This window comes from Veillonella sp. ICM51a, assembly GCF_000524355.1.
Taxonomy (GTDB): domain Bacteria; phylum Bacillota; class Negativicutes; order Veillonellales; family Veillonellaceae; genus Veillonella; species Veillonella atypica.
On sequence record NZ_JAPX01000048.1, the window covers coordinates 1 to 57671 of the forward strand.

The 57671-nt window shown below is 38.9% G+C and carries 47 protein-coding genes, 1 tRNA gene and 2 rRNA genes (1 of these 50 running past the window's edge); 42 read left to right on the top strand and 8 right to left on the bottom strand.

The features are described from left to right. Positions 1–458: 458 nt before the first annotated feature. A 23S ribosomal RNA gene (locus HMPREF1504_RS08675) occupies positions 459–3387 on the top strand. Positions 3388–3459: 72 nt separating this feature from the next. Beyond that, a 5S ribosomal RNA gene (gene rrf, locus HMPREF1504_RS08680) occupies positions 3460–3576 on the top strand. Between the two features lie 338 nt (positions 3577–3914). Here the strand turns inward: rrf and HMPREF1504_RS08685 are convergent. Continuing rightward, a complete protein-coding gene (locus HMPREF1504_RS08685) occupies positions 3915–4124 on the bottom strand; it encodes a molybdopterin-binding protein (RefSeq protein WP_005378494.1) in 210 nt (69 codons plus the stop codon). A 100-nt stretch (positions 4125–4224) separates the two neighbouring features. After that, positions 4225–4298, bottom strand: a tRNA-Gly gene (locus HMPREF1504_RS08690). Positions 4299–4434: 136 nt separating this feature from the next. Between HMPREF1504_RS08690 and HMPREF1504_RS08695 the strand changes: the two genes are divergently transcribed. The 20 genes from HMPREF1504_RS08695 (at position 4435) to HMPREF1504_RS08790 (ending at position 28193) form a co-directional block, all read left to right on the top strand. Then, complete coding sequence (locus HMPREF1504_RS08695; RefSeq protein ID WP_005380903.1) at positions 4435–5760, top strand: PepSY domain-containing protein; 1326 nt, start codon at positions 4435–4437, stop codon at positions 5758–5760. Between the two features lie 151 nt (positions 5761–5911). Continuing rightward, positions 5912–7066 (top strand): Na+/H+ antiporter NhaA, encoded by a 1155-nt coding sequence (gene nhaA, locus HMPREF1504_RS08700; RefSeq protein ID WP_005378504.1) that lies wholly within the window; start codon positions 5912–5914, stop codon positions 7064–7066. 28 nt (positions 7067–7094) lie between these two features. Then, positions 7095–8267: a Na+/H+ antiporter NhaA gene (gene nhaA, locus HMPREF1504_RS08705; RefSeq protein ID WP_005380993.1), complete on the top strand. Its 1173-nt coding sequence runs from the start codon at positions 7095–7097 to the stop codon at positions 8265–8267. A 24-nt stretch (positions 8268–8291) separates the two neighbouring features. After that, complete coding sequence (locus tag HMPREF1504_RS08710) at positions 8292–8897, top strand: 3D domain-containing protein (RefSeq protein WP_005380958.1); 606 nt, start codon at positions 8292–8294, stop codon at positions 8895–8897. A 140-nt stretch (positions 8898–9037) separates the two neighbouring features. Further along, entirely contained in the window at positions 9038–9862 is an 825-nt protein-coding gene (gene purR / locus HMPREF1504_RS08715) for a pur operon repressor (protein WP_005378496.1), read from the top strand. Positions 9863–9871: 9 nt separating this feature from the next. Beyond that, the gene (glmU, locus tag HMPREF1504_RS08720) at positions 9872–11245 is read left to right on the top strand and encodes a bifunctional UDP-N-acetylglucosamine diphosphorylase/glucosamine-1-phosphate N-acetyltransferase GlmU (RefSeq protein WP_038125151.1); all 1374 of its coding nucleotides are present in this window, start codon (positions 9872–9874) and stop codon (positions 11243–11245) included. Between the two features lie 139 nt (positions 11246–11384). Next, the gene (locus HMPREF1504_RS08725) at positions 11385–12338 is read left to right on the top strand and encodes a ribose-phosphate pyrophosphokinase (RefSeq protein ID WP_005378517.1); all 954 of its coding nucleotides are present in this window, start codon (positions 11385–11387) and stop codon (positions 12336–12338) included. A gap of 10 nt (positions 12339–12348) precedes the next feature. Continuing rightward, on the top strand, positions 12349–12927 hold the full coding sequence (gene pth, locus HMPREF1504_RS08730) for an aminoacyl-tRNA hydrolase (RefSeq protein ID WP_005378490.1): 579 nt from the start codon (positions 12349–12351) through the stop codon (positions 12925–12927). Positions 12928–12985: 58 nt separating this feature from the next. Beyond that, positions 12986–14467, top strand: a complete 1482-nt coding sequence (locus tag HMPREF1504_RS08735) for an aminotransferase class I/II-fold pyridoxal phosphate-dependent enzyme (protein ID WP_005380983.1) — start codon at positions 12986–12988, stop codon at positions 14465–14467. A gap of 2 nt (positions 14468–14469) precedes the next feature. After that, positions 14470–15156 (top strand): thymidylate kinase, encoded by a 687-nt coding sequence (locus tag HMPREF1504_RS08740; RefSeq protein WP_005380943.1) that lies wholly within the window; start codon positions 14470–14472, stop codon positions 15154–15156. A gap of 89 nt (positions 15157–15245) precedes the next feature. Next, complete coding sequence (locus HMPREF1504_RS08745) at positions 15246–16286, top strand: hypothetical protein (protein ID WP_005380866.1); 1041 nt, start codon at positions 15246–15248, stop codon at positions 16284–16286. Further along, positions 16287–17132, top strand: a complete 846-nt coding sequence (locus HMPREF1504_RS08750) for a stage 0 sporulation family protein (protein WP_005378472.1) — start codon at positions 16287–16289, stop codon at positions 17130–17132. It begins immediately after the preceding gene. Further along, positions 17125–17853 carry a tRNA1(Val) (adenine(37)-N6)-methyltransferase gene (locus HMPREF1504_RS08755; RefSeq protein ID WP_005382479.1) on the top strand — a complete coding sequence of 243 codons (729 nt, stop codon included), beginning with the start codon at positions 17125–17127 and terminating at the stop codon, positions 17851–17853. Before HMPREF1504_RS08750 ends, HMPREF1504_RS08755 begins: the two co-directional genes overlap by 8 nt. Continuing rightward, entirely contained in the window at positions 17840–18685 is an 846-nt protein-coding gene (gene rsmI / locus HMPREF1504_RS08760; protein ID WP_005380853.1) for a 16S rRNA (cytidine(1402)-2'-O)-methyltransferase, read from the top strand. Before HMPREF1504_RS08755 ends, rsmI begins: the two co-directional genes overlap by 14 nt. A 34-nt stretch (positions 18686–18719) precedes the next feature. After that, positions 18720–20669, top strand: a complete 1950-nt coding sequence (gene metG / locus HMPREF1504_RS08765; protein WP_005380905.1) for a methionine--tRNA ligase — start codon at positions 18720–18722, stop codon at positions 20667–20669. Beyond that, the gene (locus tag HMPREF1504_RS08770; protein WP_005380831.1) at positions 20669–21439 is read left to right on the top strand and encodes a TatD family hydrolase; all 771 of its coding nucleotides are present in this window, start codon (positions 20669–20671) and stop codon (positions 21437–21439) included. The genes metG and HMPREF1504_RS08770 overlap by 1 nt, the downstream gene beginning before the upstream one ends. A gap of 151 nt (positions 21440–21590) precedes the next feature. Next, positions 21591–23126, top strand: a complete 1536-nt coding sequence (locus HMPREF1504_RS08775; RefSeq protein ID WP_038125153.1) for a Ppx/GppA phosphatase family protein — start codon at positions 21591–21593, stop codon at positions 23124–23126. Between the two features lie 9 nt (positions 23127–23135). Then, a complete protein-coding gene (locus HMPREF1504_RS08780) occupies positions 23136–24686 on the top strand; it encodes a Ppx/GppA phosphatase family protein (RefSeq protein ID WP_038125155.1) in 1551 nt (516 codons plus the stop codon). 1 nt (position 24687) lies between these two features. Next, positions 24688–26805, top strand: coding sequence for a polyphosphate kinase 1 (gene ppk1 / locus HMPREF1504_RS08785; protein ID WP_038125158.1), 2118 nt, complete (start codon positions 24688–24690; stop codon positions 26803–26805). Between the two features lie 416 nt (positions 26806–27221). After that, complete coding sequence (locus HMPREF1504_RS08790) at positions 27222–28193, top strand: 3D domain-containing protein (protein ID WP_038125159.1); 972 nt, start codon at positions 27222–27224, stop codon at positions 28191–28193. A gap of 119 nt (positions 28194–28312) precedes the next feature. Here the strand turns inward: HMPREF1504_RS08790 and msrB are convergent, their stop codons facing one another. From msrB to HMPREF1504_RS08805, 3 genes are all read right to left on the bottom strand, one after another. After that, positions 28313–29248: a peptide-methionine (R)-S-oxide reductase MsrB gene (gene msrB / locus HMPREF1504_RS08795; protein WP_038125161.1), complete on the bottom strand. Its 936-nt coding sequence runs from the start codon at positions 29246–29248 to the stop codon at positions 28313–28315. Next, complete coding sequence (locus tag HMPREF1504_RS08800; protein WP_005378487.1) at positions 29249–30370, bottom strand: 5-methyltetrahydropteroyltriglutamate--homocysteine S-methyltransferase; 1122 nt, start codon at positions 30368–30370, stop codon at positions 29249–29251. Positions 30371–30592: 222 nt separating this feature from the next. Then, positions 30593–31528, bottom strand: a complete 936-nt coding sequence (locus tag HMPREF1504_RS08805; protein ID WP_005378470.1) for a LysR family transcriptional regulator — start codon at positions 31526–31528, stop codon at positions 30593–30595. A gap of 108 nt (positions 31529–31636) precedes the next feature. Between HMPREF1504_RS08805 and rnmV the strand changes: the two genes are divergently transcribed. Both rnmV and rsmA read left to right on the top strand, forming a co-directional pair. Beyond that, entirely contained in the window at positions 31637–32167 is a 531-nt protein-coding gene (gene rnmV, locus HMPREF1504_RS08810) for a ribonuclease M5 (RefSeq protein ID WP_005378514.1), read from the top strand. Between the two features lie 57 nt (positions 32168–32224). Beyond that, a complete protein-coding gene (gene rsmA / locus HMPREF1504_RS08815) occupies positions 32225–33079 on the top strand; it encodes a 16S rRNA (adenine(1518)-N(6)/adenine(1519)-N(6))-dimethyltransferase RsmA (RefSeq protein WP_038125163.1) in 855 nt (284 codons plus the stop codon). A gap of 74 nt (positions 33080–33153) precedes the next feature. Here rsmA and HMPREF1504_RS08820 read toward each other — a convergent pair whose 3' ends face one another. Both HMPREF1504_RS08820 and HMPREF1504_RS08825 read right to left on the bottom strand, forming a co-directional pair. Next, positions 33154–34401, bottom strand: a complete 1248-nt coding sequence (locus HMPREF1504_RS08820) for a sodium/glutamate symporter (RefSeq protein ID WP_005378508.1) — start codon at positions 34399–34401, stop codon at positions 33154–33156. 236 nt (positions 34402–34637) lie between these two features. Further along, positions 34638–36233 carry a peptide chain release factor 3 gene (locus HMPREF1504_RS08825; RefSeq protein ID WP_038125165.1) on the bottom strand — a complete coding sequence of 532 codons (1596 nt, stop codon included), beginning with the start codon at positions 36231–36233 and terminating at the stop codon, positions 34638–34640. Between the two features lie 176 nt (positions 36234–36409). Between HMPREF1504_RS08825 and HMPREF1504_RS08830 the strand changes: the two genes are divergently transcribed. Further along, positions 36410–38722, top strand: coding sequence for a DNA topoisomerase 3 (locus tag HMPREF1504_RS08830; protein WP_005381063.1), 2313 nt, complete (start codon positions 36410–36412; stop codon positions 38720–38722). Positions 38723–38774: 52 nt separating this feature from the next. On the opposite strand, the gene HMPREF1504_RS08835 is transcribed toward HMPREF1504_RS08830, so the two are convergent. Beyond that, positions 38775–40073, bottom strand: coding sequence for a DEAD/DEAH box helicase (locus HMPREF1504_RS08835; protein ID WP_005380914.1), 1299 nt, complete (start codon positions 40071–40073; stop codon positions 38775–38777). A 517-nt stretch (positions 40074–40590) separates the two neighbouring features. Between HMPREF1504_RS08835 and HMPREF1504_RS08840 the strand changes: the two genes are divergently transcribed. The 17 genes from HMPREF1504_RS08840 to HMPREF1504_RS08915 form a co-directional block, all read left to right on the top strand. Further along, on the top strand, positions 40591–40824 hold the full coding sequence (locus HMPREF1504_RS08840) for a FeoA family protein (RefSeq protein WP_005376797.1): 234 nt from the start codon (positions 40591–40593) through the stop codon (positions 40822–40824). A 9-nt stretch (positions 40825–40833) separates the two neighbouring features. Continuing rightward, a complete protein-coding gene (gene feoB / locus HMPREF1504_RS08845; RefSeq protein ID WP_038125167.1) occupies positions 40834–43203 on the top strand; it encodes a ferrous iron transport protein B in 2370 nt (789 codons plus the stop codon). 232 nt (positions 43204–43435) lie between these two features. Next, positions 43436–43630, top strand: coding sequence for a FeoB-associated Cys-rich membrane protein (locus HMPREF1504_RS08850; RefSeq protein ID WP_005380969.1), 195 nt, complete (start codon positions 43436–43438; stop codon positions 43628–43630). A gap of 102 nt (positions 43631–43732) precedes the next feature. After that, entirely contained in the window at positions 43733–43993 is a 261-nt protein-coding gene (locus HMPREF1504_RS08855) for a DUF6110 family protein (RefSeq protein ID WP_005376730.1), read from the top strand. Positions 43994–44008: 15 nt separating this feature from the next. Next, complete coding sequence (locus HMPREF1504_RS08860) at positions 44009–46144, top strand: heavy metal translocating P-type ATPase (protein ID WP_038125169.1); 2136 nt, start codon at positions 44009–44011, stop codon at positions 46142–46144. A 141-nt stretch (positions 46145–46285) separates the two neighbouring features. Then, positions 46286–46693 carry a hypothetical protein gene (locus HMPREF1504_RS08865; RefSeq protein ID WP_005376838.1) on the top strand — a complete coding sequence of 136 codons (408 nt, stop codon included), beginning with the start codon at positions 46286–46288 and terminating at the stop codon, positions 46691–46693. Further along, positions 46686–47525: a hypothetical protein gene (locus HMPREF1504_RS08870; protein ID WP_016475408.1), complete on the top strand. Its 840-nt coding sequence runs from the start codon at positions 46686–46688 to the stop codon at positions 47523–47525. The genes HMPREF1504_RS08865 and HMPREF1504_RS08870 overlap by 8 nt, the downstream gene beginning before the upstream one ends. A gap of 56 nt (positions 47526–47581) precedes the next feature. Beyond that, on the top strand, positions 47582–48259 hold the full coding sequence (locus HMPREF1504_RS08875; protein WP_016475409.1) for an ECF transporter S component: 678 nt from the start codon (positions 47582–47584) through the stop codon (positions 48257–48259). A gap of 71 nt (positions 48260–48330) precedes the next feature. Beyond that, entirely contained in the window at positions 48331–48474 is a 144-nt protein-coding gene (gene scfA, locus HMPREF1504_RS10265) for a six-cysteine ranthipeptide SCIFF (RefSeq protein ID WP_004693318.1), read from the top strand. A gap of 167 nt (positions 48475–48641) precedes the next feature. Further along, positions 48642–50051: a thioether cross-link-forming SCIFF peptide maturase gene (scfB, locus tag HMPREF1504_RS08880; protein ID WP_038125171.1), complete on the top strand. Its 1410-nt coding sequence runs from the start codon at positions 48642–48644 to the stop codon at positions 50049–50051. A gap of 38 nt (positions 50052–50089) precedes the next feature. Further along, on the top strand, positions 50090–52387 hold the full coding sequence (gene hypF, locus HMPREF1504_RS08885; protein WP_038125173.1) for a carbamoyltransferase HypF: 2298 nt from the start codon (positions 50090–50092) through the stop codon (positions 52385–52387). A gap of 114 nt (positions 52388–52501) precedes the next feature. Next, a complete protein-coding gene (locus tag HMPREF1504_RS08890) occupies positions 52502–52753 on the top strand; it encodes a HypC/HybG/HupF family hydrogenase formation chaperone (RefSeq protein WP_005376745.1) in 252 nt (83 codons plus the stop codon). Then, positions 52713–53831, top strand: a complete 1119-nt coding sequence (hypD, locus tag HMPREF1504_RS08895) for a hydrogenase formation protein HypD (RefSeq protein ID WP_016475412.1) — start codon at positions 52713–52715, stop codon at positions 53829–53831. Before HMPREF1504_RS08890 ends, hypD begins: the two co-directional genes overlap by 41 nt. Further along, positions 53831–54838, top strand: coding sequence for a hydrogenase expression/formation protein HypE (gene hypE / locus HMPREF1504_RS08900; protein WP_038125175.1), 1008 nt, complete (start codon positions 53831–53833; stop codon positions 54836–54838). Before hypD ends, hypE begins: the two co-directional genes overlap by 1 nt. Before the next feature lie 185 nt (positions 54839–55023). Beyond that, positions 55024–55470, top strand: a complete 447-nt coding sequence (locus HMPREF1504_RS08905; RefSeq protein ID WP_005376809.1) for a hypothetical protein — start codon at positions 55024–55026, stop codon at positions 55468–55470. 114 nt (positions 55471–55584) lie between these two features. Beyond that, on the top strand, positions 55585–56715 hold the full coding sequence (locus HMPREF1504_RS08910; protein ID WP_005380859.1) for a hypothetical protein: 1131 nt from the start codon (positions 55585–55587) through the stop codon (positions 56713–56715). A 15-nt stretch (positions 56716–56730) separates the two neighbouring features. Continuing rightward, on the top strand, positions 56731–57671 hold the 5' portion of the coding sequence (locus HMPREF1504_RS08915) for an LptA/OstA family protein (protein WP_038125177.1). 610 nt of this gene lie beyond the right edge of the window; only the first 941 of its 1551 coding nucleotides appear in the window; the start codon lies at positions 56731–56733; the stop codon falls past the right edge of the window.

Genomic DNA, 57671 nt, shown 5'->3' on the forward strand with positions numbered 1-57671 from the left:
GGGAGACATACACCGAGCCAAGAGCTTGGATGTCACTTAGGTCGACACTTTGGCCAGTAAGTAGACGTAGCATATGCGCTAGCTGTACTTACAACCTACATTGTTCGGTTTTGAGAGATCTGTAAAGACTCTCAAACAACTCCATAAGGAGTTTTGTTCTTTGAAAACTGCATAGAAGATAATTATTATATATTTGTAAGGTCATCTCTTAGAATTTCTAAGTAGGTTGACCCGAGCACATAGGAAATAATTCTCTGACTTATTGGTGACGTACATGAAAATGTACGGCTACAAAAAACGACAATGTATCTAATGCATGTCTAAAAATCAAATTGATTTTCGTCAGAATTTGATGAATATCGAGGCGTACCAATGAAGCGAAATCGCCGCGTATTTGTATACGCAAGATGAGCTGAATGCAGTACAACGAAGATAGTCGCAAATTATGGCGCAAAATAAGTAAAGATTTTAAGGGCGTACGGCGGATGCCTTGGCGATATCAGCCGAAGAAGGACGCGGTAAGCTGCGATAAGCTACGGAGAGGTGCAAGCAACCTTTGACCCGTAGATTTCCGAATGGGGGAACCCGGCAGTGGTTATGCACTGTCACCCATACCTTTGAGTATGAGGAGGGCACCTGGGGAACTGAAACATCTAATTACCCAGAGGAAGAGTAATCAAACGAGATTTTCTTAGTAGCGGCGAGCGAACGGGAAAGAGGCCAAACCGGAGCGGGCAACCGCACCGGGGTTGAGGACAGTCATCAAGTGTAAATGAGGTAGAAGAATCGAGTTGGAAAGCTCAGCCGCAGAAGGTGAAAGCCCTGTAATCGAAACCTTGCATACATGGGACTGTATCCAGAGTACCACGAGACACGTGAAACCTTGTGGGAAGCAGGGGGGACCACCCTCCAAGCCAAAATACTGATATCGACCGATAGCGCATAGTACCGTGAGGGAAAGGTGAAAAGAACCCCTGGCGGGGAGTGAAAGAGAACCTGAAACCGTATGTCTACAAACAGTCGAAGTCTGTATATATATCAGGACGACGGCGTGCCTATTGAAGAATGAACCGACGAGTTACTGTTGCTAGCGAGGTTAAGTGGAAAACATGGAGCCGCAGCGAAAGCGAGTCTGAACAGGGCGTTCAGTTAGTGATAGTAGACCCGAAACCGTAGTGATCTATCCATGGCCAGGTTGAAGCACAGGTAAAATTGTGTGGAGGACCGAACTCGTGAGCGTTGAAAAGCTTTGGGATGAGTTGTGGATAGGGGTGAAATGCCAATCGAACACGGAGATAGCTGGTTCTCCCCGAAATAGCTTTAGGGCTAGCCTCGAGGTTGAGAGTATAGGCGGTAGAGCACTGATCGGGCTAGGGGCCATACCGGTTACCGAACCTAGTCAAACTACGAATGGCTATACTTATACTCGGGAGTCAGACAGTGAATGATAAGGTCCATTGTCAAGAGGGAAACAGCCCAGAACACCGACTAAGGTCCCCAATGTCATACTAAGTGGCGAAGGATGTGGAATTTCCAAAACAACCAGGATGTTGGCTTAGAAGCAGCCACCATTTAAAGAGTGCGTAATAGCTCACTGGTCGAGAGACTCTGCGCCGAAAATGTCCGGGGCTAAAGTATGAAACCGAAGTCGTGTCATATGCAGCAATGTATATGGGTAGGGGAGCGTTCTCATCGGATTGAAGCAGTACCGTAAGGAGTTGTGGACTGGTGAGAAGTGAGAATGTCGGTATGAGTAGCGAAAAGAATGGTGAGAATCCATTCCACCGAAAGCCTAAGGGTTCCTGAGCAACGATCGTCGTCTCAGGGTAAGTCGGGACCTAAGCCGAGGCGGAAAAGCGTAGGCGATGGACAACAGGTTGAAATTCCTGTACCGGTGTGAATCGTTTGATCGAAGGAGTGACACAGTAAGGTAGGTCAGCACGCGATTGGAAGTGCGTGTTTAAGCATGTAGGTTGAGTTATAGGCAAATCCGTAACTCTAAAAGCTGAGATGTGATGACGAGCTGTTTACAGCGAAGTGATTGATCCTACACTGTCGAGAAAAGCTTCTAGGTAGAGACACATCGCCCGTACCAAAACCGACACAGGTAGGCGGGGAGAGAATCCTAAGGTGCGCGGGAAAACCCTCGTTAAGGAACTCGGCAAAATGCCTCCGTAACTTCGGGAAAAGGAGGACTCATGTAGTGTGAAGGGCAGTAACGCGTGGAGCATGAATGAGTGGCACAAGAGAGGCGCAAGCGACTGTTTACCACAAACACAGGTGCCTGCTAAAGCGAAAGCTGATGTATAGGTGCTGACACCTGCCCGGTGCTGGAAGGTTAAGAGGAGGGGTTAGACTTCGGTCGAAGCTCTGAATTGAAGCCCCAGTAAACGGCGGCCGTAACTATAACGGTCCTAAGGTAGCGAAATTCCTTGTCGGGTAAGTTCCGACCCGCACGAAAGGTGTAACGACTTGCGCACTGTCTCAACGAGGGACCCGGTGAAATTGAAGTACCTGTGAAGATGCAGGTTACCCGCGACTGGACAGAAAGACCCCATGGAGCTTTACTGCAACCTAAGATTGAACTTAGTTAATGAATGTACAGGATAGGTGGGAGACTTAGAATCTAGGGCGCCAGTCTTAGAGGAGTCGTTGTTGGGATACCACCCTTTGATTAATTGATTTCTAACAGGCCGATTAACAACCGGCTGGACAGTCTTAGGCGGGCAGTTTGACTGGGGCGGTCGCCTCCTAAAGAGTAACGGAGGCGCCCAAAGGTTCCCTCAGAGCGGACGGAAATCGCTCGAAGAGTGTAAAGGCAGAAGGGAGCTTGACTGCGAGACGGACAGGTCGAGCAGGGACGAAAGTCGGGCTTAGTGATCCGGTGGTGCCGAGTGGAAGGGCCATCGCTCAACGGATAAAAGCTACCCTGGGGATAACAGGCTAATCTCTCCCAAGAGTCCATATCGACGGGGAGGTTTGGCACCTCGATGTCGGCTCATCACATCCTGGGGCTGAAGTAGGTCCCAAGGGTTCGGCTGTTCGCCGATTAAAGTGGTACGTGAGCTGGGTTCAGAACGTCGTGAGACAGTTCGGTCCCTATCCATCGCGGGCGCAAGAAACTTGAAGGGGGCTGCTCCTAGTACGAGAGGACCGGAGTGGACGAACCGCTGGTGTACCAATTATCCTGCCAAGGGTACAGTTGGGTAGCTACGTTCGGGACGGATAAACGCTGAAAGCATCTAAGCGTGAAACCAGCCTTGAGATGAGGTTTCTCATAGCATAAGCTAGTAAGATCCCATGTAGACGACATGGTTGATAGGCCAGGTGTGGAAGAGCTGTGAGGCTTGGAGCTGACTGGTACTAATAGATCGAGGGCTTTACTTAAAACAATAAGCAGACATGTGCAACAAATATATATAACTTCTATGTGGTTTTCAGAGTACAAACTCTGACAGATTCAGTGGCGATAGCTACGAGGGTCCACCTGTTCCCATCTCGAACACAGTAGTTAAGCTCGTAAACGCCGAAAGTACTTGGCTGGAGACGGCCTGGGAGGATAGGAAGTCGCTGATTAAGCTAAAAAGGCTAACCAAATGGTTAGCCTTTTTTATTATATATACTTACATATAGAGTCCGACCAGGGCACCTGGGAAAGGTAGGGTGTGAGCTAACAGAGGAGCGTAGCGACGTATGGGAGTCACACATCACCTTCATCCGAACGTAAGATTTCTCCAGCTGCAAAGCAGCGATGAGAAATCCACAGTGAGGAGTGATAGGAAGTCGCTGATTAAGCTAAAAAAGGCTAACCAAATGATTAGCCTTTTTTATTATATATACTTACATGTAGAGTCCGACCAGGGCACTTAAAAATATTTTAATAAAAAAAGAGCCGCCGAAGCGACTCTTTCTTATTATTCTACACCAACCATTACGCTAGTGGATTTAATAACAGCCACAACTTCTTTGCCAACTGCTAAGCCTAAGTCTTTAACGGATTGAATTGTAATATCAGCTGTAAGAATGTTATCGTTACCTACATTAATTTTTACAATTGCGTTTACAGCACCTTCTTGAATTTCAATGATTGTACCTTTTAATTGATTTCTTGCGCTTAATTTCATGGAATACTCCTTATAAAAATATACAATACAAATCTGTTTTTATTATATCTTTATACAAAAAAATAACCATGACGCATATCACATCACGGAATATTATGTATGGAGCGGGCGAAGGGAATCGAACCCTCCTCTCAAGCTTGGGAAGCTCGCATTCTACCGATGAACTACGCCCGCATGATGTACATATTGTATCATACTATAATATATACATTCAAGGGGAGCTTGTTTATATACTCTATACCCATAGTGGTTGCTGTATTGTATTGATATAATAATTAATGTATAACATAATGAGGAAGGAGGCATATGTATGTCAAAAATTTATAAAATTCATAAATGGTTATCTATAGTTTCTGTGCTATTTTTCTTAATGTTCTGTATTACAGGTCTTGTCCTTATGTTCCGAACTGAATTAAATGCATGGGCTCAAGGAGGGTCACATCATTCCTCGTCATCAATGGCGATGAGCCAACAAGAAATATCTATTTTTAATTATGCTGATGAAGGTGCCCTATTAGTGAAAGAAAAATATCCGTCTAAGGATATTTTAAATATTTCTCCAGCTATGGGGGCTGCACATATTTTACGGTATCGCATTATTGATTCTTCCGCAACTGTAGCACCTCCAGCGCGTATGGGGATGGGAGGGGATTATGTATTATATAATCCTGAAACAAAGGGGCTTATTACTACGCATCATGAAACGCCTGCACATCCTTGGGTTCGAAGTGTATTACATACACTTCATCAACTACATACACGATTAGACCTTGGTAAAACAGGAATTTATATTGTAACAATTTTATCTTTAGTATGTGGGTTATCTATTATTTCTGGTATTTTTTTATACGGTCCATTTCGTAAAAGCTTTGCCAAATCCACTGTATTGTCTAACTATATGAAATTAAGTACATTACACCGAGAATTTGCTATGGTTGCTACTGTATGGGGATTTATCTTATGTATTACAGGTGTATGGATAGGTGGATTTTTTATTGCTAATGACAGCTATAATGCAGATGTACTACACACTGCAAAGCAAGAACTTTCAGTTGGTCAATCTGACATTTTACAACCATCTGAAGCTATCTCTCGAATTATGAAAGCATACCCAGATCGTCAGCTTATATCTATAGATTATCCATCTAAATTTAATAATCATCATTATGCATTTTATTTAGGTGCTGAAAATGATGATGATCCAGCTATGTTCTTGGGCCAACCAGTCTATGCTAATTTATATACTGATTCTACTAAGGATATGTATTCTACAAAAAATATCCCCTGGTATTTTACGGGCATGACTACAATGATTAATCTCCATATTCATAATCATAATACAATGGCTCTTAAAATATTATGGGCTATCTGGGATATTGTTCTTATTGTAGGCATTGTGACTGGTATTATTATGACTATTAAAAAGAAATTTGGCAGAGCTAGTGCTACAGAATCTAAAGTATCGGCTGAGATAAAACATGTTTGGCGTACACCAATCTGTTGTGGTACCTTAGTATTACTTGGATTTATTATGCCACTTTGGTCCAATCCAGTTACAAATACTATAGCAGGTATTTGTTTAACTATTCCTCTAGTTGTATTTTTTATTTCTTTAATTAGAGGATTTAATCATTAAGTTATTATATTCTTCCTGTATCTAATCAGCGTGCTTCATCATTAGTTTATTGATTGATTTCGAACTAAAATGATATAATAATATAAATCAACTAGGTTTTTTATGTGTTAAAACCTGTATTTATATTATGATTGAGAAAGTGGAAGTTACTATGAAATATATTAAAGCATTTATTCAGTCTGAATCATCTGGCGGTATTATGCTATTACTTGCTGCGATTCTTGGTGTTATAACTGCCAATTCTCCAATAGCTGAACAGTATTTTTCTCTGATGCATATTTATTTAGGTCCAATGGATGTATTGGAGTGGGTAAATGATGGTCTTATGGCTTTATTTTTCCTATATGTAGGGATTGAAATTAAGACTGAAATGATTTCCGGTGAGCTAAACACCAACTCAAAGAGATTGTTACCAGTTTTAGCTGCATTTGCCGGGGTGGTAACGCCTGCGTTAGTTTACTTCTTAATTGCTGGATCTGTACCAGAATATACGCATGGTTGGGGAATACCTACTGCTACCGATATTGCCTTTGCAATTGGTGTCATTATGATGCTTGGTAAACGCGTATCACAAGCGATGAAGGCATTCCTGTCGGCATTGGCTGTTATCGATGATTTAATTGCTATCATAGTGATTGCCATATTTTATGGTGGTGGTGTAGATTTTCCTCATTTAATCGTTGCTGCTATTGTGACGGGAGCGTTGTGGTATACCAATAAACAAGGCTATGTGAGACCAGTTTTATATGGTGTACTCGGTGCCGTTCTTTGGTATTTTGTTTTAAAATCTGGTGTTCATGCTACTATCGCTGGTGTTGTGTTAGCTATGACTATTCCTGCAATGGGTAAGTTGGATGGAGAAACTGTTTATCCTATGCACGCATGGGCGGATAAATTGAAAAATTGGGTTAATTTTTTGATTATTCCTCTATTTAGCTTCTTAAATGCTGGTGTATCCTTCTCAGATGTTTCTGTAGATCATTTGTTCCACCCTGTTGTTTTAGGTGTTTCTTTAGGCCTTATCTTGGGAAAACAGCTTGGTATATTCTCCGCTGTTTACGTTTTAGTTCAGTCTAAGATTATTAAGATGCCTACTAATACAACATGGCCCGAGGTTTATGGTACAGCCATTGTCTGTGGTATTGGGTTTACTATGAGCTTATTTGTGGCTACATTGGCATTTCCACCTGGTGTAACTCAAGAAATGTCTAAAATTGGTATCTTTATAGGCTCTATTATTTCTGGTTTATTAGGTGCTATAGTTTTAATTGTGGCTTATAAAATAAGATCTATTAAGAACAAATAATAAACTTATCATATTAGGAAGGAATCATATGGAACGGATATTTGTACTTTTACGTTCTCCTGGTTCGGCTACTGCCGTTTTACTAGGAGCTACACTTATTGCCTTAATCGTAGCGAATTCTCCATTGGCAACACAATATATGTCTCTGGTTAATTTAAAACTAGGTCCATTAACAACGATGGAGTGGGTTAATGATGCATTAATGGCGATTTTTTTCCTCTTTGTTGGATTAGAAGTAAAACGTGAATTGGTAAGTGGTGAACTAAATACGAATGCTAAGCGTATCATGCCAGGTATTGCTGCATTATTTGGTGTATTAGTACCTGCTATTATTTACTATCTTATTGCTGGATTTAGTGAAGTTTACGTTCATGGATGGGCTATTCCTACTGCGACAGATATTGCTTTTGCTATAGGTGTAATAACTGCATTAGGCTCAAGAGTTCCTAACTCTATGAAAGTATTTTTGACAGCCTTAGCTGTTATTGATGACTTAATTGCCATCATTGTTATTGCTATATTCTACGCAGCAAATCTTAATCTTTTCTATTTATTTGCTGCTGTAGTTGTAACGGGGTTATTGATTTATTGTAATCGGTCTGGTTACGTTAGATCTTTGTCTTATATCATTCTTGGGATCATTTTATGGTACTGTATTCTTCGTTCTGGCTTGCATGCTACAATGGCAGGCGTAATCTTGGCGATGACAATTCCTGAACGGGGCAAGATTGGTCGTAAATATGTGAGACCAATGCAACATTGGGAACATTATTTATCTAACTGGGTAAGTTTTGTTATTGTTCCAATTTTCGCATTCTTTAATGCTGGTGTTAACCTTGATGGATTTGGTATGGCTGATTTAAGTCATCCAGTTGTTTTAGGCGTTGCATTAGGTCTTGTTTTAGGGAAACAAATCGGTATCTTTGGTGCTATGTTTGGCATGATTAAGTTAGGTATTGTACCTATGCCAGCAGAAGCTAACTGGAAATTTATTTATGGTACATCCATTGTATGTGGTATTGGTTTTACTATGAGTATATTTGTTTCCGTTCTAGCTTTTGATCCAGGTCATGCTCAAGAGATGGCTAAAGGTGGCGTATTGATTGGTTCCATCATTTCTGCTATCATTGGTTATGGCTACTTACGAATTGTAGGGGCTAAACGAAAAGAATGTCATATTGGGGTATATCATAATTGCTAACTTAAGCAATAAAGGGGAATGTACATGATTAAGAGAATTTTAATACTATGTACTGTGCTATGTATGACTAATATGATGGCCTTCGCACAGGCGAAGTCAGTTGATAAGGGACAACGAGGTCATCATGTACAGAAAATTCAAACCATGTTAGTGCATCAAGGATATCTTAATGATTCAGCAGATGGTATTTTTGGGCATAACACTGAATTAGCAGTACGTAAGTTTCAAAAGGCTAAAGGGCTCGCTGTAGATGGGCGTGTAGGTACGGCTACGATGAGTGCTTTAGAAAAGGAAGAAACTCGTTTTGGCGATTCCGCCATTTCGCGTAGTCATAATGGGGTTCCCAATAAGTATGTACGCGTTATGACGATGCATGCTAGTGCATATAGTGCTCAAGACCCAGGAAATAGCAATTATACGGCAACTGGCAGTCGCTTAAAAAAAGGTATTGTTTCAGTAGATCCACGGATTATACCATTAGGTACAAAGATGTTTATTGAAGGTTATGGCTATGCCGTGGCTGATGATGTTGGCGGAGCTATTAAAGGTAGCCGTATTGACCTAGCCTTTAATTCTCGTGCAGAAGCTTTGCGATTTGGTCGTCAAACTGTAAAAGTATATATTTTATAACTATATATAAACTGTTGAAAGCTCTAGTCTATGACTAGAGCTTTTTCCGAATTATATATTTTTTCTCAATGCGAATATTCGGAAATTCATGGTATAATATAGATATCAATATAAATCGAGTATTCAGCAAAGGAAGGCTTATGAATAAAGTTCGACGTGTTGAAAGAATGGTGGCAATGACTAAATTATTAGTCGATTCTCCACAAAAACTTATATCTCTTAATTATTTTTGTGATTTTTTCGGAATGGCGAAATCTACAGTAAGTGAAGATTTAACCTGTGTCCGTCAATCGATGGAACATTTTCAGTTGGGTACTCTAGAAACGGTAGCGGGGGTAGCTGGCGGTGTTCGATTCATACCTCATCGAAAAGGCGAGCAGGCCAATGAAATCTTACGCGATGTGCAGCAACGTTTGCGTGAACCAGATCGTATTATTCCCGGTGGATTTATTTATATGTCGGATATTTTATATGATTGGCATGTGATGACTCGGTTAGGCGAAATTATTATGACTCGCTTTGTAGATCGCAATCCAGATTATATTTTGACGGTAGAAACAAAAGGGATTCCTTTGGCGGTTATGGTGGCTAGGGCTTTCAACAAGCCACTTGTTATCGCGCGTCGTGATAGTAAGGTTACAGAAGGATCTGCCATTAGTATTAACTATGTAACGGGTTCATCTGGTCGAATTCAAACGATGACATTAACTAAACGCGCTATTCCACAAAATGCGAAGGTGCTAATTATTGATGATTTCATGAAGGCTGGCGGTACGGCTAAAGGCCTGACCGAGCTTGTACATGAGATGAATGGTAAAGTGGTGGGAACAGGTGTTCTAGTGGCTACTGCTGAACCAAATCCTAAGTTAATCAATGATTATGAATCACTATTTACGTTCCATGGCATTGATGAAAGTACAAATGAAATTCACATCGAACCTGTATTTGATACGATTGATAGATAGGAGTTTACTATGAATATTGCAAGTCTTATTTTAGCAGCTGGTAAGGGTACACGAATGAAGTCCAAATTGCCAAAGGTACTTCATAAAGTTGGCGGTAAAGCCATGGTTGAACGCGTTCTAGAAACTGTTCAATCTCTTGGAACCGATAAGGATGTTGTTATCGTTGGCTTTGGTGGTAATGCAGTACAAGACTATCTAGAAGGTCGTGCTGAATTTGTACGTCAAGAAGAGCAAAATGGTACAGGTCATGCAGTAAAAATGGCAGAACCTGTATTAGGATCTTTTGATGGCACTATTTTATTGTTGTGTGGGGATACGCCACTCGTAACTAAGGAAAGTTTAGAAGCTCTTTTAAAAGAACATACTGCATCTGGAGCAGCGGCTACAATTTTAACGGCCCATATGCCAGATCCAACAGGTTATGGTCGTATCATTCGTAACGAAGACGGTCATGTGGTACGCATTGTAGAACAAAAGGATGGCAAACCAGAAGAGTTAGCTGTACAAGAAGTTAATACTGGTATGTATGCTTTTGATAGTAAAAAACTATGGCCTTGTCTTAGCCTATTATCCGACGATAATGCACAAGGTGAACTGTATATTACAGATGTGGTTGGTATTCTCGTAAATGGCGGCGATAAAGTAAGCGCTTATATGACTGAAAATTTTGAAGAATCGTTAGGGGTAAACTCTCGCTTGCAATTGGCTGAAGCAGAATCCATTTTAAAACATCGTAAAAATGTAGAATTAATGACCGCTGGTGTAACGATTATTGATCCTGACAATACCTATGTAGCACCAGAGGTTACTGTGGGGGCTGATACAATTCTACATCCTGGTACCGTTTTAGAAGGCAATACGGTGATTGGTGAAAATTGTGAAATTGGACCTCATACACGCTTGACGAATGTAACTGTTGGCAATAATACGGTAATTCATTTTACCTATGGTCATGACTGCGAAGTAAAAGATGGCGTAGATATTGGTCCATATGTTCATTTGCGTCCTAATACGGTTATTGGCAACAAGGTTCATATTGGTAATTTTGTTGAGGTTAAAAATTCCAATGTTGGGGAAGGCACCAAATTCCCTCATTTATCCTATATTGGCGATAGCGATGTAGGTTCTGGTGTCAATATTGGTTGCGGTACGATTACGGTAAATTATGACGGAAAAATCAAGCATCGTACAACTATCGGCGATGGTGCATTTGTAGGCTGTAACAGCAATTTGGTAGCACCTGTTACAATTGGTAATTATAGCTATGTAGGAGCAGGTTCTACGATTACTAAAAATGTTCCTGATAAGGCATTAGCAGTAGGTCGTAGCAAGCAAATTGTGAAAGAAAATTGGGTTACAGACGATACTTTCAAAAAGAAATAAGAATTTATCAAAAATTTTTCACACAAGATAGGAAAAATAGTATACAATAATAAGGCAATAAGGTTGTATATCTGTAATATTTCGTTACATATACATTGAGTAACTAACTAAGATTACGGAGAAATGAAAGGGTATCAAAATGGCATTTGAAGACGGCAAAAAACTTAAGATTTTCACAGGTAACGCAAATCCAGAATTGGCAAAGGAAATTTGTGATTATTTAGGTTTGCCTTTAGGTGAAGCGTTTGTAGGTCGCTTTAATAATGGCGAAGTACAAATTATGATTGATGAAAGCGTACGTGGCAAAGATGTATTTATCATTCAACCAACTAGCTATCCTGTAAACGATAATTTAATGGAATTAATGGTTATGGCTGATGCGTTAAAACGTGCTTCTGCTCGTCATATTACAGCTGTAGTTCCTTACTACGGTTATGCTCGCCAAGACCGCAAAACTCGTGGTCGTGAACCAATTACTGCAAAATTAGTAGCAAACTTGATGCAAACTTCTGGTATTACACGTCTTGTAACAATTGACTTGCATGCAGGTCAAATTCAAGGCTTCTTCGATGTGCCAGTAGATCATTTATATGGTGCATCCATTTTAGCTAAATACATTAATGAAAAAAATCTTGAAGATGTTATTGTAGTATCTCCAGATCTTGGCGGTGTTACAAGAGCTCGTGATTTGGCTGACCGCATTGGTGCACCAATTGCAATCATCGAGAAAAAACGTCCTGAACCAGGCGTAGCTAAAGTTATGAACCTCATTGGTGATGTAAAAGGCAAAAACTGTATCATCGTTGATGATATTGTAGATACAGCAGGTTCTCTTGTAGAAGGTGCTAAAGCATTAAAAGAATTTGGTGCTAAATCTGTTATGGCTGCTGTTACCCATGCTGTATTAACAGATCCAGCAAGTGAACGCATTGCAAACTCCAACATTAAAGAGCTTATCGTAACAAACACAATGCCATTACCAGAAAATTGCAAATTAGACAATGTAACGCAACTATCTGTAGCGCCATTATTGGGCGAAGCAATTATGCGTATCTTTCATGAAGTTTCAGTAAGTAATTTATTTGATAAATAATAGGTGATTCTTGAAGTTAGTAGTAGGCCTTGGTAACCCAGGCAAGCAATATGAAGCGACAAAACATAATATTGGATTTATGGTCATCGATGCCATTGCAGATAGCGTTTCTCACACTCCTTGGAGGGAAGAACAAAAGGCAGAGGTGTGCAGTATTAATGTAGCTGGTGAGAAGGTATTGCTTGTAAAGCCTCAAACATTTATGAATGCAAGTGGTGAGTCTGTAGGTCCATTGATGCGGTACTATAAGATTGATCCATCTGATGTGTATTGCATTTATGATGATATGGATTTACCGGTAGGCAAATTACGTATTCGACCAAATGGTAGTTCTGGTGGGCATAATGGGATTAAATCTTTAATCTCCCATATAGGAACAGAAAATTTTCCGCGTTTTCGCGTAGGTATTGGTCGTCCATTACCACAATGGACCGTCATTGATCACGTGTTAGCACCATTTAGTGAAGAAAATCAAGAGAAAGTACAAAAAGGTATCAAAGACACAGTAAAAGCTGTATTAGGCACCTTAGAGGTGGGCATAGACAAAGGGATGAATCAGTTTAATCCTAAGCGTCGTCCACAGCGATAAATAACATGCATAAGGGCATGAGTCTCATTGAGATTCATGCCCTTTTTACGAGGTATATATGAGCAATCAAGAAAAAATGCCTTTTGTAGAGGCTTTAGAATCATATAAGGAACAACATTTTGTGCCTTTTCATACACCTGGTCATAAGATTGGTGTTGAAGCGCCTCAGTTACTAAAGGAATGGATGGGAGCAGCACTGCCATATGATTTAGGGGTTATGTATGCTCTAGATGATCTACATGAACCTGAAGGAGAGTTAAAAGAGGCGCAAGACTTAACTGCTGAATTATATGGAGCTGATGATTGCTGGTTCTCTATTAATGGCACAACCGCTTTAATTGAAGCGATGATTATGGGGACAGTAGGCCCTGATGAAACGATTATCATTCCTCGAGAAGCACATCGTTCCGTTATTAGTGGATTAGTGTTATCTGGTGCAAAGCCTGTTTATATGGATTGCCAATTTGATGATCGGTGGGGTATCCCTCTAGGTGTATCAGTGGAGGATGCTATTAAAACCATGGATGCTCATCCAGAGGCTAAGGCGATTCTCTTAGTGTATCCAAACTATTATGGTGTAGGTGTAGATATTGTAAACATCGTACAAGAAGCACACAAACGAGGGATGATTGTTCTTGTTGATGAAGCGCACGGACCTCATTTACCATTTTCAGAAAATTTACCTGTTGAAGCCATTGCGTCAGGTGCAGACTTAGTGGCACAAAGCACGCATAAATCGGTAGGTTCTTTGACGCAAACCTCTTGGCTATTAGGGCAAGGCGATTTAATTAATAAACGCCGCATTACACAAATGCATCAGATGTTACAAAGTACGAGTCCTAATTATATATTTTTAGCTTCCCTTGATATGGCGCGCCATCAGTTGGCTACGGAAGGTAGAAATTTGGTAAATCATGCTGTGTCATTAAGTTTACAACTACGACGTGCATTGGAAGCCATAAAGGGCATTTCTATCATGTCAAGCAAGGATGTAGATAGACCTAACTATGATGTAACAAAGGTGTTGATTGATGCCAAGGAATTGGGGCTTACCGGTGTGGATTTCGAAAAACGATTACGTGCTCACCATATCGAAGTTGAACTTGTGCAGGCGCATCATGTGTTAGTACTCATCACGATAGGTGATACAGAAGAATCTATCATGACTCTTGTAAAGGCTGTACAGGCTATAAGCGATGAGATTTGTAGTAAGTCATCCTTAACAAATCGTGCTGGTGAACAAATAGAGGAACGTACTGAGACTATTCAGTCAGCTACCATTCTGCCTACTCCTGTTGTACGTATGACACCGAGGGAAGCCCTTTATAAGGATCGTAAATCCTGTATGTTTGAGGCGGCGTTACATCATATTTGCGGTGAAACCATTGCTTATTATCCACCGGGAATTCCTTGTATAGCCGTAGGTGAAGAGATTACAGAATCTGTGTTACAATATATACAACAACGGCGTGTATTGGGGTATATGCCAAATGGTGCAGCCGATATGAATTTAGAAACGATACAAGTTGTAGAGGAGTAGAGATGGGGACTTTAATCATACTAGAAGGTGGCGATGGCAGTGGCAAAGCTACACAAACAAAGTGCTTGGTAGAACGATTACAAGCAGAAGGTCATCGTGTGCGCAGTGTTAGCTTTCCAAATTATGATAGTGATGCATCGATGCCGATTAAGATGTATTTATCGGGCCAATTTGGCACAGATGTAGACTCGGTTAATCCCTATGTAGCAAGTTCTATGTATGCTATCGATCGTTTTGCATCCTTTAGAATGGATTGGCAGTCATTTTATAATGATGGTGGCATCATTATTGCTGACCGGTATACGACGTCAAATATGGTTCATCAAATGGTGAAATATACGGATGCGGATAAACGTGTTCAATTTTTAGAATGGTTGGAAGACTTTGAATTTGTTAAGTTTGGTTTACCTCGTCCTGATGCGGTATGTTTGCTTGATGTTCCATTAGTCGTGACGGAATCTTTGATGTCTGAGCGAACTGGTAAAACAGGGGGAGAGACAGGGGATATACACGAAGGAAATAGAGTGTATTTGCAAGCTGTTCACAATGCCTATGATGAATTAGTTGAACGTTATCAATGGCATCGTATTTCCTGTGCCCAACAAGATAAATCTGGAACTTTTACAATGCGCAGTATAGAATCTATACATAATGACATATACGATGTGGTAAAAAGGATATTGAGATAGATAAAATCACATATCTTAGGACATGGCGACTCTTTAAAAAGTCGCCATTTTCCTATATAATAGTAATATTGGACAGGATAGGAGGGATTATGACATATTTTGATAATGTAATCGGTCAAGATACGATTAAAAACCACCTAACTGAATTGGTAAAACGGCAAACATTACCACATAGCTTGTTGTTCTATGGAGAGGCTGGACTTGGTAAACTTGATATGGCTATAGGGTTAGCATCGTTGATTTTAGGACGGCAGGTATTTCCAGGCCATAATGGGGCTGAATATCTAGAAGCGGTAAAAAATGCACGCCTTGCCAATGGTGAAAGTGAAAAGAAAATAGAAGCGGAAGGTTTACCTATTTATATGGATAAGGGAGATGCATTTTGGATTCGTCCTATGAAATCAACCTTAAAAGTAGAACAATGGTATTCCCTATTGCAAGATCATCTATCTGTTGCTGGTCTTGGAAACCGCGTCGTTATCATTGAAGACTTTCACATGGCCAATGCTATTATGGCGAATGCCATGTTAAAAACGATTGAAGAACCACCGGCACAGGTGTACTTCATTATTATTACGAACAAGATTAATCTTGTGTTGCCAACAATTATTTCACGGTGTATGGGTGTGGGCTTTCAATCCGTTTCGGATGAAAGTATTCGCTACGCATTGCAGCAACGTGGTATTACAGGAAACATAGATGAAGCTATTTCGATGGGCCATGGTAACCCTGCTGTTGTGGAAGCATTAGTACAACAGGGAACGATAGCCATGTTGGAATTAGCCATACAATGGATGCGAACATTAGGCTCTGATTCACGATGGTTTTCAAAGATTGCCATATGGTGTGAGTCATTGACCCGTGATGATGCATTGGATTTAATGCATTGGTTACGATTGTTAAGTCGCGATATGATGGCCCTTAAATGTGGTGCAACCATAGAGCAACTGCAAGTACCCATGCATAGAACAGTATTATTAGAATTATTACCGCATTGGCCAATGGCCGCTTTAGCAACTGTAGCTCATGAAACATTGCGCGCGGAACAGGCACTGCGGTTACACATAAAAATCGCTCTCGTGATGGACGGTCTTAGTATCGCCCTTCACGATGCTCGTGAGGAGGTTTAGATGGTAACCATCGTTGGCGTACGATTTAAAAAGGCTGGTAAGATTTACTATTTCTTACCTGGCGAAGAAACTCTAACAATCGATGATGGCGTCATTGTAGAGACAGCGCGTGGCGTTGAATATGGTACGGTTGTAATTGGACCAAAAGAGGTTGCAAAGGATTCTTTAGTGATGCCTGTTAAAGAAGTAATGAGAAAGGCTACACCTAAGGATTTACAACAATTAGAAAAGAATGAGGAACGAGAAGAAAAAGCCTTTGCTATATGCTTAGAAAAGATTGCGAAGCGCAAATTGCCGATGAAGCTAATTAATGTAGAATACACATTTGATATGAATAAAATTGTATTCTTCTTTACAGCTGATGGGCGCATAGACTTTCGTGAGCTAGTAAAGGATTTAGCTACTGTCTTTAGAACGCGCATTGAGTTACGTCAAGTAGGTGTTCGTGATGAAGCTAAAGTGTTAAATGGCATAGGTGCCTGTGGCAGACCTTTATGTTGTTCTAACTTTTTAGGTGATTTCTCACCTGTATCGATTCGTATGGCTAAAGATCAAAACTTGAGCTTGAATCCGACCAAGATTTCTGGTGTATGCGGTCGTCTCATGTGCTGTTTAAACTATGAAGACGATTTATATAAAAAGGGTGGAGACCTTTATGTGAAGAAGGATAGAACTCCTTCGCCTCGCGACGTAGAGCCACCAGGTATCGGTAAAGAGGTCGTAACTGATGAAGGTATCGGCAAGGTTCTTAAGGTAAATCATCATAAACATACAGTTAAGGTTCAGTTGGAGGCAGGTCGAACCATCGATTTAAAATGGTCTGATGTGGCATTGCCAGATGAATAATCAAGAGCAACTCGATGATTTGATTATCGATGATTTAAAGATATATCAGCGGCAAGATCAATTTCGCTTTTCCTTTGATGCTATTGCATTGGTTCATTTTTGCCGATTTAATCAGCGTCATCGATATATAGACTTAGGCACAGGTACAGGGGTATTACCGTTAATAGGTACATCTCTAGGTGCTGGTCATATTACAGGTGTTGAGATTAATGATGTAATGGCTAACATGGCTGAACGCAGTGTTCTATATAATCATAAATCCAATGTTGTATCCATAGTTCAAGGTGATTATCGCACTATGAATTATCAGCAATTTGGTTCCAAACCTTTTGATGGTGTTCTAGTGAATCCTCCTTATTTTGACCATCGACGAGGTGAAGTGCCTAATAATCATCATCTTAGCTTGGCATTACATGATGGTTGTACTTCTATTGATGATGTATGTACAGCGGCTTCTCGATTAATCAAAAATAAGGGGCGTTTATGGATGGTATATAGTGCACCTCGTTTATCAGAGCTCATACATGCATTAACAGCGGTTGGATTTACTGTTAAACGAATACGCATGGTTCATGGTATGATTCATAAACCGGCTAAAATCGTTTTGATTGAGGCTATAAAGGGCGGTGAACAAGGGTTAATCGTTGAGCCGCCATTAATCGTATATAGCCAACCTAATGTGTACACGGAGGAGGTGTCTCGTTGGTATGAACGAAAATAACAAGGGCACCTTGTATTTAGTGCCTACGCCCATTGGCAATCTAGAGGATATGACGTATCGTGCTGTACGGATACTGGGAGAGGTTGATGCTATTGCAGCCGAAGATACACGGCACACCGGTATATTGTTAAAGCATTTTGAAATTAGTAAGCCTTTGATTTCTTATCATGAACATAATAAGGAAGAAAAAGGAACTGTTATTATAGAGATGTTATTAGAGGGTAAGAATATTGCTTGTGTTAGTGATGCGGGCATGCCTGCTATATCTGACCCTGGTGCAGATCTTGCATCGAAGGCCATTGCACAAGCTATATCCGTTGTACCCTTACCGGGGGCTAATGCAGCATTAACGGCGCTTATTGCATCTGATTTAGATACTAAACAATTTACATTCTTCGGTTTTTTACCAAAGCGTGGGAAACATCGCAATGATGCTCTTCAGCTTATGGCGAAACAACGAGGAACGCTAATATTTTATGAGGCACCTCATCGTTTACAAGAGGTTCTCTGTGATATGTATGAGGCCTTTGGCAATCGACCGATTACGATTGCTCGCGAGGTAACTAAAAAGTTTGAAACCTTTTTACGCAGTGATTTAGCTTCTATTTGTGAGAACCTAAATCAAATTATCTATAAGGGCGAATTTGTCTTAGTGATAGGTGGTTGTGAGACGGGTGAACCGACTGATGATATGGAAGAACAACCTATATCCTATGAAGCAGCCGTAGCCGAATTAGTAGAAACAGGAGTACCAAAGAAGGAAGCTATTCGCGAAGTAGCAAAACGCTTTGGCGTTTCTCGCCGTGAGGTTTATAATATTGTAGAGCGATAACACTTTCACAAGTGATGAATAGAAGGAGATTATGATGGGCGATACAAAGAAGACATTTTATATTACAACTCCAATTTATTATCCTAGTGCTAAATTGCACATAGGTCATACATATTGTACATCTGTAGCTGATACAATTGCTCGTTTTAAACGTTTAGCTGGTTATGATGTACGATTTTTAACTGGCTCTGATGAACATGGTCAAAAAATTCAACGTGCTGCTGAGGCACAAGGTATTACACCATTAGAATATACGACTAATATTGTTAATGGATTTAAAGCATTATGGGAAAAAATGCATATTTCCAATGATGACTTTATTCGCACTACCGATGCACGTCATGAAAAGGTAGTTCAAGAATTATTTACGAAAGCTTACGAAAAAGGCGATATTTACAAAGCAGAATACGAAGGTTGGTATTGTACACCTTGCGAATCCTTCTGGACTGAACAAAAACTTGGTGAAAATCATACCTGTCCAGATTGTGGACGTCCTGTAGAGCGCGTTAAAGAGGAAAGCTATTTCTTTAAACTTGGTAAATATACAGACCAATGGTTGAAATTTATCGAAGAAAATCCTGATTTTATTCAACCTGAATCTCGTCGCAATGAAATGATTCAATTCGTAAAACAAGGGCTTGAGGATTTGGCTGTATCTCGTACCTCTTTTGACTGGGGGATTAAGGTTCCTTTCGACCCTAAACACGTTGTGTATGTTTGGTTCGATGCATTAGTAAACTATATTAGCGCATTATCTCCTTTCGATGGGGATGGTGAACTATATAAGAAATTCTGGCCAGCAGATCTTCATTTGGTGGGTAAGGAAATTGTTCGTTTCCACACTATTATTTGGCCTATGATGCTCATGAGCCTTGAGTTGCCATTGCCTAAAAAGGTATTTGGCCACGGATGGATGATTGTAGATGGTACCAAGATGAGTAAATCTCTAGGTAATGTTATTGATCCAAATCCATTGATTGATACATATGGTGCGGATTCTTTGCGATATTATTTGTTAAGTGAAATTACATTAGGCCATGATGGAAACTTCACATTGCCTAACTTTGTAACCAAAATTAATGCGGATTTATCTAATGATTTAGGTAATCTTTTAAATCGTACTATTGCGATGATTGAAAAATATCATGGTGGCATCATCACAAAAACTAATGATGTAGATGATTTAGATAAAGAAATTTCTTCCTTGGCAGAACAAACGGTTGCAGATTTTGAAGCCCAAATGGAAGCTATGGAATTAAATAAGGCCCTTAAAACAGTATGGGCTTTCATCAGCCGCATGAATAAATACATCGATGAAACTATGCCTTGGGTCTTGGCTAAAAGCTCTGATGAGACAGATGTACGTCGTTTGCAATCCGTTATGTATCATCTTGCTGAAAGTTTACGTATCATCGCTGTTCTCGTAAGTCCTGTTATTCCAGTAGGGGCTCCAAAAATTTGGGACCAATTGGGACTAGGTGGTTTTGAGCATGTACAATTGGATGATGTGCGCACATGGGGCGGCATCCAAACTGGTACGAAGGTCGTAAAAGGTGAACCGATTTATCCACGTTTTGAAGTTCCAGAAATGGTAGACATCACTGCTGTAGAAGAAAAAACTACAGAATCTGTTGATACATCGAATATTCCACCTTTAAAAGAAAACATTAGCTATGATGATTTTGAAAAATTGGATCTTCGTGTAGCTAAGGTTGTAAGTTGTGAAAAGGTACCTAAGTCTAAAAAATTATTGAAATTTGTATTGGATATTGGCCTTGAAGAACGCACCGTATTAAGTGGTATATCTCAATATTACGAGCCAGAATCTATGGTTGGTAAAAAGGTAATTTACTTAGCAAACTTGAGCCCTAAAAAGATGATGGGCATAGAATCTTATGGTATGATTTTATCCGCTTCTGATTGGGAAGAACATTTAGAAGTTACCAATATTGAATCATTACCAGCAGGGAGCATTGTAAAATAATGAAACTCTTTGATACACATGCACATATTAACGATAATCGTTTTGATAACGATAGAGCTGATATGTTACAATCTTGTTTCGATGCAGGCGTTGAATACATTATGATTCCTGGTGTTGATAGACAAACTGTTGAATCTGGTGTTGCATTGGCTGAAACAGATGACCGTTTATATGCGGCTGTAGGCACACACCCTCACGAAGCGAAAGATTTTACCGATGATGATTATGAATACTTTAAAGAGTTAGCATTACGCAATGATAAAGTGCGTGCTATCGGTGAAATCGGCCTAGATTATTATTATGATTTTTCTGATAGACCAACGCAAAAGAAGGTGTTTATACGTCAACTCGAGTTGGCTCGAGAGGTAGATTTGCCTATTATCATCCATGACCGTGATGCCCATGGTGATATCATGGATATATTGAGCAACGAAGGCAAGGACAATTGGGGGATTTTCCATTGTTATTCCGGTAGTTGGGAGATGGCTAAAGAGGCTATTAAATTGGGATTCTATATATCCTTTGCTGGACCTGTTGTATTTCCAAAGTCTACGAAGTTAAAAGAGGTTGCTAAACAAGTGCCACTTGACCGTATTCTTATTGAAACGGATTCTCCGTATTTAACACCACCTCCATTTAGAGGCCGTCGTAATGATCCGAGTAAAACACAATTTGTGGCTCAGGAAATTGCATCCTTACGCGGTATGGATGTAGATGAGTTTGCTTCGATTGCTTATGAAAATGGCAAACGTGTATTTGGAATAAAATAAATACTGCTAGTTATAGGATATATGTGGACTAATTATGGTTTATACATATATCCTTGGTAGGACGCGATTCTTTCGTAGAAAGGATCGCGTTTTTCTATGGTATACTAACATATATAGTCTATATCGATTTGGGCTTATAAAGGATGATAAGATGGAACGCATTGCATTTATTGACTTAGGATCGAATTCCGTTCGATTCGTTATTTATGAAATATCAGATACAGGTAGTTATCGCTTAATTTATCAGGAAAAAAATTCCATTCGCTTAAGCGAAAATATGTGGGGCAATCATAAACTGACAGAACCTGCTATGAATCGTGCCTTAGTATCGCTACAGTCTTATGTACATATGGCAAAAGCGCTTGAAGTAAATTCTATTAAAGCTGTTGCTACAGCAGCTGTTCGATTAGCTAAAAATGGTGATGAATTTATTGAAACCGTGAAACGTGAGACTGGGCTTGATTTAGAATGTATTTCAGGAGAAGAAGAGGCTCGTTTAGGCTTTTTGGGTGTTATTAATACGATTGGTCTCAAGGATTTTGTTATTTTTGACTTAGGCGGAGCCAGTACTGAAGTTACATTAGTAAGAAATCGTCAAATTGAACAGTCTGTTAGCTTACCTATTGGTGCTTTAACATTAACCGGAACCTATCAGAAGGGCGATGAGTTTACTGACAAAGAATACAATAAAATGATTAAGGCCATTAGAAAGGCCATAGAGGAACAACCTTGGCTTAAGAACACTAAAATGCCTCTGTTAGGTATTGGTGGTACTGCACGAAATATAGCCAAAATGGATCAACGTAAATTATCATATCCTATTACTAAATTACATAATTATGAGATTCCATACCATCGCTTTACAGAATTATTGGATGAGGTTAGATCTAAACCGTTAGCGCAACGCAAAAAAATAAATGGTCTTTCATCCGAGCGAGCTGATATCATAATTGCGGGAATGAGTATCGTCTATGAATTATTTAATTATGTGAATTGTAAAACCTTAGTCGTAGGTGGTTCTGGCCTTCGAGAAGGTTTATTTTATGATTATTATGGGCATAACTATTTAGGTGGTAATCCTATTATTCCAGATATATTGATTCACTCTGCAGAAAATGTTTTATTGGAGATGACACGTCATGAGCTCGTTCATGCTAAATATATTTGCAGATTAGCTGATACATTATTTGAACAATGGTGGTCCTTGCATAAGGGCGATAATGCGCTGCGCCGTTGTTTGCAAGTAGCATCATTATTGCATGATATTGGCAAACGTGTGAATTATTATAGTCATGCTCGACATGGTTGCTATATGCTGGTTAACAGTAATCTATATGGAATGACACATATTGAACAGGCTTTTAGTGCGTTTCTCGTTATGAATTCGCATGGTTTAACACCTAAGGAATATAAAAACTTCTTGTACGGTAAACTACTGGATGATGAGCAGCGTTCGATAGGGCAAAAGTTGTCAATTATTCTAGCTATTGCTGAGGCTCTTGATGAAAGCCATGAACAGCTGGTTATGAATTTAGATAGTCGAATTAGTCCAGATGAGGTGCGTTTGATTATACAGTATCCAAAGCATCGAGATATTGATATAACAAAAGGGGCTGTTGAAAAATTAGTGAAGCCTTTTAAAAAGGAATTTAAACGTCAGTTAGAAATTGAGTGGTCCCCTCAGTAGGAGGTAGGTATGACATTATCAAAAGTGCTCAGATATGCTATTTTACATGTTGGGTCTAGTAGCATGAGCATTACAATATTAGAATACAAAAGTATTGATGATGTACGTGTCATCGATTATGCAGCTCGAGAAGTGACCTTTGGAGAAGAATTATTTCAAACTTCACGTCTTAGCTTTAAAACGATTGAAGAGATTTGTGACATTCTTAAGGGCTATAAACAATTAATGGCTGATTATGGTGTGTCTAGATGTCATTTATATGGCACTACCGTAATTCGAGAGGCCACTAATAGAAGGGCTATATTGGATCAGATTTTTATACAAACTGGCATGCGTGTTGAAGTGATAGATATGCCTAAAGAGGTATATTTTAAGTACGCTCTTGTATATTACGAAATGATGTACCATCATAAGGCGACAGATGAGGATACAGCTTGTCTCTTTGCAGATGTTACATCTGGAGGGGTTGGTCTAACAGCTTGGAGAGGAGCATCTTTGTTATTCCAACAAAACATGCATAGTGGTTCTCTCCGTGTTATGGAGTCTTTTAACAGAAATCAAAGGGCTTCTATATCGTTTAGCACTGCTATTACAGAATATTTGCATCGTATGATTAGTCCATTGCGAGAAGAATTGCAATTATTTAATATTAAGAATGTCATATTTTCCGGTGATGAAGCACGTTTAATCTTACAATTGATGGGATATAGTGATAGTGAACCTATTACAACAATTAACCCACAGCAATTTAAAGAGCTAGTAGACTCCTTTGATGGTATTACGGCTACCAAATTAATGAATCGGTATAAGATACCGGAATTTAAAGCTAATATTCTTATGCCTACAATGATTTTGTTTGCAGAAATCATTAATGCGATTCAACCAGAGTCTTTAATATTTAGTAGTTATTCTTTTTCACAAGGTATTAGTTGGTTTTACGGTGTAGAATCTGAAAATCATCCGTATATGTATCAGTTACGTGAGCAAAATGCTGACTTAGCACGTGCTATAGCGGCTCGTTATCACACGGATTCTATACATGATAGGGAGGTTGAACGTTTTAGTTTAGCCTTTTGTAATGCATTGCGTCATAAAGGCTTGCCAGAGCGGTGGGGATATTTGTGTCGCATAGCGGCAATCTTGTGTTCTGTTGGTAAATTTGTAAGCCTTAGAAATCATGGCGAGCATGCGTATCATATCGTCATGGGAACTGATATATTTGGACTTTCAGAGGAAGAAAAACAAGTAGTTGCGAATGTAGTGTATTACCACTATAAAGGGACACCTTCAGATGATGATGATTGCTTTAGAGTGCTAACAGAATTACAAAAAATACAAGTTACAAAGCTTGTTGCTATCGTCCGTGTAGCCTGTTCATTAGATGCGGGAAGTAATCAAAAAATAGACGAGATACGATTAGAAGAGAAGGATAAAGAATTAATTGTTCACGTACGGACAAAGGAAAATATTTCTCTTGAATGGTGGACGTTTAATCGAGATTCTATCTATTTTAGCGAAATATTTGGTATGGAAATTTCCTTGACCATAGGGGGTGTATAAGTTGTTTACAAGTCCAAAGTACTATTTTAACCGTGAATTATCCTGGTTAAAGTTTAACCAACGGGTTGTATTAGAAGCGATGGATACGAGCAATCCCTTAATGGAGCGTTTACGCTTTATCGCTATTGCCAGTTCTAATTTAGACGAATTTTTTATGATACGCGTAGCGGGATTACGTCATCAAGCTATGAATGGTATTGTTAAATATGATGCTGCTCATATGGATGCCAAGGCACAGCTCAAAGCTATCGATGAATCTGTACAACGTTTAGTTTCGTTACAATATACATATTTACATCGCGTTTTAGCAGATTTAAAGGAAAAAGGGTTTAGTTTTTTTCATCCTGAAGAGTTAGATGTAAAGACAAAGGCCTGGTTACGTCATTATTTTGAGGAACAAATCTATCCTGTGGTCACTCCATTGGCCGTTGACTCAGGACATCCATTTCCTTTTTTGGCAAATAATACGATTAATGCTATTGTTCGCATCTTTCAAGTTCAACCAGATGGTACAAAGGATTATAAGATTGCAATTTTGCCAATACCGTCAGTATTAGATCGAATTATCGAGGTACCATCCTCCTCAAATAAGGTACATCGATTTGTGTATTTAGAGGATGTTATAAGTTATTATGCGATTCAATTCTTCCAAGGTTATGGTATTGAAGAGTCTATGATTTTCCGATTGACTCGTGATGCGGATTTGGAAATCGATGAAGAAGACGCAAAGGATTTATTGACAGAGGTCGAAGCTTCTTTACGGCGTAGACGCCGTGGTGATGCGGTTCGCTTAGAGGTTGTTGGAGGTGGTTCTCCTGAATTGTTGCGTACCGTATTGGCAAGTGTAGAACTTGAAGAAAAAGATGTATACCATATAGATGGTCATTTAGATTGTCGTATGTATTTCGATTTTTCAAATTACCCTGGGTATGATAATTTGCGCTATAAACCATTTGAGCCTAAAATACCAAGCGATTTAATTGGATTCGAAGGAGAAAATTTACTCGATGTGATTCGTAATAGAGATATATTTGTACATCATCCTTTTGAATCCTTTAGTGTGGTTGAACAATTTGTAGCACAAGCTGCGGTAGATCCAAATGTCTTGGCTATAAAACAAACCTTGTATCGCGTTAGTGGAGAATCACCCATTATTGCGTCTCTTATAAAAGCAGCGGATAATGGTAAGCAAGTTACTGTTTTGATGGAAGTAAAGGCCCGTTTTGATGAAGAGCATAATATTACTATGGCTCGTAGATTAGAAAAGGCGGGTTGTCATGTTATTTATGGGTTAAAGGGGTTAAAAACCCATTCTAAGATTACAATGGTAGTTCGCCGTGAAGAAGATGGTATACGCCGTTATGTGCATTTAGCAACGGGGAATTATAATGGTAAAACGGCCCGCATATATACGGATTGTGGCATTTTTACATGCAATGATGAATACGGTGATGATGCATCTCGCTTCTTTAATTTGATTTCTGGTTATTCGGATCCACCGATTTGGAATAAGTTTATCGTAGCACCATTAAATTTGAGAGAGAGAATTATGGATCTTATAGATGAAGAGATCCAATGTGCTAAACGTGGTGAAGATGCATATATTATTGCAAAGATGAATTCATTACTGGATAAAAAAGTCATTGCCAAATTATATGAGGCATCTGCTAATGGGGTGCGTATTGATTTGATTGTACGGGGAATTTGTACGCTTAGACCTGGCATTGCAGGGGTTAGTGATAATATTACGGTACGTTCAATAGTAGGGCGTTTCTTGGAACATCATAGATTGTTCTATTTCCGAAATGGAGGCAATGAAAAAATATTTCTTTCTAGTGCGGACTGGATGCCTCGCAATTTAAATGAACGGGTTGAATTGATGATTCCTATTGAGGATAAACGTCATAAAGCAAGAATTAAAGGTATTCTAGACTTATATTTAGTAGATACATTAAAAGCACATCTTATGAGATCCGATGGTTCTTATTATAAAGTATCTAATATAGAGGGGCCGTTATCTGCACAAGAAGAATTAATGGAGGCTGCTAATACACAAGATAGTAGGGAGCAAATGACAGTCATAGAACGATTTAAGCCAATGTTTAAGATGAAAGAATAATGAAATTTCAAAACGCTGTTATATAGATGTATAAATATAGATTATAAATACCCAATTTACGTATGTTTTAGTCGTTTTATTTATTGTAATATGAAATGTAAATGAAAATTTAGAACTTTAATATATTTTGTGGTAACAATAGAAAAACTCATAAATATTCACTTTCGAAATAATATATACATCGTATACTATATATTGTAGTAGTATCTTATATACCTCTACAATTTTGCTTATGTAGTATGTTATCGAAAAACTTAGATATGTATTTATACAGTGGACAGAGTGTAAAAAAACAAAAGATTTAAAATGAGAAAAACCATATATTATAAGGGTTTATCGGAGATTGTTAACCTTGTGTGTTTGACAGGTTATATCTAACTGTAGTAGAATATGATTGTTACAGGAGGTATTTCGTAATGAGAATTCAAAAGACGCACAAGCGATATATATCGTCTGTGGTTGCTGGATTGATGGTAACTGCAATAACCTTGACTGGTTTTTCTTACAACGATAAAACTGTTACAGTCATGGCTGATGGTGCAGCTCATACTGTTAAAACACATTTAAATTCGAATGAAGGTATCGTGCGTAACGCAGGTATTAAATTAAATCCGAAAGATAAAGTAATTAGCGATTCTAATTCTGTACAAGAAGGGACAACACTTACAGTAGTAAGAGCATTCCCAGTATCTGTTACAGTAAATGGAAAAACTAGAACTGTTTATACTACACAAACTACAGCCGAGGATTTAGCAGAAGAATTAGGCTTTAAAGCTCCTAATTATACCACTGCAGCTAGTGGTGCTATTCAAGCTGGTAGTAATGTGGATATTGTACGTGTTACAAGCCGTGCAGTGAATACTGTGGATCAAGAAATCCCAGTCCAAGTTATTCGTCAAAAAGATGACACAATGGCTCAAGGCGAAGAAGAAGTTGTTCAAGTTGGTCAACCGGGCACTGAACGCGTTCAAGTTGAGACATTATATAATAATGGCACCGCTATTAGAACGAATGAATTGTCTAAGTCTGTAATGACAAATATGGTACCTACAATTATTAAAGAAGGTACTCGTGAAGTAACGACATCCCGTAATGTATCTGGCCGTGCATCTCGTTCCATCGTTATGGAAGCATCTGCTTATTTAGCAGGTGATGGCGACGGTGCTGGTATTACTGCTACAGGTATTCCTGCAGTACGCGGTGTAGTTGCTGTTGACCCTGATGTGATTCCATTAGGTACGCGCTTATTTATTCCAGGCTATGGTGAGGCCGTAGCAGCTGATACAGGCGGTGCTATCGTGGGAAATCGTATTGACCTTGTTATGGACTCCTATGGTGAAGCCATGGACTTTGGTCGACGTGATGTAACAGTTTACGTACTCGATTAATTCATATTAATAATAAAAGGAGATATCCAAGTGATATCTCCTTTTGGTATAATTACCCTAATGAGAAAAGGACGATAGTTTCCAATGAGGAAATGTATCGTCCTTTTCTTGTATAGATATTAGTCTATATAAGGAATTAGGTATTCATACTTTGTTCCTAATAATTCATTTTTTGGTATAAATTTGAGAGCTGATCCATTGATGCAATACCGTAACGATCCATTAGGGCCATCTTCAAAGACATGACCTAGGTGGGCATTTCCGATTCGACTGCGTACTTCAACACGTTGCATACCATGGGAGTCATCTTTGTAATACCGAATAACATCTTTCGCTATGGGTTTTGTAAAACTTGGCCAACCACAATGTGATTCAAATTTACGCGATGATCCGAATAGTGGTTCACCCGTAGTGACATCTACATAGAGTCCAGATTTAAATTCATCAGTCAATTCATGACTAAATGGTGCATCTGTAGCAGCATTTTGAGTCACTTCAAACTCTTGCAGTGATAAAGTTTGCAAGTCTTTTTCGGTCGGTTTGTTATAGGCACTATCGTCTATAAGTGGCTCTTGGGATAGGCCGAGAGGAATGTGACAATAACCATTAGGGTTTTTGTCTAAATAATCTTGATGATATTCTTCTGCAGAGTAATAGTTATCAAGTGGTAATACTTCGATGGCGAAGGGTTTGCTTTCAAAGGATTGAGCACGAGCTAATGTAGTTTCAATAATTGCTTTATCAGCACTATCTGTATAGTATATACCTGTCCGATACTGAATTCCTTCATCCCCGCCTTGTTTATTGATACTAAATGGATCGATAGCACGCAAGAAATACTGAATTAAATGATCTAATGATAATATATCGGTATCATAGATTACTTTTAGTGCTTCTACATGGCCACTGTCATGACATACATCTTCATAACTTGGGTTGGTAGTAGGGCCGTTGGCATAGCCCACCTCAGTCGAAACTATGCCGGGAATTTGGCGAATATAACCTTGTAATCCCCAGAAACAACCACCACCCAAGTATATTGTGCGCTCTGTCATTTAATCACCCCATACTTCGTGTGCGATTTCTTTAACTAATGCCAATTTGGCCCATTGTTCTTCTTCGGTTAATTGATTGCCGATTTCGCAGGATGCAAATCCGCATTGAGGGGATAGGCAAAGTCTTTCGAGAGGAATGTATTTTGTAGCTTCCTTAATTCGAGCCTTAATTACTTCTTTATCTTCTAGTTGTGGACGTTTTGTTGTAATGAGGCCTAATACAACCTTTTTATTAGGTGATACTTCACGCAATGGTTCAAAGCCACCGGACCGTTCGTCGTCGAATTCTAAGTAATATGCATCTACGTTTTCTTTGGCAAATAGAATTGGTGCTACTGGTTCATAGCCGCCGCTAGCAGCCCAAGTAGAGTTGTAATTACCGCGGCATACATGTGTTGTAAAAGCTAGATCCTGAGGACGACCTTCAAGGGCCAAGTTATTTACGCGTAAGTATTTTGCTGTTTCTCCTTCGATGGTTACACTTTTATCTTTTTGACGGCCAGTCCAATAGCCATGGTCGCAGCACATACCCCATGTACAATCATCAAATTGAATATTGCGACAACCTGCATCATATAAATCTTTTATAACTTGACGATAGGCTGCTGCAATATCTTGGATTAACTCCTCTAAATCTGGGTAGAAGGAACGTGTTACAGTACCATTATCTTCACGGAATAATTCTGCTAAGAATTGAGATGGGGCAGGGATGGTTTGACGAGCTGTTGTATGTTCATCTTCGAATTGTTTTACGAATTTAAAATGTTCTACGAATGGGTGATTAGTGCCTGTGATTTTGCCTGTAAGTGCAAGAGAACCAGGTGCTGTTTCTTGACCGTGGAATTTGTAGCCATGTTCAAGTTCAATTTCTTTTACACCATTGAATCCCCACATGAAATCCAAATGCCAATATGCGCGGCGGAACTCGCCATCTGTAATCACAGGTAGACCTGCTGCTTTTTGTTTTTTGATAAGGTCTGTAATAAGGCGATCTTCGACTGCTGTTAAATCTTCGCGAGTGATTTTGCCGTCTGTGAAAGCTTGACGTGCTTCTTTTAATTCTGCTGGACGTAGGAAAGAACCTACAATATCAAAATGAAATGGTGCTAAATGGTTAGACATAATAAAACCTCCTATAATAAACGGTATAACCGATAATTTCGATAGGTTTATTATAGCTAAGTCTAACTATATTTAAAAATATCTATATATTAATGTTTGGTATAGATTATAGTTATGGAGGCAACCATATAGTATGGCATTAGTTATAAAGAAAAAGTACATCCTTCTGTATAGAGGATGTACTGATTTAGTTTGTTATTTTGATTTGTAGAATCGAAAGATTTATTTTTCGGTGGGCAATTGAATATGTTTGCCATAATTGTTTACATATTGCTCTAAGGCATTAATATATCCTTGTCCTAAACGACTGCGCTGCATTTTATTGTTAGTAATGTAGCCGATATGCATGATGCCTTCTTCTGATAGGGGCACGGAAATGATACTTTCACCATTGAACTCCTTATCGATAACGCCGCTTGATACGGTGTATCCATTGAGGCCGATTAATAGACTAAAGAGGGAGGCCCTATCACGGACACGTATATGTTTTGGGCGCACAACAGTACTAAAAATTTCTTCGGAAAAATAGAACGAATTATGGTCGCCTTGTTCAAATGATACATAAGGATATGGTTCCAATTCATTCATAGAGACCATTTTTTTAGTAGCTAATGGATGTTGTTTGCCGATAAAAATATGAGGGCTCGCCGTGAATAGCTCTGTAAAGGTTAATTCGTTAGTATGAATCAATTTTTCTAAAACAGGTCGATTAAAATCATTGTAATATAAAAGACCGATTTCGCTTTTCATATGCGCTACGTCATCAATGATTTCATAGGTTTGTGTTTCCCGTAACGAGAAATCATAAGAGTCTACATCGCTTTGATTGATAAGATCGATAAAAGCATTTACTGCAAAGGAGTAATGTTGTGTAGATACGGAAAATTGTTTTTTTCCACCTTTATTACTCTTATATTGTTCTTCTAACAGCGTAGCTTGTTCCAATACTTGGCGTGCATATCCTAAAAAACGCTCGCCCTCCTTAGATACAGTAATGCCCTTATTGGTGCGATCGAAGATGGTAATGCCCATCTCCTTTTCTAATTCTTTTATGGCTTTCGTCAAGCTTGGCTGAGATACGAATAAACGTTTTGCAGCCTCACTAATACTGCCGATATTGGCAATTGTCGTTACATATCGCAATTGTTGTAATGTCACAATTATCTCCTTATTTTTATAGTTTTATATAATATTATACTAAACTATTACACCTATTTAAGCAATGCTATATATGTTACAATAATATAATAGATATAAGGAGGTCCTATGTTAAAAGAGGTTATTGTAGTAGAAGGAAAATCGGATATACAACGTATACATCAAGCTATTGACGCTGATTGTATTGCTACGGAAGGATTTACCTTGCGCAAGGGCGTTATTGAACAGATTCGGGTAGCCTATGAGAAGCGGGGCATTATTATTCTTACCGATCCAGATACGGCTGGCGAACGTATACGCCGCGTATTAACAAAGAAATTTCCTAATGCACAACATGCCTTTGTTCCTCGCGATGAGGCCTATGCAAATGATGATATTGGTATCGAACAAGCTTCGCCAGAGTCTATTATAAAGGCTTTATCCGTACTCCATACAGAATCATTGGTATCCAGCGAGGAATTTACGATGGCAGATCTTGTACGACATGGCCTTTCTGGATTTCCTAATAGTGCTGATAAACGAGCTGCCGTTGGTGCTGCTTTGGGTATAGGATATGGAAATGGCAAACAGTTTTTATATCGACTCAATCATTATGGCATCAGTCGTGATGAATATGAACAAGCCGTTTCAAGATGTTAATATACTTTCAACAAACATAGTATTAAATTCGTAACAAAATTTAGAATAGGAGTATTCATGATTGAATCTATCATTGCGAGTCCAGAAGTAGTTCATTATATCTGTAAACGTTTTGATATTAAAATGAGCAAAAAGTTGGGCCAGAATTTTCTGATTAAGCGTGGCATTGTTGGTGAAATTGTAAAAGCTGCGGATTTACAAGAAGGAGAGCCTGTTTTAGAAATTGGTCCTGGTATTGGCACGCTTACACAAGGCTTAGCACAAAGTGGTGCTAATGTAACGGCTATTGAGCTCGATACGCGTTTATTAGAGGTTTTAGATACGACACTAGCTCAATATAGTAACGTGACTATTGTTCATGGGGATGTGTTGAAATTGGATGTACCGTCCATTATGCATCATGAACCGTTCAAGGTTGTTGCTAATTTGCCATATTACATTACAACACCTATTATTATGTCACTTTTGGAAAGTAGATTGCCTATAGAGCGCCTCGTTGTGATGGTACAAAAAGAAGTAGCCTTACGGATGGTGGCAAAGCCAGGTACGAAGGACTATGGTGCTCTATCGGTGGCTGTTCAGTATTATACTAAGCCCGATATCGTGTTAAATGTTCCGCCAAAATCTTTCTTGCCAGCGCCAGCTGTAACGAGTTCTGTCATTCGCTGTGTATTGCGTGATAAACCTCCTGTGGATGTGGTTGATGAGAAACTATTCTTCCGCGTTGTGAAAGCTGGTTTTGCACAACGACGTAAAACATTTGCTAATACAATGAAGACGACAGGGCTTTCTAAAGATCGAATTGAAGAGCTTTTAGCAAAAGCCAATATCGATGGTCAACGAAGAGGAGAGACATTTACCCTCCAAGAATTTGCCGATGTAGCCAATGCGTGGGCGGCCTTAATTAAATAATATAATTAAAAGGTCCTAAGGATTATCCTTAGGACCTTTTGGCATAAAAAAGGACCCGAATGGGTCCTTTCATTTTAGTATAGAATGCCAGCCATTGTTGTAATAATAAAGGCATTAGCAAAGTCGATTAAGAATGCACCTACCAAGGATACAACGAGCCATGCACGAGGGGATGGGCCGTGTTTACTTGCTAAGGATAACATATTAACCAATGCGTTTGGCGTAGCACCTAAGCCGAAACCGATAGCACCTGCACCGAGCATAACGGAATCGTAGTTGCGACCAAATAGGAAGTAAATAATGTATGCGAATACACAGATAAGCGCCATTTGTGCAACTAAGATTGTAATAAGTGGTAATGCAAGGTCGATTAATTGTACAAGTTTCAAGCTATTGATTGCCATTGTAACGAATAGGGACAATGCTACATTAGATACAGCATCAAGGGCAGCATCGTTAATCTTGTAGGATTTTGTAAAGTCACCAAAGTTACGAATGATGGCTGCACAAATCATAGAGCCAATGTATGCAGGTAATGGAGTTAAGATAGATAAACCTGCACTTACGATGGTACCAATGCCAAGAGCTAGGCCAATCCACATACAAATCGTTAACAAATCTTGAGAGTTGAATTGCTTTCCGCCGCCTTCAACGTGATCTTCGATATAATCGATGTTGTCATCATCCATAGTTTCAGGGTTGTCGTAAGGTGTTTTTACCTTATGCATTTTGATGATGCGTTCTCCTACTGGAGCACCTAAAATCGTACCAGCTACCATACCAAATGTAGCTGCTGCTACGGCTGCAGATGCAGTACCTGGAATACCAAGTAATTGTTCATAGTATGGACCGAAGGCACCTGCCGTACCGAGACCACCAATCATGGATACGGAACCAGCCATGATACCGATAATTGGTTCAATACCCAATGCTTTGGCAATGGCGATACCTGCAGTATTTTGAACTACAATCCACACGGCACAAGCAAGGAAGAAGAAGATAATGAAAATACCGCCTTTTTTCAATACCTTTAAGGAAGCCATCAACCCGATGGTAGTAAAGAAGGCAAGCATTAAAAAGGTTTGCAAGGAACCTTCAAATTTAATATCCAAGATATGATAATAAGAAAGAATAGCAGTTAAAAATGCAAATGGTAAAGCCCCTACAGCTGGTGCTGGCATACACATGCGTTGTAAAAACTTGGAATGTTTATTAATCCAAGTACCTATGAATAAGGTAATTACAGCGAGGCCCACAGTTTGAATCATGGACAGGTTTAGTGTCCATACATCGTTGACTAACTTTAGGTCAATCAGTGGCATAAAATCACTCCTTTTAACAAATAAAAATAATTTATTACATTGTATCATGAACAACCAATTAAATACTATAGAATTTATCATGTATACAAAATATGTATAGATTATATATTCTACACTTTCGTCATAAATTCCTCTAATGAGAATAGAAAAATTTTTGATTATATAAATGTGAGAATAAAATAGCGAAGGATCGATAGAAAGGACCTTCGCCATTTATATAGTGAACTAAGATTTAATTAAATCTCATTATGTAATTTTGGTGTTGTTAAGAAAGTAACATCAGGATTACGTTCTAGAACCCAACCCATTTGCCATTCGTTGGCGATGAGTACAACGGTGCGGTCACGGTTATCCTTTACAATCATTGCATTATCTAGACCTTTTAGTGTGGATGTATCTACGTCTCCGTCAATCCAACGTGCTACACTGTATGGCAATGTATGATTTAATAAATCGACACCGTATTCATTTTTTAGGCGGTATTCCAATACTTCAAATTGAAGCATACCGACAGCGCCAACTACGAAGGAGTCGAGAGCACCTGGTTGTTCAAAGATTTGAACAGCCCCTTCTTGGGCAAGTTGTGTCATCCCTTTTTGGAATTGTTTGCGTTTCATCGTATCTTTTGGTGATACACGAGCAAAGAATTCAGGTGGGAAGACAGGGAAGTCGCCAAATGTAACCTTGTGCTTTTGTGCACATAGTGTATCGCCTACACCCATTGTGCCGGCGTCGAAGACACCGATAATATCGCCAGGATACGCATCTTCTACAATGGTACGTTCTGTAGCCAAGAATTGTTGTGGTTGTGATAAGCGAATCGTCTTATTCGATTGGCGATGCAATACAGACATGCCCTTTTCAAATTTACCAGAGCAGATACGCATAAATACGATGCGATCATGGTGATTAGGGTCCATATTGGCTTGAATTTTAAATACTAATGCTGAGAAGTCTTCGCTTGTAGGTTGTACAACCTCTTCGATTGCTTGACGTGGAGCTGGGGATGGAGCGAGTTCTAAGAATTTTTCTAAAAATGGTTTTACCCCAAAGTTTGTCATAGCAGAGCCGAAGAACATCGGTGTCAATTCGCCGGCGCGCACCTTATCAAAATCGAATGGGTCGCCTGCAACGTCTAATAATTCGATATCATCAAGCAATGCTTGATATACATCGTCACCTAATAATTCTTTCATGCGAGGGTCAGTTAATGCACCTTTTTCAGAGGCTAACTTTTCTTGACCATGTGTTTCATCCTTAGCAAAGAGCTCGATCGTTTCATGCTCTCTATCGTATACGCCCTTGTATTCGCCATTGATACCGATAGGCCAGTTCATAGGGCATGTACGGATGCCGAGAACGTTTTCGATTTCTTCCATCAAATCGAATGGACTACGACCAAAATGGTCAATTTTATTTACGAATGTAAAGATTGGAATACCTCGTTCTTTAGAAACGGCAAATAGTTTTTTAGTTTGTGCTTCCACGCCTTTTGCTACGTCGATGAGCATGACTGCGCTATCAGCAGCCATCAATGTACGATAGGTATCTTCGGAGAAGTCTTGGTGACCAGGTGTATCGAGGATGTTTACGCGACATCCATCGTAGTCGAATTGCAATACGGAACTCGTTACAGAGATACCACGTTGCTTTTCGATTTCCATCCAGTCAGATACAGCATGTTTTGCCGTTTTTCGAGACTTAACGGAGCCTGCCAAGTGAATAGCGCCACCGTATAAAAGTAATTTTTCTGTTAATGTTGTTTTACCCGCATCCGGGTGAGATATGATAGCAAACGTACGACGACGTTGTACTTCTTCTAAAAATGTCATAATTCACCTCTGTTGTTTCGCTTGTGAAAGTTTAATTGTATTGTACAATTTTCACATTATTCATATCTTTAAAATTATACATGATTTTGGTAGTTATGACCACTAAATTGTAGTATAATGAGATTTCAAAGAGCGACTACGGGGATGGTCGCCATATGTACGTTAAGGAGGGGACCATGCGGTTATTTATTGCAGAAAAGCCATCCATGGCTCGAGAAATCAGTAAATGTTTGCCGGAAAATAAGAATATACAAAAACGCAATGGTTATTTTATCCAAGGTGACGATGTTGTTACATGGGTTGTAGGGCATGTATTACATCAAGCCGAGCCTGGTGACTATGACGATAAATATATTCGTTGGCGTCCTCAAGACTTACCAATTGTACCTACTGAGTGGAAATTACTCGTAACCGATAGCAGTCGTCAACAGTTTGAAACTGTAAAAGAGCTGATTGGAAAGGCCGATATTATTGTCAACGCGGGTGACCCGGATAGAGAAGGTCAGTTATTAGTCGATGAGGTTTTGTATTTTGTAGGCAATACAAAACCGGTGCAACGGATTTTATTAAATGCATTGGACGAGAAATCTGTAAAATCGGCATTAGGTGATTTGCGCGATAATAAGGACTTTCACAATCTATATCAATCTGCATTAGCTAGAGCGCGTGCCGATTGGTTAATCGGGATGAATTTATCGAGGGCCTATACATTATCTGAACGGTATAAGGGGAATAAGGTAACATTGCCTATAGGCCGTGTAAAAACACCGACACTAGCACTCGTAGTACGTCGTGAGCGAGAATTAGCCGACTTTAAACCGGTTGATTATTTTACCGTTAAAATTTTATATACCCATGAGAATGGTACCTTTTGGGCAACGTGGCAACCTAAGGATGAACAAAAAGGATTAGATCCAGATGGGCGTCTCATTAATAAAGGGGTTGCTGAAAGCTTAGTGCAACAGCTAGCATCAAGCCTTGATGGCATGGTAAAATCCGTTACAAAATCCAAGAAGAAAGATTTACAACGGTTGCCATTATCACTATCGTCATTACAAGTGTTGGCAGGGAAGGCATACTCTTATGACCCTCAAACTGTACTTGATACGGCACAGAAATTATACGAGAAAAAATTGACCACGTATCCTCGTTCTGATTGTGAATACTTGCCACCTAATCAATATGGTGATCGTATGGCTATTCTCAGCAATTTAGCGCAATCGGGGGATGAAAAACTTTCACAATGGGCACAAAATGCGGATAGAAATATTAAGAGTCGTGCATGGAATGAAAAAAAGATTACTGCCCATCATGCCATCATTCCAACCACAGTTGCTTGTAATGTAAACAGCCTAACTCAAGCAGAACGTAATATTTACTTTCTCATCAGTCAGGCCTATATTGCTCAATTTTATGGAGAACATGTATATGAGCAAACAAGGATTGTAGTTGGTCAATGCGAGGAAGAATTCGTTGCCAATGGTCGCGTTGTTATTGAAGAAGGCTGGAAGTCCTTATATAAGCGTCAAAAGTCTAAGACTAACGCAGATGGTGATGAACCGGACTTAACCGATGAACGAGGTGCAGAATCGGGGCCTAAAAAGGATGCTATCGAAGAAGCAGATCATTTGCCGTCGGTTAAAAAGAATGACTCAGTTAAATATACGGATTCATCTGTAGAGTCAAAACAAACAAAACCGCCCTCTCGATTTACGCCTTCTACATTATTACAAGCGATGAAGGAAATTCATAAGTTTGTTAAGAATGAAGAGTTGAAGAAACAATTGAAGGCCGTATCCGGTATTGGAACGGAAGCGACGCGGGCAAATATTATTGATGAATTAATCAGTCGTGGGTTTATGAAGACATCTGGTAAGAAACAGGTGTTATCTCCTACCGATACGGGATATCTTTTGGTAGATGCATTGCCTGATGAATTATTATATCCTGATGAAACAGCCATTTGGGAGGAACGTCTTGCTCTTATGAGTGAGGGGGAGGATACACTGGAGTCATTCCTAAAAGATCAGATTCAATTTTTACAACACTTAATTGATAAACTTGGTTTTGATAAACTGGTAAGTCGTGATCAAATGATGCCCAATGTGGTCCGTACCATTTCGAATCAAAATGCAAGACGGCCTATGGATGCCAATCAAGTAAATCTGAAGGATTTACCTGAGTGTCCATCCTGTAAGAAGGGGCGATTACAACGGCGGAGTGGTAAGTTTGGCGCCTTTTTAGGTTGTACTAATTATCCGTCTTGTCGATATACTCAACCTGTAGGTGGTGGTCAAAACGAGGATTCAAATCTGGAGGTTCCGGAAGAGTCAAAGCAATATATATGCCCTCGATGCAAAAAAGGATATTTTGTAAAGCAACAGATGAGAGGACGTACTACATGGGTTTGTAGTAATCGTTTAGCTTGCAAGACGCAGTGCATGGATGTAGAGGGTGTACCGAGTATCTATGCAAATCAAAATAAATAATTGCACATAAAAAAATGCGTGTAGCTTATGATATGCTACACGCATTTTTGTGTTATCTTCGATTGCCACGTCGACCTGTTTGTGATGTAGAGGTACGGCGTTGTCGAGTATTGGAACCCTTATGGCCTCGAGCCTTATGGGCTTTTGCCTTTGTAGATTGATAGGAACTTGTGATTTTAGGTTTTGATGTTGCTTTTTTGCGTTTTGGCGCAGTGCTGGCATTACCTTTAGTTTTGATTTGCCCATCTTTTGTGTATTTTGTTAAGGTTGCTTGGATCGCACGTTCTATGCGTCGTAACCAAGATTCATCGGCTGGCGTAGCAAATGTAACGGCTATACCAGAATTACCTGCACGACCTGTACGACCGATACGATGGATGTAGTAATCTACATCATGAGGTACATCATAGTTGTATACATGAGTGATGCCCTCAATATCGATGCCGCGCGCTGCAATATCAGTAGCCACCAAAATTTGTGTTTTTGCCTTGGCAAAGTCTCGAAGTATTTGTGTGCGTCGGCCCTGTGTTAGGTCGCCGTGCATTTCAGCAATGTTGAGACCTGCAGCTGTCAACTCGTAGGATAGTCGAATGGCGCCTTCTCGCTTGTTACAGAACACGATTGCCAAATATGGATTATCTTCTTGGATCATCTTGATGAGGCGAGGTGTTTTATCCTCTGGATTCATCATATATACGCGTTGGTCAATTGAGTCTAGTGTAATGTGTTTACCTTCCGCTGTTACAGATACCGGTTTTGTCATATATGCTTTTGCTAGGTTGCGTATCTTGTCCGGAATTGTAGCAGAGAAGAGTAACAATTGTCGATTCGCATCTGTTTGACCGATTAGATTTTCTATGTCTGGTAAAAATCCCATGTGAAGCATTTGATCCGCTTCATCTAACACTACGCGACGGATCGAATCGAGATGGAGTGAGCCGCGCTTAGCGTGGTCCAATAAGCGACCTGGTGTACCTAGGATAACGTGAGGACGTCTACCAAGTTGTTGTAATTGGGATTCAATCGTTTTACCACCGATGAGCGGAAGAATATCGACATCCAACACAGCGCCTAGCACCTTTGCTTCGTCGGAAATTTGTTTAATGAGTTCCCGTGTTGGTGCGATAATCAGTACTTGTTCTTGATGTACATCTGTGTGAATGCGTTGCAATATAGGCAATAAGAAGGCTAATGTTTTTCCTGTTCCTGTTTGTGCCTTTGCAATAATATCATTGCCTTTGAAGACGATAGGAATCGATTGTTCTTGAATCGGCGTTGGTTCTTTTATGCCTTGTTTTTGTAAGGTGCTAATAAGTTCGTCGCAAACGCCTAAGGATTTAAAAGATTTCATGTGTCGTCCTTTCTTTAATACATATTATATTAATTATACCTAATCTATTAGAGTGGAGCAAATTTATATCATTATAGAATATTCTAGGGAGAATAATGAGTGTTGAATAACATCTAATTAAATGAATAAAATTTAGAAAATGAGAATTTGAAAGGTGAAATTGAGATTAGAAGTCTTAATAATGACAAGCAATTCTTGAAACGCAAGTATGAAAATGAGAATGAATGTATAATAAATTGATAACAAGATAACCTTAATTATCATTTTCGGTAATGAGAAATCTTATTGTGTATATAATATTAAAATGGATAGACCCTTATTTTATAAGTACGTTTGGTATGTTTTTAAAATAGGTATAATCATATTTAATAATAAATATAAATATTTTGAATAACAAAATGATAATTATTGTTGAAATTATGAACTTTCATGATATAATAATTTAAGATATTAATACGCATTATTATTTGGTGTGTTTAATATGAGGTTGTTAGGTACAATAATTAGGAGGTGTCGTATGGCTATCAAAAAGTTAAAAGACATGAAACCAGGTGAGTCTGGTCTTATTGTTACACTACATGGCAGTGGCAACGTTAAGCATCGTCTAATTGACATGGGTCTTGTACATGGTACAAAAATCCATGTTATGAAGTTTGCCCCTTTGGGGGATCCGGTGGAAATCAAAGTAAAAAACTTTGAATTAGCACTTCGTAATAGCGAAGCTGGCATGATTGATGTAGAGGTTCAATAGGAGGTTCACATGGCAGAAAAAGGGCAAATTCGAATTGCCTTAGCAGGTAACCCTAACTGTGGTAAAACTACAATGTTTAACAATATCACAGGGGCGAAGCAACACGTTGGTAACTATGCCGGCGTTACAGTAGAAAAAAAGGAAGGCTATAAGAAATTTGATGGCCATGAGTTATTGTTTATTGACTTGCCAGGTACATATAGCTTAACTGCACGTTCCTTGGATGAGTTAGTAGCGCGTAATGTTATCGTAAATGATAACCCAGATGTAATTGTTAATGTTCTTGATGCATCTAATTTGGAACGTAACTTATATTTAGCTGCACAATTATTGGAACTTGAAAAGCCAATGGTTATTGCTCTAAACATGTCTGATGTTGCTGAAGATATGGGCATTAAATACGACCTAAAAAAAATGGCAAAAATGACAGGGGCTACAATTGTTAGCACAGTAGGTCGTACTAATATTGGTACAAAAGAGTTGCTAGAAGCAACAGTTAGTGTAGCTGCTTCTCAAAAAGCTCCTGGTGTAACAATTAACTATGGTGATTTGTTAGAAGGCAAAATTAGTGAACTTGTAGAAGAACTAAAACAAGCTGGTACTGTTACATATCCACTTCGTTGGGTTGCTGTTAAGTTGTTAGAAAAAGATGCGGACGTTATTGGCAAAGTTATGCGCTTTGAAAATACAGAAGCTGTTATTGAAAAAGCGAAAGCGATTCGTGAAGAAATCAAAGATCAAGTCGATCTTGATGTAATATTCCAAGAATATCGTCACCGCTTCGCAGTAGAAGTATATAATACATGTTTAACACAGGCTCCTACACAATTAGAAACGCGTTCTGACCGTTATGATAAAATTTTAACTCACCGTATTCTTGGTTTGCCAATTTTTATGGTTGTAATGTGGTTACTATTTAACTTTGTAAATACTGTAGGTGCTATTCCTCAAGGTTGGATTGAAGATGGCTTTACTGCATTACAAGCATGGGTTGTAACAGTTATTCCAGAAGGTCAGTTACAATCACTTATTTCTGATGGTATCATCGCCGGTGTAGGTGCTGTATTATCCTTCGTACCATTAATTCTATTATTATTCCTTGGTATCTCTTTCTTGGAAGATACAGGGTATATGGCACGTGCTGCCTTCGTTATTGACCGTGTAATGCGCGCTTGTGGTTTACATGGTAAATCGTTTATTCCTTTATTATTAGGTTTTGGTTGTTCCGTACCATCCGTAATGGGTGCACGTATCCTTGATAACTACAAAGATCGTATGGTAACAATCTTAATTACTCCATTCATGAGTTGTTCTGCACGCTTACCTGTTTATACTTTGTTTGCAGCAGCATTTTTCCCTCCTGAATGGGCTGGTACTGTAGTATTTGCTGTGTATGCATTAGGTATTGTATTTGGTATCGTATTTGCTAAAATTTTCCGCAAATATTTATTTGCTGGCGAAGCAGAACCATTCGTAATGGAATTGCCTCCATATCATTTACCAACTTTAAAAGCTACATTAACTCATATGTTTGAACGTGGTATTATGTACCTTAAAAAAGCAGGTACTTTCATCCTTGCTGCTTCCATCCTCGTATGGTTCATCACAACATATCCAATGGATGTAGAATACTCCAAAGATTATGATGCATTGCATGATCAAGTAGCTCAAACATATGAAATGAAAGATGCAGAAACTTTGGCTCATTTTGGTATCGCTACAGATGAACAAAAAGACCAAGTTAATGAAATCGTAGATAATATGAAATCTACTGTAGCAGATGCTACTACACAAGCAGAGGATGCTGGAGAAGCTGCTCCTGAAATCGAAGTAGAAGATGATTCTGAAGCACCTGAATTGTTCAATGACATTAAAGAACAAAATGAACAATTATTCCCAGTAGCATGGGCTATGTATAAAAATAGCGCTAATTTAGATGATGAAAATCAAAAAATTGACGAAGAAAAAAATTCTGAAAAATTGGAACAATCCTATGCTGCTATGTTCGGTAAAGCAATCAACCCAGTTCTTAAACCATTAGGCTTTGACTGGAAAATCGGTGTATCTCTTGTGGCTGGTTTAGCGGCTAAAGAAGTTGTTGTATCTACATTGGGTACTATCTATGCAGTAGGTGGCGATACAGATCATCCTCAAGCATTGACTGATTACTTACAAAATGATCCACACTTTACACCATTGATTGCATTAACATTAATGCTATTCATCTTGATTTACCCGCCATGTATCGCAGCGCTAGCAGTTATTAAACGCGAAACTGGTTCTTGGAAATGGATGTTATTCATGTTCTGTTATGAAAATGCTTTCGCATGGATTGCATGCTTTATTTTCTACAATATTGGTTTGGCACTAGGCTTCTAATTAAAGCGTAGTTAATCACTATGGTTTACATTCCTTAGATACCTAGAACTAAATTGTATTGACATAATGTAATTTAATTATAGAAAAAATTTAAAATAGCTCTTGCCAATTATCATTATTTGTGGTTAAATGATAATGAGAAAAGGGAAATATCCAAATATATTGCTTTTAACTCATTTATCATATATCAATTTATGAAAATTTGGTGGATATTGAGAAAGAAGGAATTATAATGGATAACCTAATTATAGGACTCATAGTGATATTAGCATTGGCTTATCTTGGTACAAAAATTTATAAACAAGTGTCTGGTAAGGGTGGCTGCGGCTGTGGTAGCGGTGGCTCCAAAAAATCTTCTAGTTGCGGTGGTAACTGCAGCTGTGATGGTTCGAACAAGGCGCTTGGTATTAAACGTACCGCTAAGTAAGCTAATACGAATTCTGAATTTGAAAGAGGGGTCTCTATAATGGCTCCTCTTTTCAAATATAGTAAGTAAATTTTTATATATTTAGTAGAAAGGGATATTATCATGTTCAACTTCAATCAAAACAATCTTAAAAACGCTAACTTATTCGCAGCAGGTCTTGCATTGGGTACTGTAGGTCTTAAAGTGTTGACTTCTAAAGACGCTAAAAAAGTATATGCTGGTATCGTAGCAGCTGGCCTTCGCGCTAAAGAAACTGTATTGGAAACTGCTGAAAAAGTACAAGCTTCCGCATCTGATGTATTGGCAGAAGCTCAAGAAATCAACGAAGCACGCAACGAAGAAATCTTTGAAGAAAATAAATAATAGAAGGATTTAACTATGTTACAATTTTCTGTTGTACGAAAACTCAGAAATCGCTTGCATATTAAGGTAACTGGTCATCGCTTTACAGAAGCTGAAGCTGCTTATGTAGAGGATACATTATTACTTAATGATGCAATTTTAGACGTAACCTTCTATACACGTAGCAGTCAGATCGTCATTAAACATACTGGCGATTCTGAATCTGTACGTGATGCGGTGTTAGGTCTACGCGATTTAGATTTGTCCGAAGCTCCTGCTTTGAATGAATACTCTCCGCGCTTGGTAAATAAAAAATATCGTGAAATGATGATTAATCGCACTGCTATTTACTTAGGTAAAAAAGCAGTGTTACCTGCACCGATTGCGGCAGCATGGGCATGGTTTGACGGTATTAAATTTATCGGCAAAGCGATTAAAACATTGTGGCAACGTAAGTTAACCGTAGAGGTTCTCGACGGTGTTGCTATTGGTGCAGCTTTACTTCAAAAAGATTATCCTACAGCTGGTGCTGTTATGTACCTATTAGGTATTGGCGATATCTTAGAAGAATGGACTCACCGTAAATCTGTATTGAATCTTGCTCAAAGCATGTCTTTGAATGTTGATAAAGTATGGGTTTTAGTTGACGACATTGAAGTGAGCAAGCCAGTTAACGAAGTTGTGGCAGGTGATAAAATCATTATCCGTCAAGGCGAAGTGATTCCATTGGATGGCGTCGTTATCGATGGTGTTGTTCTTGTTAATGAAAGCTCCATGACTGGTGAACCAGAAGCGGTTCGTCGCGATCAAGACAGTTCTGTATATGCAGGTACTGTTGTTGAAGACGGTAAAGCTATTGTAGAAGTACGTAGCACATCTAAATCTTCTCGTTACGAAAAAATCGTTAACCTTATCGAAGAATCTGAACAAATGAAATCCGGTATGGAACAACAAGCATACCGCATGGCTGATAAATTAGTTCCAATAAGCTTTATTGGTGCTGGTTTAACATATTTGTTGACTCGTAATGTGATGAAAGCATTGTCTTTCGTAATGGTTGACTTCTCTTGTGCTCTAAAATTATCCATTCCATTAGCAGTACTTTCCGCTATGCAAGAAGCATCTAAACGCGGTATCACTGTTAAAGGCGGTAAATTCTTAGAACAAATTGCACAAGCAGATATGATTGTATTCGATAAAACAGGTACTCTTACAAAAGCAGAACCTGAGTTTGAACAAATCATTCCATTTAATGGTCATGATGCAGATGAAATGTTAAAATTGGCTGCATGTATTGAGGAACATTTCCCTCACTCCATGGCAAAAGCAATTGTACGTGCTGCTAAGGATCATTCCTTGCCTCACAAGGAAATGCACTCCGACGTAGAATACGTTGTAGCTCATGGTATTGCATCTAAAGTTGGCCGCTACCGTGTACGCATTGGTAGTGCTCACTACATCTTTGATGATGAAAAAACAAAGATTCCTGCAGATGAACAAGAAAAGTTCAATAATTTACCAAATTCATCTTCCCATATTTACCTCGCTATTGGAGGTACACTAGCAGCGGTTATTTGTATTAAAGACCCTGTACGCGATGAATCTAAACAAGTTATTGCTGATTTACATGCTTTAGGCATTAAAAAGATTGTCATGATGACTGGTGACTCTAAACGCAATGCGCAACGCGTAGCTGATGAACTCGGTATCGATGAAGTGCATGCAGAGGTATTGCCAGAGGATAAAGCAGCTTATGTAAAACAAGCAAAAGCTGAAGGTTATACTGTCATGATGGTAGGGGATGGTATCAATGATTCCCCAGCTATTTCTGAAGCACATGTGGGCATCGCAATGAATGAAGGTGCTCCTATTGCACAAAAAATTGCGAATGTTACGATTTCTTCTGATAATCTACAAGCTCTTGTAGATTTACGCCGCATTTCTATGGCCTTGATGAAACGCATCAAGTCCAATTACAATGGCATTGTTGGTTTCAATGGTGCTCTTGTAGGTGGTGGCGTACTTGGTTTCATGCCTCCAAGTCAAACTGCTTGGTTACATAACCTATTCACATTGGGTATTGGTATTGAAAGCATGACTCCATTGTTGAAAGAAGAAAAACCTGAAGACAAACATACAATTGATATTACTGCAGAATCTACTGTTGCATAATACCTGATTGTTCCGTGTTTCGCACATGGATTTTATTAAAAGGCCTCTTATAGAAAATTTCTATAAGAGGTCTTTTTTTGTGGCATTTTACTGGTGTGTAGTGTACAATATCAAGTGATTAATTATCTTAGGAGAACGTATATGAACACTATATTAGATATTTGTAAACGATCACTATATATGAATATATTTATCGTGGCCATTCCTGTTATTTCTTATATGATTCATAATGGATCTAGTGCTACAGTGGCATTGGTATGGTATTTATTGCTATCCTTGTGTATTCCTTGGGCCTATTTATCGTTTAAAGCTAGTACATTTGGCGCTGAAAATAAACGGATTAACCGCATTATATATGTGCTGGGTTGGGCCGTTATTCAGTTTGCTACCTATAAGCTAATGTTTCTTGGGTTGGATTTAAATTGGCTTTGGGGTTTGCCATCCGTTGGGCGTGATATTATCTTCCTTGTCGGTATGTATGGTCAGGTTACTATTGTTCTTATCATAGCTTATTTAATTTCTCAATTGTTGGGAGGTTCACATGAATAAGCAATTTATTGTATTTACTTTAGTTAGTGCCTTTTTTGTAAGTGTAGTGACTGCTGTATTACATCAAACCGGTTTGGGATCTCCATATCTCACATTCCCCGTTTTATCTTTATTGGTACCTGTTCTCTTACAACGGATGCGACAAGGACAATTTAGTGAATTGCCACTTCATATGGGGTACCATGTATACAGTTGGGCCATTTTTACGGTTATTAATCTATTCACTACGCCGTTCAATGTAACATTGGAAAATCAAGCGCTTATAGTACTAGTCTTTTTATGTGTATATTTTTTTACACAGATTTTGCTTGAGTTGGTAGCTTTATTGATGACATTTTTCTTCAAACGTCGCCATAGATGGGGAGCGGTTGATGAAGCTTTAGATATGGCCGTGTATATTTTACCAATTCCATTTATCTATTTAGGTTCTATTTTTTACATCAATTTAACGGATCCTATCATGGTAGCTTATTTTGGCCCTACCATTAGTTTGAATGCTTTAGTGGGGGAATTCCTATTCATCATCATTTCGATGTTAGTCTTTGCATTCTATATGTACCCTCGAAATGGTGAATATAAAGGGACGAGATTATTGCGTATTGTCGTCACAGCTGCTATGCTATTAGCTATGAATGGCCATATATTATATGGTGGGTATATTCCGGAATTTGTGAAAGCAATAGCACCTACGGTATTTCCAATCTATCAAGGCAATCCACTTGTATTCTTTACACCAGGATTACTGGAATTTGTGTTTATTATCGTATCTGTATTAATTGGTAAATTAGTAGAGATAGGTGTAATAAAAGCTCTTACTAAGAGCAAAGGTTAATTTTATTTCTAGTTTCGACTCATATCCTAAGAGAATGAGAGCGGAGGAGGATTTTTATGAATGAAAATGTGAAGGATGGTAACCAACAGGTATCAATCCAAGAACGACAAGCGACACAATCGGAGCGTAAACAGAGTAAGGAAACCGTTACAAAATCGGGCTTAACATTGCGCGAATTAACCATTGTGGGTCTATTAGCGGCCATTACCATTATTCTAGGTCTTTCTGGCTATGGTATTATGGCGTTAGGACCATTGAATGTCACTACATTACATGTCCCAGCATTAATTGGTGCCTTAGTTGAAGGGCCTAAGGTTGGTGCGTTCGTAGGATTGATTTTTGGTGTCTATAGCTTCTGGCAAAATTTTACGGCACCAAATATTTTGTCACCACTGTTTATTAATCCGTTAGTATCAGTATTACCTCGGATTATATTCCCTGTATTGGCTGTTTTGGTATACAAAGCATTATGGAAGGTACCACAAGGTCCGCGCTTGATAGTTTCTGCATTTATGGGCACTATATTCCATACATGTATGGTAATGGGGCTAATCTATGTGATATACGCGGATATGTTCGCACAGGCAATGCATCTTTCATCTGATCAAGTTATGGGAACTATTTTAGTATTGTCTGTTACTCATGGTATTCCAGAGGCCATCTTTGCAGGCGTTATCGTAACACCGATTGCATTGGCGTTGCGAAAAGCATTGCGTAAGGATGTACAAAAATAATTTATATTTTACATAGTTTGAATATCTATGATAAAATAACAGTAATACAATAAGTATTGAGGAGGATAATCATGGCTAAACGTATTCGTACAATCAACACTGAATCTTTACAAAAAACTGCTAAAACTGGCGGTTGTGGTGAATGCCAAACTTCTTGCCAATCCGCTTGCAAAACAAGCTGTACAGTAGGCAACCAAGTTTGCAAACAAAAATAATAAAAAGAGAGCCGATGGCTCTCTTTTTTTATGTATGTAATATATACATACTATTTATGGTATATATTTATGAAGACTTTCAGCACGATAGACAAAAAATGTGGTACAATTATCTAGAAAGTTCTATATAGTTTAGTGCTTTCACATACACATAATTTGGAGGTACCATGTTAGAATTAAAACCAATGATCCATAAGTTTCGGATGAAAGATAACTACTATTGTTTAGATGTAAATAGCGGTATCATTCACGTTATTGATGAACTCATTGATAAAGTATTAGATATATATGACGGCACCAATCGTGATGCAGTCCATGCAGCGTTAGATAGCTCTCAGGATCCTGTAGAATTAAATGAAATCATGGATGAATTAGATGAGCTCATCGCTGCAGAACAACTCTTTGCTCCTATGAGCACCGAATTCAAGCTCGTAGTTGGGGAAAAACCAATCGTTAAAGCATTGTGTCTTAATATTGCCCATGACTGTAATTTAGCATGTAAATATTGCTTTGCAAGTCAAGGCGATTACGGCGGTGTAAAACGCGAATTGATGAGCTTTGATGTAGCTAAACGTGCTGTTGATTTTCTCATTCAAATGAGTGGCACTCGTCAACATTGCGAAATCGATTTCTTCGGTGGTGAACCCCTTCTTAATTGGGACGTGGTGAAACAAACTGTAGAATATATCGAGCAAGAGGCGCCAAAACATAATAAAATCTTTAAATTGACGTTGACTACTAATGGTATGTTATTGTCTCAAGAGAAAATCGATTATGTAAACGAACATAAAATGAGCTTGGTCTTGTCTCTAGATGGCCGAGAAGATGTGCATAATGCTATGCGCCCAGTCGCTGGCAGTGGAGCTAACTCTTATGAGTATATTGCTAAAAATCTTGTAAATGCTGTAAAGCAACGTCATGGTTTAGAATATTATGTACGTGGTACATATACGCATAAGAATCTTGATTTTACTAAAGATGTATTGGCTATGTCTGATTTAGGCTTTGAACACTTATCTATGGAGCCTGTAGTAGGTGAAGAAGGCGATTATGTACTTCGCGAAGAAGATTGGCCAACGCTTGAGAAGGAATATGAAACATTAGCATATATATATTTGCAACGTCAAAAGGACGGGTGGGGTGAGAAATTTAATTTCTTCCACTTCCGTATGGACTTGTACCGTGGACCTTGTATGGCAAAACGTTTGCGTGGCTGTGGGGCTGGTCATGAATATATGGCGGTAGTACCAAATGGGGATATTTATCCATGTCACCAATTTGTAGGCAAAGATGGTTATATACTTGGTAATGTATACGAAGGTTTAAAAAATACTGAAATTCCAAAGGATTTCCGTAACACACATGTGTTTACAAAACCTACCTGTGCAGAATGTTGGGCTAAATTCTTCTGCTCTGGTGGCTGTCATGCCAATAACATTACATTGGGTGGAGATTTACAAACGCCTTATGAGTTTGGCTGTCGTCTACAAAAGAAACGAATTGAATGTGCTATCATGATTCAAGCTGAACTTGAACAAGCTGGCATCGATGGTAGTATTCCTGTAGCATTAGGATAGACATTTTAAATAAGATATATTTTGTAATAGGAGCCGCTATGGACACTAGATTGGATAAAAAACAAACTATTGAACGTTGGGGGATTCGATTTACAGGTATTGTACAAGGGGTCGGATTTCGACCCCTTGTTTCTATGTGGGCCCATCAATTAGGGATTAGTGGATTTGTATATAATGATAGTTCCGGTGTATATGTAGAGGCCCAATCCGACATAGATACATTGCAATTATTTGTTGATACGATTCAGGAAGAACAGCCGCGATTATGCCGTATCACACATGTGAGCATTACAAAGATTGATCCATCTGTAAATGATGATGATAAGGAATTTGTTATCGCTCAGTCTCCTGTGGATGGTACTGTAAATACGTTTATTAGTGCCGATACATCACCGTGTGATGATTGTTTGGCTGAAATGAAGGAATCTGGTAGGAGGTATGATTATCCTTTTATCAACTGTACCAATTGTGGACCTCGATATTCCATTATTAAATCCATGCCCTATGATCGAGAACGAACTACCATGTCTGATTTCACCATGTGTGAAGCTTGCCATGAGGAATACGTTGATGTGAATGGTCGTAGGTATCATGCGGAACCAAATGCTTGTGAACAATGCGGACCGAGCTACCAACTATTAGATAAGAATGGTAATCTCTGTATCGTTGATGATTGTTTTGAAACTGCTATAGAAATGATATCAAATGGTGCGATTATTGCATTAAAGGGAATTGGTGGATATCACTTGGTTTGTGATGCTACTAATGATAAAGCAGTACAAACATTACGGGAGCGAAAGCATCGCAAGGATAAGCCGTTTGCTATTATGGCAGGTTCCATTGATATCGTAGAAGACTTTGCCGTCGTTAGCGATGGAGACTTAGATGCATTAAGCGCTATGGCAAGGCCTATTGTTTTATTAGAGAAAAATGATAATTTTCATGCGTCTATAAGTGAGTTAGTAGCCCCTAATAATCATTTAATTGGTGTTATGTTACCGTATGCACCTATCCATCATGTGTTAGTACCGCATGATGCGAAATGGGTTATGACAAGTGGTAATGCGAGCGGTGATTCCGTTATATATGATGATGAAAAAGCTTTTTTAGAATTGCAGACTATAGCAGATTATTTTTTGACACATAATCGTCAAATTTATGCACCTGTAGATGATTCGATTGTATCAGTGGTGGAAGATACACCTATTTTAATTCGTCGAAGTCGCGGGTATATTCCTGAACCGATTCATTGTGAGTCGATTACAGATCTACCGATACTCGCCATGGGTAGTGATTTAAAGAATACATTTGCGATTAATAAAAAGCAGGAAGTATTGCTAGGACCTCATATAGGTGATTTAGCAAGTGAATCAACTCATAACACTTTTGAGTGGACCATCGAACGATATGAACAGCTGTTTGATGTGAAGCCGAAAGCAATTGTCATGGATAAGCATCCATCATTTTTCTCTTCTAATTATGGTCGACAATTAAGTAAAACGCTAAATCTTCCGGCTATAGAGGTCCAACATCATCATAGTCACATCGCAGCTGTTATGGCTGAATACGATTTAAAATATCCTGTTCTTGGAATTTGTTTTGATGGCACTGGGTATGGTGACGATGATACGATTTGGGGCGGCGAATTTATGCTATGTTATGGCGCAGAGTATATGCGTGTTGCCCATATACATGTAGCGCCTTTGCCTGGTGGTGAAAAAGCGGTAAAAGAACCATGGCGTCAAGCTTTATGGTACTTACGGAATTATTATGGAGAAGAGTTACCTAATATATACAAAACATGGTTAACCACATTGCCTAAAGGCTGGCAAATTCTAGATAAGGCATTGCAATCAGACATGTCGATGATGATGACATCTAGTGCAGGTAGATTATTTGATGTGATTGGTTGTTTGTTGGGCTTAGGAAATGAACACTCTTTTGATGCACAGATCGCCATAGCATTAGAATCTGCATGTGCAAATGAAGAAGGACGATTGTTAGATTTTAACTATGATGGGCAAGTATTAGATCTCGTGCCTGCAGTTCAACAGATTATGGATGGCTATTCTCAAGGTGAAAGTGTATCCTCGTTAGCGGCGAGTTTCCATAAAACATTAGCCATTGCTATTTGTGAAGTTGGAGCTGATTTGTGTGAACGCTATGGCATCGATGATGTATGTATCGGTGGTGGCGTTTTTCAAAATCGCAGATTATTAGCCTCCTTACAACATAAATGGCACCATGGCACATTATATATTAATAAAAAAGTACCATGTAATGATGGTGGTTTATCGTTGGGGCAATTGTGGATTGCTCATCAAAAAAATATATAAACGTATCATTGGTTACATAAGAGTTCTTAGTTTTGTGATACAATTTAATTAATCAAAATATTTGGATTAATAGTTATAAATAGATGTATAAGTATATTTACAAAAGGAGGGCGTATGTGTTTAGCAGTACCAGCACAGTTAATTTCTATTAATGAAGCCATTGGCACAGTAGAATTAACAGGTGCAACGCGCGATTGTAGTTTGCTTCTCGTGCCAGATGCAAAGGTGGGAGACTGGTTATTAGTACATGCCGGTTTTGCAGTTCAAATTGTAGATGAAGAAGAAGCGAAGGCAACCTTAGATGCCTTCCGGGAGTTGGAAGAACTTGAAGAAGCTTACTTTGCAGGAAAAACAGAAAACAGCTGATGCTTTATTACGCCGTATTAGCGAACTACATACACCTGGCGAACGGGTGCGACTTATGGAAGTTTGTGGTACACATACAGTATCTATTTTTAGAGAAGGGTTACGACAATTATTGCCATCGGGAATAGAATTAGTCAGTGGTCCTGGATGTCCTGTGTGTGTAACGGACCAAGTGTATATGGATAAAGCTCTAGAGTATGCCAAACGTGATGATGTTATTATTGCAACCTTTGGGGATATGCTAAAGGTGCCAGGTAGTTATAGTAGTCTTAGTGAAGCTCAAACACAGGGCGCTCATATTCATGTTATCTATACGCCGTTAGAAGTGTTGGAACTAAGTAAAAAACACCCGGATAAATATATAGTATTTTTAGCTATAGGGTTTGAAACGACGATTGCTGTCATCGGTGCCACTGTGAAAGCTGTAGCACAGGCTGGTGTAAAAAATGTATTATTCTTGGTGTCTCATAAATTGGTTCCACCCGCATTACGCGCCTTATTAGACCGACAAGTAGGACAAATTGATGGCTTTATCTTGCCTGGGCATGTCAGTGTTATCATTGGCGAAAAACCATATCAATTTTTACCGGATGAGTATAAAATACCATCCTGTATCGCTGGGTTTGATGGAGTAGAAATATTATCTGCTATCGTCAATATTTTAGAACAACGGAAAAGTGGTCATTTTGAAGTAGGTAATACCTATCACTCTGTTGTTATGAAGGAAGGCAATCCTGTGGCTGTGCGTATGATGAATGAAATATACGATGTTTGTGATGATGCATGGCGTGGTATTGGTATAATTCCAAATTCTGGGTTACAGCTTAATGATGATTACGCATTTCTAGATGCAGAAAAGGTGTTACCTATACAGTTAGAAAAACCATCTCTTGATCCTAAAGGCTGTCAATGTGGGAGCGTATTACAAGGTTTAATCAAACCTAATGAATGTCCGCTTTTTGGAAAAGCTTGTACACCGGATCATGCAGTAGGTGCTTGTATGGTATCTGTAGAAGGTAGTTGTGCTGCATGGTATAAGTATGGCTTTTCTAGTGGCGGATTAGCTTGGGAGGATTAATGGAACGAGTTCGTTTAGTTCATGGCAATGGTGGCCGTTTTAGCCACGAATTGACAGAACGATTTATATTAAAATATTTTACTAATGATTTGTTAGCTCCCTTACATGATGGGGCACAATTTCCAGTATCATCTGGGCGAATGGCTTTCACAACAGATTCGTATGTTGTACAGCCCACTTTTTTCCCGGGTGGTAATATAGGTAAATTAGCTGTATGCGGTACAGTTAACGACCTAGCTATGAATGGCGCTGTTCCGCAATATCTTAGCTGTGGTTTGATTTTAGAAGAAGGTCTTCCTTTCGACGAATTAGAAACAATTTTAAGCACCATGTCTGATATGGCAAAGCTTGCGAATGTACAAATTGTGACGGGTGATACGAAGGTCGTAAAAAAAGGTGAAGTTGATAAAATTTATATCAATACAGCCGGCATTGGTATGATTCCAGATGGCATAAATATAGGTCCGAATGTCGTAAAACCTAATATGGACATTATTCTGTCCGGATCTATTGGTGATCACTCTATAGCTGTCATGGGAGAACGATTTGGACTAGAATTATCAGACTCTGTTAAGACTGATTGTGCTCCATTGAACCATATGGTTCATGCTGTTTTACATGCAGTAGGGCCTCAGGTTGCACTATTGCGTGATCCTACGCGCGGTGGTGTGGGTACTGTTCTTAAAGAGATTGCCGAACAAAGTCAAGTGGGCATAAAGGTTGAGGAATCCAAGCTTATTATTCATGATGAAGTTCGTTCCGTTTGTGATATTTTAGGTTACGATCCTTTATACTTAGCAAATGAAGGTAAATGTATTTTCGTTGTAGAGCCGTCTGTAACAAATGATGTGCTAGATATTTTACATAGTTATCCAGAAGGCCATGAAGCGACTCATATCGGTGTAACCATGGATAAAAATATTGGTAAAGTAGGCCTACAAACATCGATTGGCGGTGTTCGTCTAGTAGATTTATTGGGTGAAGATCAAGTGCCTCGAATCTGTTAAGTCTTCTGGTTATAATTGTATGATTTGCGGTTAAAACATAGCTAAAAATTAAATTGCATAAAATTCATAATAAACTCATTGTATTTTTATATAATTTTACTATCTTTAAGTGTAAGTATTTATACTTTCACTAGAAACTATGTATAGAATTTGTTAAAATATAAGTATCTATTAGGAGGCTTATCATGAAAAAGAAAATTATGACCGCTGTTCTAGGAATTTGTTTAACTACAACTGCATTTGGTGGCATTTTAACTACTCAAGCTGGCGGCTTAAGTAGTATCCTTGGTGGTGCTGCTAAAATTGGTGGCGTTGGCATTCTAGTTAGTAAATTTGGTCCACAAATTGATTCTTTCTTAAATAAATTACTAAAACAAAATAATTTGAGTACTGAATATACTACAAAGGTTGTACCTATCATTAGTATTGGTACAAAAGGGTATATTGGTGCTGCTCAAGTAACAGGCCCTGCATCTAGTATCGAACAAGTTAAGGCTGTTGCTCAAGTTGAAGGTAGCTTTAATGGCATGGTTCGTGTTAAAGGTTTAGTACCAGTAGATAGTACAAATCCAGTGGGCGCTTCCCGTGTTCAAGGTGTAGGTGTATCTGCACTTATTGATTTAAAAATTTAATGGCCACTGAGATACTTCCTTAGAAGTACTCAGAAAATAAGCACGGTCTTAGGCCCGTGCTTATTGTGCTGTTTAACGTATATGTCCCATAGAGGATAAGTTGTGGAGGATTATATGAAGAAGCAAGTACTTACACTTTTGATGGCATCTTTATTGACAGGTACCGCATTTGCTGCACCTGGTACAGTAACGGAAAAAACACAAGTATTAGAAAGCACTGTATATGGTGCACCTCAAGATGGTGCCGTTGTGGATCGTATTAATCAATTGGATGAAACTGTATACGGCAACGGATTTTCTGGCAATACTGCTACATTGAGTAAACGTGTAGATTCTTTATATGATTCCGTTGAAGGTAGTGGTACTAATATTTCATTGCGTGAAGAAATGGACGCACTTGAATATACATACCAAAACAGCATTAATGATGGTTCCTTGGTAGAACGTGTTGAAAAGATGGAACGTAGTGTGAATGGTAGAATTTCAACAGGTTCATTACAAAAACGTATTATTAGCTTGAAAACCAAGGTATATGGTAGTAATGTAACTCTTACAAATCAAGTAGGAACACTATCTTCTGATCACGTGTTCAAGGTAACACTAAATGATGCGGTATCCACAAAAACAAGTCATGAAGGAGATACAATTAAATTCACTGTTGCTGAAAATGTAATGGATGGCAATGTATTGTTGGTGCCAGCTGGTACTGTAGGTTCTGCAACGATTACATCCTTGAAAAAAGCGCGCTCTTTTGGACGTAATGGTGCATTAGATATAACTTTTGAATCTGTTCCTGCTATTGATGGTACAGAATTTACTGCTGTACAAGGTAATGAGGCTAAGGAAAAAACAAAGGGCGAAATTAAAGCAGCTGGTGCCTCTGTGGCTGGTGCAGTTCTACTTGGCCCTGTTGGCTTAGTAGGTGGTGCTTTCATTAAGGGGAAAAATATTGATTACCCAGTAGGCTCCACTGTATTTATTCAACCTCAAGACTCTGTATCTATTCAAGGTCTTGTTATTGGTGGTGATGGGTTAGCTCATAGTGATGATGAATTAGCTGAAGCCGTGACAGTACCGACTGCGAATGATGATTCCGTAGATAGCACTGTGGATGAAGCAGATGATTCAACTGTGAACACTGACGAAGAAGATACAAACACTGCTGATTCAGAAGAAGTAGAAGATACAAATGATACAGCAGAAAATGTTTCACAACCAATCGTCGTAGTAAAGCGTAACCAATAGAGGAGTTTAGTAACCATGAGGAAACAAAGAGTACAATGGCTCGTGGCAGCATGCTTGCTTTGTTTAGCCCAGCCAGCGTGGGCTGCTTCAGACTCAATTACATATCAAGATAGTTTAGATAGTATATCTGAATCCTATCCAGGTGAACTGCAACAACCTTCGACACCTGAACGCAGCAATATTCGTGTTGTTCGTCGTGGTGCTTCACCGATTACTGCACCGACAGAAAAGTTACCAACTCGTGTAGATGCAGATAAGATGACATATTCCGGTAGTACTGGCGATGTAAATGCTTTTGGTAATGTAGTGGTTACTCAAGGTAATCGCACATTACTAGCTAATCGTATCACTGGTAATACAAAAACCACAGAGTATCGAACTGCTGATGGTCCGTATCGCTACTTAGAAGATGGCGGTAAAACTAAAAATCTTACTGGTGATGTTATGACCTATCGTACCAGTGACCAACATTTTGATGCCGGTCATACGCAAGGTTGGTCTGATCCGTATTATGTGAAGGGGCAGAACTTATCCTATGATGGTCAAACCGGTTCCATCGAAAAAGGTATGATTACATCTAAGCATGCGATGGCATTTAAGCATACACCTGATTACCGTATTGAAGGTGAAGACATTAAAATTTACCCTGGCGATAAGGTGGTTATTCAACATCCAAGCTTTTACATCAAGAATTTTAAACTTTTTAGCTTGAAATCTTATACAAAATCTATACGTGGAGATAAACAAGGTAAAGTAAGTGCATTTTCTATTATGCCTCGTCCTATTTATAATAGTGATGATGGCATTGGATTGCGTGGTAATGCAGAAATTCCATTGGGTAAATCTGGTGAAGCGTATTTTGATTACAAATGGTATTCAAAATCTGGATTTAAGCCTCAAATTGGATATCGCTATTTCTTACCTTGGGGAACTGCATCCATCGGGTATAGTAAAGT

What these genes read in the sequence shown, in the direction of transcription:
- HMPREF1504_RS08840 (WP_005376797.1), top strand. Translation starts at nt 40,591, where the DNA reads ATGGCTATCAAAAAGTTAAAAGACATGAAACCAGGTGAGTCTGGTCTT.
- HMPREF1504_RS08725 (WP_005378517.1), top strand. Translation starts at nt 11,385, where the DNA reads ATGGCATTTGAAGACGGCAAAAAACTTAAGATTTTCACAGGTAACGCA.
- glmU (WP_038125151.1), top strand. Translation starts at nt 9,872, where the DNA reads ATGAATATTGCAAGTCTTATTTTAGCAGCTGGTAAGGGTACACGAATG.
- nhaA (WP_005380993.1), top strand. Translation starts at nt 7,095, where the DNA reads ATGGAACGGATATTTGTACTTTTACGTTCTCCTGGTTCGGCTACTGCC.
- HMPREF1504_RS08780 (WP_038125155.1), top strand. Translation starts at nt 23,136, where the DNA reads ATGACATTATCAAAAGTGCTCAGATATGCTATTTTACATGTTGGGTCT.
- HMPREF1504_RS08755 (WP_005382479.1), top strand. Translation starts at nt 17,125, where the DNA reads ATGAATAATCAAGAGCAACTCGATGATTTGATTATCGATGATTTAAAG.
- HMPREF1504_RS08695 (WP_005380903.1), top strand. Translation starts at nt 4,435, where the DNA reads ATGTCAAAAATTTATAAAATTCATAAATGGTTATCTATAGTTTCTGTG.
- HMPREF1504_RS08870 (WP_016475408.1), top strand. Translation starts at nt 46,686, where the DNA reads ATGAATAAGCAATTTATTGTATTTACTTTAGTTAGTGCCTTTTTTGTA.
- HMPREF1504_RS08745 (WP_005380866.1), top strand. Translation starts at nt 15,246, where the DNA reads ATGACATATTTTGATAATGTAATCGGTCAAGATACGATTAAAAACCAC.
- scfB (WP_038125171.1), top strand. Translation starts at nt 48,642, where the DNA reads ATGTTAGAATTAAAACCAATGATCCATAAGTTTCGGATGAAAGATAAC.
- rsmI (WP_005380853.1), top strand. Translation starts at nt 17,840, where the DNA reads ATGAACGAAAATAACAAGGGCACCTTGTATTTAGTGCCTACGCCCATT.
- HMPREF1504_RS08860 (WP_038125169.1), top strand. Translation starts at nt 44,009, where the DNA reads ATGTTACAATTTTCTGTTGTACGAAAACTCAGAAATCGCTTGCATATT.
- HMPREF1504_RS08820 (WP_005378508.1), bottom strand. Translation starts at nt 34,401, where the DNA reads ATGCCACTGATTGACCTAAAGTTAGTCAACGATGTATGGACACTAAAC.
- HMPREF1504_RS08835 (WP_005380914.1), bottom strand. Translation starts at nt 40,073, where the DNA reads ATGAAATCTTTTAAATCCTTAGGCGTTTGCGACGAACTTATTAGCACC.
- HMPREF1504_RS08750 (WP_005378472.1), top strand. Translation starts at nt 16,287, where the DNA reads ATGGTAACCATCGTTGGCGTACGATTTAAAAAGGCTGGTAAGATTTAC.
- HMPREF1504_RS08865 (WP_005376838.1), top strand. Translation starts at nt 46,286, where the DNA reads ATGAACACTATATTAGATATTTGTAAACGATCACTATATATGAATATA.
- rnmV (WP_005378514.1), top strand. Translation starts at nt 31,637, where the DNA reads ATGTTAAAAGAGGTTATTGTAGTAGAAGGAAAATCGGATATACAACGT.
- HMPREF1504_RS08790 (WP_038125159.1), top strand. Translation starts at nt 27,222, where the DNA reads ATGAGAATTCAAAAGACGCACAAGCGATATATATCGTCTGTGGTTGCT.
- purR (WP_005378496.1), top strand. Translation starts at nt 9,038, where the DNA reads ATGAATAAAGTTCGACGTGTTGAAAGAATGGTGGCAATGACTAAATTA.
- HMPREF1504_RS08890 (WP_005376745.1), top strand. Translation starts at nt 52,502, where the DNA reads ATGTGTTTAGCAGTACCAGCACAGTTAATTTCTATTAATGAAGCCATT.
- HMPREF1504_RS08710 (WP_005380958.1), top strand. Translation starts at nt 8,292, where the DNA reads ATGATTAAGAGAATTTTAATACTATGTACTGTGCTATGTATGACTAAT.
- metG (WP_005380905.1), top strand. Translation starts at nt 18,720, where the DNA reads ATGGGCGATACAAAGAAGACATTTTATATTACAACTCCAATTTATTAT.
- msrB (WP_038125161.1), bottom strand. Translation starts at nt 29,248, where the DNA reads ATGACAGAGCGCACAATATACTTGGGTGGTGGTTGTTTCTGGGGATTA.
- feoB (WP_038125167.1), top strand. Translation starts at nt 40,834, where the DNA reads ATGGCAGAAAAAGGGCAAATTCGAATTGCCTTAGCAGGTAACCCTAAC.
- hypF (WP_038125173.1), top strand. Translation starts at nt 50,090, where the DNA reads ATGGACACTAGATTGGATAAAAAACAAACTATTGAACGTTGGGGGATT.
- scfA (WP_004693318.1), top strand. Translation starts at nt 48,331, where the DNA reads ATGGCTAAACGTATTCGTACAATCAACACTGAATCTTTACAAAAAACT.
- HMPREF1504_RS08850 (WP_005380969.1), top strand. Translation starts at nt 43,436, where the DNA reads ATGGATAACCTAATTATAGGACTCATAGTGATATTAGCATTGGCTTAT.
- HMPREF1504_RS08740 (WP_005380943.1), top strand. Translation starts at nt 14,470, where the DNA reads ATGGGGACTTTAATCATACTAGAAGGTGGCGATGGCAGTGGCAAAGCT.
- HMPREF1504_RS08775 (WP_038125153.1), top strand. Translation starts at nt 21,591, where the DNA reads ATGGAACGCATTGCATTTATTGACTTAGGATCGAATTCCGTTCGATTC.
- HMPREF1504_RS08855 (WP_005376730.1), top strand. Translation starts at nt 43,733, where the DNA reads ATGTTCAACTTCAATCAAAACAATCTTAAAAACGCTAACTTATTCGCA.
- HMPREF1504_RS08770 (WP_005380831.1), top strand. Translation starts at nt 20,669, where the DNA reads ATGAAACTCTTTGATACACATGCACATATTAACGATAATCGTTTTGAT.
- HMPREF1504_RS08905 (WP_005376809.1), top strand. Translation starts at nt 55,024, where the DNA reads ATGAAAAAGAAAATTATGACCGCTGTTCTAGGAATTTGTTTAACTACA.
- HMPREF1504_RS08735 (WP_005380983.1), top strand. Translation starts at nt 12,986, where the DNA reads ATGAGCAATCAAGAAAAAATGCCTTTTGTAGAGGCTTTAGAATCATAT.
- HMPREF1504_RS08830 (WP_005381063.1), top strand. Translation starts at nt 36,410, where the DNA reads ATGCGGTTATTTATTGCAGAAAAGCCATCCATGGCTCGAGAAATCAGT.
- nhaA (WP_005378504.1), top strand. Translation starts at nt 5,912, where the DNA reads ATGAAATATATTAAAGCATTTATTCAGTCTGAATCATCTGGCGGTATT.
- HMPREF1504_RS08685 (WP_005378494.1), bottom strand. Translation starts at nt 4,124, where the DNA reads ATGAAATTAAGCGCAAGAAATCAATTAAAAGGTACAATCATTGAAATT.
- HMPREF1504_RS08800 (WP_005378487.1), bottom strand. Translation starts at nt 30,370, where the DNA reads ATGTCTAACCATTTAGCACCATTTCATTTTGATATTGTAGGTTCTTTC.
- HMPREF1504_RS08825 (WP_038125165.1), bottom strand. Translation starts at nt 36,233, where the DNA reads ATGACATTTTTAGAAGAAGTACAACGTCGTCGTACGTTTGCTATCATA.
- HMPREF1504_RS08910 (WP_005380859.1), top strand. Translation starts at nt 55,585, where the DNA reads ATGAAGAAGCAAGTACTTACACTTTTGATGGCATCTTTATTGACAGGT.
- HMPREF1504_RS08875 (WP_016475409.1), top strand. Translation starts at nt 47,582, where the DNA reads ATGAATGAAAATGTGAAGGATGGTAACCAACAGGTATCAATCCAAGAA.
- rsmA (WP_038125163.1), top strand. Translation starts at nt 32,225, where the DNA reads ATGATTGAATCTATCATTGCGAGTCCAGAAGTAGTTCATTATATCTGT.
- hypE (WP_038125175.1), top strand. Translation starts at nt 53,831, where the DNA reads ATGGAACGAGTTCGTTTAGTTCATGGCAATGGTGGCCGTTTTAGCCAC.